Origin of the sequence: Lentzea pudingi (assembly GCF_014646255.1) — a bacterium.
In the GTDB taxonomy this organism is placed as follows: Bacteria; Actinomycetota; Actinomycetes; order Mycobacteriales; family Pseudonocardiaceae; genus Lentzea; species Lentzea pudingi.
Genome location: NZ_BMNC01000003.1, coordinates 1 through 55,841, shown reverse-complemented (window position 1 = coordinate 55,841; position 55,841 = coordinate 1). Strand labels below are relative to the sequence as shown.

The window sequence follows — 55,841 nt, the reverse complement described above, 5'->3', positions numbered from 1 at the left end:
GACCGGCTCGGTCACCGGGATCGGTGCCCGCGGTGGCTTCACCGTCGACCTCGCGTGGAGGGACGGCAAGGTCACCAGCGCGACCGTCCGCAGCGTCGGCGGCACGGAGACCGAGGTGCGCTTCGGCCGGTGGAAGAAGAAGGTCAAGCTGCACAAGGGGCAGTCGGTGACGCTCCGCCCGTGAACGGCCGGGTTCGGGGGCACCGGCGTTCTAGGATCAGCCGGTGGCCCCGAACCCCTCCGAAGTCAGCCTGACGAGCCCGCGTTCGGCCCTCGCGCAGCGCGTGTTCGCCGGGTTCACGATCACCGCGGTGGCCGGCGGCATGGCCGTGCTCGCCTTCTCGGACGAGCCGTGGTGGGCGATCCTGCTGTGGGAACTGGCCATGCTCGTCGTCGTGGTCCTCATGCTGGCGCTCTGGGCGACGGCGGGTGAGTCCGCCAAGGAGACCGCCGCGTTGCGCGCCAGGGCGACCGCGGTGGTCGCCGAGGTGCTCGACAGCACCAGGCACGACGACGGTGAGACCGTCAGCCACGAGCTGACGCTGTGGATCCCGTCGGGTGGCGGGTTCCAGGTGCACCACCGCTGTGATCGCTACGAGGGTGAGCAGCACCTCGAGGTTCTCGTCGATCCCGTCGTGCGCACGTGGGCGGTCGTTCACTGAAACCCGCACACGGAGCGTAGCGGCCGTTCTACGATCAGCGAATGACCACGAGCCTCACCGAAGTCCACCTGGCCAAGAGGCTTCCCTTGATGGGCAGGGAGATCCTCGTCCTGGGCTCGATCCTCTCGGCTCTGGCACTCCCCGCCCTGCTCTTCTTCCCGGGCACGTCGTGGCAGGGGGTCCTGCTGTGGGAACTGTTCCCGTTGACCGTCTTGATCCTGTGCGCGGCGTGGCGTCCCTCCCTCGAGGCGAAGAACGCTCAGACGTTGTTCCACACCGGGTCCGGGACTTCGGCTCTCGTGGTCGAGATCAAAGCGTGCGACGACGACTTCTACGAGATGACGCTGTCCATGGAAGTGGGCCGGGAACGTGTCGTGGTGACTCATCGGTGCGGCAACCCCTGCGTCGAAGCCGCCCGGCAGCGAAGCAGGCAGTTGTACGTGCTCACTCACGCCGAGCGCCGCATGTGGGGGGTCGTGCATTCGCGGTCAGCGCTGTTCTAGCCTCGCCGTCGAGTCCCTGACCACCAACGTCGTCGCCAGCTCGATGTGCAGCGCCTCCGGCCGGTGCCCGTCCAGCACCCGCATCAGCTGCGTGACCGCGATGCTCCCCATCTCCTGCAACGGTTGCCGCACCGTCGTCAGCCGCGGGTTCGTCGCCTCCGCCAGGTCGATGTCGTCGAACCCGGCCACCGACAGGTCCTCCGGCACGCGCAGGCCCCGTTCACGCGCCGCCTGCAACGTGCCCACGGCCACCTTGTCGTTGAAGCAGACGATCGCGGAAGGCTTGGGCTCCAGCGCAAGCAACTCCACCGCCGCTCGCGCTCCGTGCGCGACAGTGGGTTCGACGTGGCGCAGGCGGTCCGGCGTCAGCAGCACCCCCGCCTGGGCGAGGGACGCGCGGTGGCCGGCCAGGCGGGCGTCACCGGCGAGCCACTCCTCCGGCCCGGCGATCACCGCGATGTCGCGGTGCCCCAGTTCGATGAGGTGGTCGGCCACGGCACGGGCTCCCGCGAAGTGCGCGGCGGAGACGGAGGCGATGTCGGGCAACGGAAGGACGCGCGGGTCGACCACGACGAACGGGTATCCCGCGCGGGACAACGCCACCAGCTCGCCGCCCTCCTCCGGCGGCAGGATGAGGATCGCGCCGTCGACGTCGGCCTGGTCCGTCAGGCCGCGCAGGGCGGCGCTGTGCTGACCTGACTCCCCCGCGTCCAGCAGCATGCGCAAGCCGCGCAGCTTCAGCGTCTCCGCGATCGAGGAGACGATCAGGCCGAAGTAGTCGGTGAGGACGTACGGGCACCGGACGTACACGGTCCTGACCTTCGCCGGCGTCTCCTGCCGGCGCCGTTCGACGGCCTGGAGCACCAGGTCACGGGTTCGCGGCGCCACACTGGCGTGATCGTTCAGCACGCGCGACACGGTCGCGATCGACACGCCGGTCTCCGCCGCGATGTCCCGGACGCTCGCGCGCTGTTTCACGTGTTCGATCTTGCGTTCCACCTGGTCAATGTACCGGAAATCCTCCAGACCATTGACCGTCGGCACGACCGGGTGTTTCATCCTGAAAGCTGCTGTTTCACAGTGATGAACGGGTGTTACATGAGACGAACCGCGATCGTGGCGCTGGTGCTCGGGCTGACCGCCGTGCCGGCCGCAGAAGCTTCCAGCTCACCGCAGGTGCGGGTGTGGGTCACCACGCCGGACCGCGCGGAGCTGATGCACGAACGCCCGCGCGTCGCGTTCGGCACGAGCGAGTCGGCGCACCCGACGATCGTGGTCGACCCCGGCCGCCGCTACCAGGAGGTCGACGGGTTCGGCGCGTCCATCACGGACTCGTCGGCCGAACTGCTCGCGGGCCTCGCGCCCGCCGTCCGCGCCGAGACCATGCGCAAGCTGTTCGACCCCGTCCAGGGCATCGGCGTCAGCTTCCTGCGCCAGCCCGTCGGTTCGTCCGACTTCACGGCGGCCGCCCAGCACTACACCTACGACGACGTGCCGGCCGGGCAGACCGACTTCGCGCTCAGGCACTTCAGCGTCCGGCACGACGAGGCGAAGATCCTTCCGTTGCTGCGCGAGGCGAAACGCCTCAACCCGCGGCTGAAGGTCATGGGCACGCCGTGGAGCCCGCCGGCGTGGATGAAGGACAACGACTCGCTGGTCGGCGGCAAGCTCAAGGACGACCCGAGGATCTACGACGCCTACGCGCGGTACCTCGTGAAGTTCGTGCAGGCGTACGCGAGGGCCGGTGTGCCGATCGACTTCCTGTCCGTGCAGAACGAACCGCAGAACCGCACTCCTGACGCCTACCCCGGCACGGACATGCCCGTCGCCGCGCAGATCAAGGTGATCGAGGCACTCGGCCCGAAGCTCGAGCTCGCCAGCCCGCGCACGAAGATCCTGGGTTACGACCACAACTGGGCCACGCACCCCAACGACGGTTCGGCCGAGGCCGACTACCCGTACCAGATCCTGAACAGCAAGGCCGCGAAGTGGCTCGCCGGCACCGCGTACCACTGCTACTACGGCGACCCGGGCGCGCAGACCGAGCTCCGCGACACGTTCCCGGACAAGGGGATCTGGTTCACCGAGTGCTCGGGCTCCAAGAGCGCCACCGACCCGCCCGCCAAGGTCTTCAGCGACACCCTGCGCTGGCACGCCCGCAACGTCGTGCTCGGCACCACCCGCAACTGGGCGCGCAGCGCGGTGAACTGGAACATCGCGCTCGACAGCACCGGCGGGCCGCACAACGGCGGTTGCGGCACGTGCACCGGTCTCGTCACCGTGCAGCCGGACGGGTCGGTCGTCACCGACGCCGAGTACTACACGATCGGCCACCTCTCGAAGTTCGTGAAGCCCGGCGCGCGCCGGATCGCCAGCACGTCGTTCGGCACCACCGGCTGGAACGGCCAGATCATGGACGCCGCGTTCCGCAACCCGGACGGCTCCACGGCTCTGGTGGTGCACAACCAGCACGACGACCCGCGCTCGTTCGCGGTCAACGCCGGCGACCGCACGTTCGAGTACACCCTGCCCGGCGGCGCGCTCGCGACGTTCACGTGGACCGGCCGGCACAAGAGCAGGTTCGACGCCGTCTCGCTCGCCGGTGCCACCGCCTCCCCCGACGGCGCGCTCGCGATCGACGACGACGCGTCGACCCGTTGGTCCAACAACGCCTCCCAGGCTCCCGGCCAGCTCCTGCAGGTCGATCTGGGGCGCCGCAAGGACTTCCGCCGCGTCGCCGTGGACTCCGGCGGCAACCTGGGCGACTACGCGCGCCACTGGGAGCTGTCGGTCAGCGACGACGGCACCACCTGGCGTGCGATCGCGTCCGGCCAGGGCATCGGGCAGCTGACGAACATCGACGTCCGCCGCACGAGCGCGCGCCACGTCCGCATCACGTCCACCGGGGCCGCGAGCAACTGGTGGAGCATCGCCGACTTCCGGCTCTACAACTGAACATCTGTTATCGGGCGCCCAAACCCCTGCAAGGAGCGCTTATGTCAATGATGACAAAACGCCTGCGTGGCATCGCCATCGCGGCCGCCGTGGTGACGGCGGGAAGCACACTGGTCTCTCCCGTCGCCACCGCCGCGACCAACGCGAGCGTCTGGCTGACCACCGCGGATCGCTCCCACCTCCTGCGCCAGCAGGGTGACGTGACGTTCGGCTCGGGTGGCACCGGGTCGACGATCACCGTGAACCCCAACTCCACCTACCAGTCCATGGTCGGCTTCGGCGCGTCGTTCACCGACGCGGCGGCGTGGAACATCTTCAACTCCCCGCGTCGCAACGAGATCATGAACAACCTGTTCGACAAGACCACCGGCATCGGCATGAGCTTCATCCGGCAGCCGATCGGCGCGACGGACTTCTCGCGGAGCTTCTACACCTACAACGACGGCGCTGCGGACCCGTCGCTGTCGCGGTTCTCCGTCGCGCACGACAACGCCTACATCCTGCCGCTCCTGCAGCAGGCCAAGCAGCTCAACCCGCAGCTCGCCGTGATGGCGACGCCGTGGAGCGCCCCGGCGTGGATGAAGAACAACAACAACCTCATCCGGGGCTCGCTCAACGACAGCCGCATCGGCGTCTACGCCGACTACCTGGTCAAGTTCGCCCAGGCGTACCGGGCCGCGGGCATCCCGATCGACTACATGAGCGTGCAGAACGAGCCGCTCTTCGAACCGCCGGGCTACCCCGGCATGTACATGTCGCCCCAGCAGCAGGTCAACGTCATCAACACCCTGGTGCCGAAGCTGCGCGCGGCCGGCGAGCAAGCCCGTCTGCTGGGGTACGACCACAACTGGGACAACGTCGACTACGCGCAGACCGTCAACAACGGCACGGGCGCCAACGTGATCGGATCCGCGTGGCACTGCTACGGCGGTGACCCGAGCCGTCAGTCCATCGTGAAGAACAACCAGCCCGGCAAGGACGTGTTCTTCACGGAGTGCTCCGGCACGAGGTCGAGCGACGACGCGTCGACGTTCCGCGACACGTTGCGCTGGCAGGGCATGAACCTCGCGATCGGCGCCACGCGCAACCACGCGCGGTCGGTGGCGATCTGGAACATGGCCCTGGACCAGAACAACGGCCCGGTCATCGGCAGCTGCACCAACTGCACGGGCGTGGTCAGGACCAACGGCAACGACGTCACGTACAACGCCGAGTACTACGTCCTCGGGCACCTGTCGAAGTTCGTGCAGCCTGGCGCGGTCCGCATCGACTCGACCGGCTTCGGCGACGGCGGCGTCCAGAACGTCGCCTTCCGCAACCCGGACGGCCGGATCGTGCTCGTCGCGCTGAACACGGGCGGCCAGCAGAACTTCCGCGTCTCCTACAGCGGCCAGACGTTCGGCTACACCCTGCCTGCCGGCGCGATGGCGACGTTCACCTGGCCCGGCACGCTCGACCCCGGTCAGCCCGGCCGCACCGGCGCCATCACGGGCCTGGGCGGCAAGTGCCTCGACGTCACGAACGGGTCGACCACGAACGGGAACCTGCCGCAGTTGTGGTCCTGCTTCGGCGGCCCGAACCAGACGTGGACCCTCGGCACCGACGGCACGGTGCGCGGCCTCGGCAAGTGCCTCGACGTGACGGGCAACGGCACGGCGGACGGCACGGCGGTGCAGCTCTGGGACTGCTTCGGCGGTCCGAACCAGCGCTGGACGGCGTCCGGCGGCACGTTGGTGAACGTCGGCAGCAACAAGTGCCTCGACGTCATAGGCAACAACACGGCCGACGGCGCCAAGCTGCAGATCTGGTCCTGCACGGGCGGGGCGAACCAGCGGTGGACCGTGCCCGCGTAGGTGAGCGAAGGGCCGGTGCCCGAAGACTGCGGGCACCGGCCCTTCCTCAGAACCGTCACGCATGAGGTCGTGCCGCACGGGTAACCAGGCGGCATGACCGATCCGATCAACCCCGAAGCGCCGCACTCCCCCGGCACGCCCAGCCTCGACGATCTCGACGTCGAGGAGCCCGAGGTGCCGCAGGAGCCCGCCGAGGACCCGAGCGAGCCGCCGGACTGAGCCTCACGCCCTGGCCGGCACCACCGACAGGTGGCCGGGCACGAGACGCCGGGCCGCTGTCAGCGACCTGCGTGCCTCCGCCAGCTCGCCGTACTCGAGGTGCTCGTCCGCCTCCGCGATGTGCGTCAGCGCCCGCGGGGGCGCGTCGGGCACAGCCGTGACGGCCTCGGCCAGCCGCCTGCGTGCCTGCTCCGCCCGGTCGGCGAGATCCGCCCCCGCCGTGACGCGGAGCAGGGCGAGTGCGTCGCGGATGGCCTGGTGCAGTGGGCTGAAGCGCATGTGGTCGCCACCTTGGGACAGTCGGGGGCACGGGGTACGCCGGCTGCTTGACGCGCCTCCGGCTACCCCGTCTCCCTCCAGGCAAACCACGATCAGCCGCCGTAGGGGTTCGCGGCCTTCTTCGTCGCGTACGTCAGCATCGGCCTGACCTTCGCCCAGTGCCCGTCCTGGCAGGAGTAGGCGGGCAGGAAGCCCGCGCAGTCGCCCTGCCAGTTGCCGATCTCCCAGGTGTAGTGGGGCACGCCGAGTTCGCCGTAGACCCAGTCGTCGATCGAGCCGCCCGCGGTGTAGAGCAGCTCGCCGGGCTGGCCATACCGCCAGTCGGCGCCCGCGAGCCCGGCCATGTCCCTGGCCATCGCCCGCAGCGGCCCGTCGTCCGGCGACGGCGTGGTGGTGTAGCCCCACGGCAGCAGCACGACGTTGAGCGCGGAGTGCATGGTGATGACCATGCCGCGCGTCTTCGGGTCGGCCGGGTCGGTCAGGCCGGGGCCGCGCGTGTCCGGGAAGAGGCCGCGGAAGAGCTTCTCCAGCGCCCTGGTCTCCACCTCGGAGTCGGCCTTCGGACCGCGGTAGACCTGGTGGCACGGGTCGGCCGACGTGCCGTTGTCGCCCCACTGCGCGTCGAAGTTCCGGTTGACGTCGACGCCGATCTGCGCGTTCGGGTCCTCGGTCGTCGGGCACTCGCGGGGACCGTTGGTGTAGTTGCCGTTCTTGCGCTGCAGCTTCGGCGAGTCGCCACCGGACTGGACGATCCGCACACCGTCCGGGTTCGCGATCGGCACGACCCAGACCTCTGTCGAGTCGAGCAGCGACGTGACCTCGGCGTCCTTGCCGTAGCCCTGCGTGAGGTGGTCGATCCAGCGCCACGCCATGTCACCGGTCGTGATCTCGCGGGCGTGGATCTGCGCCGACACGAACATCCGCGGCTTCTTGGCCGTCGGCGTCAGCCGGCAATCGCCGGGGCCCTTCCTGGTGATGCAGATGGCCTTGAGGTCGTGGCCGCCGGCGCCCTGCGTCTTGCGCCACGAGTCGCCGTAGTCGACGACCGTCGCGAGGCGCGCGTGCCTGAGCGCCACCTGGTCGAGGTGGGCGTAGTGCGCCCTGATCGTGCGGTAGCCGCCGTAGTACGTCTCGGTGATGCCGTAACCGCGCGTCTTCAGCTCGGCGGACGGTGGCGCCATCACCGACTCGACCTGGCCGGTGAACCCGGCCTCGGCGAGCCTGGTGTGCGTGGTCTTCGAGCCGAGCACGAACAGGTCGTCGCCGTCGCGCTGCTCCAGCACGTCGAACCCGCGGGCGAGCAGGTCCTGCGCCTTCTCCCCCAACGGTGCCGGGACGCGGTAGACGTACGTCGGGCCTTCCTGCACCGCGACGGGCTGCGGTGGTGCGGCCGTCGACGTGCCGACGAGGAAGACCACGCTGGCGGCACCTGCCAGTGCGAGACTCAGCCTTCGCTGCTTCATGATGTGAGAACCCCCTGTAGAGCCATGTGTTCGGCCGATTGGAAACCTCAGCGCCGTGATCATGGTCAGGCGCGCCACCAGTCGGCCCTCGTCGGCTCGCGGAACGCGTTGGTGCCGCAGTGCACCTCGCCGGCTCCCTTGTGCAGGAAGTCCCAGTCCTCGACCCACTTCAGCTTGACGGGCGTGTTCTTCAGCGCCTGCTCGGTCTTCTGCTTGAACAGGTCGATTCCGTCGACCCTCGGGCCGTGCGGGTCGGGTGCGCCGAACACGCCGCCGCCCAGTGAGATGCCGTTGGGAATGCCTGCGGTGAGCGCGACGTACACGGTGCTGGGGGCCTGACCGGCTCGCATCCGGTCGCGCAGGTCCTCCACCTGGGCGTGGGTGATCCGGCCGGACGCGCTGAGCGCGGCCGCGTCGAGCTGTTGCCAGGTGAACTGGTCGAACAGCACGGGGACCCGCACGAGTTCGCGGTCGGCCAGGCCGATCTCCCTGGTCAGAACCGCGAGCTGGGTGTCGATGTTGCGTGCCGCGGTCTCGTTCTGCTCCAGGAACTCCGGGTTCGCGAGCACCTGGTCGACGGTCGGCTTGATCTTCTCGCTGGTGCCCTCGAACAGCGGAGCCGAGCCGTGACCGTCCTTTGTGGCCTGGCGCAGCACGTCGAGTGCGAGCCTCGGGTCGGCGACCATCAGCGTCCAGCCGCGGGGGTTGCGCGCCGGGATCACGTGCACCGTCTCGTCGGAGTGCCCGACCGCGAGCCACGACGTGTCGATGACGACCGGCTCCGCGTACTGCGAGCCGATCAGCGTGGTGAACGTCGGGTCGGGCATGCGCTCGGCCGTGCTGCCGTAGAGCGGCCTGCCGAGCGGGTGACCCCGGTGGGGCGGCAGGCTCTCGTAGTTGCCCGTGGAGTTCAGGCTGTCGTCGACGGCCGGGCCGCGCTGGGTGGTGAACTGCTGCACCACCCCGACGTCCGGACCGCGCAGCGCGCTGAACGCGACCCGTCCGGCGGCGCGCAGGGACGGCGGGTAGTACTGCCCCTCCCACTCCATGCCGGGGAAGTAGTTGGCGCTGCGCAGGAGCACGCGCACGACGTGCGGCTTCCCGTTCGGGCCCGGCATGCTGGCCGTGGTGGGTTCGAAGATGTCCTGGAACCACCGGTCGACCTCGGGGATCGCCCGCAGCGCGTCCTCGGTCAGGTTCGCCGCCTTCATCGCGGAGCGTAGGCCGGTGACGAACTCGTCGTAGCCCGCGCCCAGTTCGGGAAGCGCGGGCTTCGAGGTCACGACTTTGCTCGGCGCCTTCAGGTCGTTCTGCAGGATCAGCGGTGCCACGCGCAGCTGTACCGAGTCCCTGCCACCGCGGGTTTCGAGCGTCACCGTGACGGTGCCGTTCCAGACGGCCTTGTCGCGGATGACGTCGCGGCCCTCCAGGCCCAGCCTGGCGCCCTTGCGAAGCTCGGCGGCGGTGAGCGTGCCGCTCTCGCCGAGCGAGATCCACGTGCCGGCGCGCTCCACCCAGAGGCGGGCGTACCTGCCCTCCCCCGCCGCCAGCGACACCGTGCCGTCCTGGCCGGTGTTGCGCGGCATCGTGCGCAGCGGCGCGAAGTCCTGGGCGTCCTGCGGGCCGTTCAGGACGTCGTCCTGGGCGTCGTTGCAGGCCGCGAGCCGCTCGTCGACCTCGACCGCGCTGTTCTTCAGGTCCTCCTCGGTGACCTTGCAGCGCCGGGCGTCGTCGTCCAGGTTGGGCAGGAAGATCGCGCCCCGGTTCGGAGTCCACCTCCCCTTGCCGGCCTGGTCCGCCCAGTCGGCCGTGCCGTTCCTGTTGGTGTCCGCCAGGATCGTCGCTCCGGGTGCCGCCGTGGCCGGCGCCCCCGTGAAGATCGCACTCGCCAGTACGGCCACACCGGTGGCCGCCGCAAAGCGTTTCATCACAAGTTCCCCCTCGTGATCATGTGCTCGCCAGGCTAGAGATCCGGTCATCGCGGACGCATCCGCCTTCGGGTGACTACGCATCCGCCTCAGGTTGTGGGCCGAACGGGTGACGGCGCCGTTCGGGTCTCGCATAGCGTGCATGTCATGGACGCGCTCACATCACCGTCGCTCCTCGGACGTGACGACGAGATCCGTTGTCTCGCCGGGATGCTCACCGCCGCTCTGGACGGGCGTGGTGGTGCCCTGGTCCTGCGCGGCGAGGCGGGCATGGGCAAGAGCGCGCTGCTCGCCCGCGTGCGGGAGTCGGCCGCCGGGTTCCGCGTGCTGGAGGCGTCCGGGTCGGAGTTCGAGACGGAGCTGCCGTTCGCGGCACTGCACCAGCTGTGCGCTCCCCTGATGGACTCGCTGACCGGTCAGCACCGGGAGGCGCTCGAGGTCGCGTTCGGACTGGCGAGCGGGAAGCCGGACGTGCTGCGCATCGGCATGGCCACGCTGGAGCTGCTCGGCGGCGGGGACCCGGTGCTGTGCCTGCTGGACGACGCCCAGTGGCTCGACGAGGCGTCCGCGCAGGTCTTCGCGTTCCTCGGGCGGCGGCTCGCCTCCGAACCGGTGGTGCTCGTGTTCGCCGCGCGACGGCCGTGGGCGCGCTCGCGGCTGGACGAGCTGCCCGGGCTGGAACTGCGAGGGCTGCCGGACGCCGAGGCCCGTGCGTTGCTGGCGTCCGCGGTGGTGGACGACAAGGTGCGGGAGCGGCTGCTCGCCGAGGCGCGCGGGAACCCGTTGGCGTTGCTGGAACTGCCCAGGGCGGGTGGTTTCGCGCTGCCGGACGTGGCGTCGGTGCCGAGCCGGATCGAGCGCAGCTTCCAGGACCGCGCCGGCCGGTTGCCCGCTGACGCCCGGTTGCTGCTGACGGTGGCCGGGGCCGATCCGACCGGGGAGCCGCAGCTGCTGTGGGCCGCGGCGGCCGAACTCGGCATCGACGTGGCGTCCGCCGGGGTGGAGGCCGAGGCGTCCGGGCTGGTCAGCATCTCGACGCGGGTGCGGTTCTGCCATCCGCTCGCGCGGTCGGCCGTCTACCTCGCGGCTTCTCCTGCTCAACGGCAGGCCGTCCACCTCGCGCTGGCCGCCGTGACCGATCCGTCGGCCGATCCGGACCGGCGGGTGTGGCACCGCGCGCAGGCCGGGACCGGGCCGGACGACTCGCTGGCGGCCGAGCTGGAGCTGTCCGCCGACCGTGCGCGCTCCCGGGGTGGAGTCGCTGCCGCAGCGGCGTTTCTGGAGCGGGCGGCGGCGTTGTCGTTGTCTCCCGAGCTTCGAGCCGGGCGCACCCTGGCCGCCGCCCAGGCCAAGTTGGACGCGGGCGCGGTCGACGTGGCGGCCGAGCTGCTGACGACGTTCTCCGCCGACGACCCGCGGGCGGATCTGTTGCGGGGACGCATTGCCTTTGTCCGCAACAAGTCCAACAACGGGCCGTCGTTCGTGCTGAACGCGGCTCGGCGGATGACCGGTGCCGCTGCTCGCGACTGCGTGCTGGACGCGTTCGAGATCGCGCTCGCGTTCGGGCGGCCCAGTGGCGTGATGGACGCCGTGGTGCGCGAGGCTCGTGGGCTCGAGCGTGGCTCGGATGCGTTGGAGGCGTTGGTGCTCCTCGCGGACGAGGGACACCGGACCGCCGTTCCGTTGCTGCGTCAGGTGTTTTCCGGCGACGCGTGGACCCGGCATCCCGCGCTGGCCACGATTCTCGCGGGTGAGCTGTGGGACACCGAAGTGCACTCGCTGGTGACCGGGTGGCTGGTGAGGACCGGGCAGCAGGCCGGGTCGCCGTTCGTGCTGCGGCTCGGGCTCGCGCAACTGGCCACCGGGGCGGTGATCACCGGCGACTTCGGCAAGGCGGTGTCCGCGATCGCCGAGGAGGAGGCCGTCGCCGATGCCGTGGGAATGCCGCCGCTGCGTTATCAGCGGCTGCACCTGGCGGCGTTCCGCGGACAGGAGCAGGCGGTGCTGGCGGAGATCGAGCACTCGCTGCGGGAGGCTTCGCGGCGAGAAGGGCTGCTGGTCGCGAACACGCACTGGGCATCGGCCGTGCTGCACAACGGTCTTGGCGACTATCCGGCGGCACTGGCCGCTGCCCGGGAGGCCGTCGCGCCCGGCGATCTCTACCTCGCCGGGATGGCGTTGCCCGAACTGGTCGAGGCGGCGGTGCGGTGCGGCGAGATGGACGCTGCCGCGAAGGCGTTGGAGGACCTGGTTTCCCGCACTTCGCCCTGCGAGACCTCGTGGGCTTCCGGTGTGGCGGCCTGTTCGGAGGCTCTCGTCACGGGTTCGGAGGAGTCGTACCTGTTCGCCGTGCGGCAGCTGGAGTCGAGCGCGGCGCGGCCCCATCTCGCTCGCGCGCACCTGCTGTACGGCGAGTGGTTGCGCCGCGCCGGGCGCCGAGTCGATGCTCGTGTACAGCTGCGGACCGCCCACGAGCTGTTGTCCGGCATGGGAATGGAGGCCTTCGCGGCTCGTGCGGCAGTGGAGCTGCAGGCCACCGGCGAGGTCGCGCGCGGCCGTTCCGCGCAGGCCACCGACGAGCTGACGATGCAGGAGACGCACATCGCGCGGCTGGTGGCGACCGGGGCGACGTCCAAGGAGGTCGCCGCGCGGCTCTTCCTGAGCCCTCGCACGGTCGATGCCCACCTGCGGAACATCTTCCGCAAGGTGGGCATCAACTCACGCCGTCAGCTGGCCGATCTGTTCAGCTCGTCCTCGGCATGATCCCGAGTTGCTGAGCCGCCCAGAGACCGTCCGCGTTGAGCCAGTACTCGGCGATCCGGCCGTCCTCGACGCGCAGGACGTCCGTGCCGTGGAAGGAGATCTCGCCGGCCTCGGCGAGCCAGCGGACCACGTGGAACGGGTCCTGCGAGATCGGCCCCACCTCGACGGTGAACCTCAGGCCGGGCATGGCCTCGTGGGAGCCGCGCACCCACTCGACCAGCGCGTCCCGTCCGGTGTGGTCCTGCGACGGGCCACCGGTCAGCGGGGCGACGTGCCAGACGAAGTCCTCGCGGACGACGCGCTCCGCCTGGGCGAGGTCGCCGTTCCAGAGGTCGATCCAGGACTGCAGGAGGTCGTTCATCACTTGTCCCCGTGCTGGCCGGGGGCAGCACTGCCCGTGTACTCACCGAGGTCGGACACGAGCCGCGTGAGCTCGGGGTCGCTGTCGTACCGCTTCTGGTGCAGGGCCGAGATCTTCGCGCCCATCTCGGGGTCCTCGTCGTCGGTGATGTCGAACGAGACGAACTTGTCGACGAGCGGCAGGCCGACGCGGTCGGTGTTGCGGTGCGCGGGGTGGATCAGGTACTCCCAGTACCCGTCCAGGTCCTCGATGACGAACGTGGCGCCCCACTCGTACTCGCCGCCGAAGTCGCGGCCGACCACGAAGGACCTCACGGACGGGATCACGCGGCCCTGGTTGCGCAGGCTCTCCAGCGCCTCCTCGACCTGCTCGGGCGAGGCGTCCTCCCGCAGGGTGAAGCGGTTGCCGTGGTAGATCATCAGTTCTTCTCCTTGTTCCCCAGGGCGAGAGCCGCCCCTGCGATGGTGGTGACGGCACCGGTCCAGCCGAACGCGCCGGCGATGCTCGTCGTGTCGATGAGTGGTGCGACGACCAGCGGTGACAGGAACTGGCCGAGGAAGATGCCGGCGACCAGCCCGCTCAGGACGCGGCCCCGCTGGCCAGGTTCGGCGCTGTTCGCGAGCTGCGTGTTGAGGTTCGGCACCACGAGCCCCACACCGAACCCCCCGATCAACAGGCCCGCGGTCACGAGCACCACCCCGCTGGCCGAGGCGATGACCAACCAGCCGACGCCCAGCAACGCGACGCTGATGGCGGTGATCCTCGTGGTCCTCAGCTTCGGGAACACCAGGGCGCCCACGACACTCGTCAGGGTGCTGCCCGCGATCACGAACCCGATCGTGGTGGGGCTCGCGTCCAGGTCACGCAGCAGGAACGGGAGCTGCGTGGGGGCCATGTAGAACACGAGGGTCGCGACCAAGGCCATCAGGTAGATCCCGACGGCCTTCCTGGGGAACGCCGTGGGTGCCGTCGGCTGCTGCCGGGTGCGTTGCTCCGCGGTCAGACCCGTCGCCGCGGCCAGGGCGATCAACGCGGCGACGCTGTAGAGCCAGAACGGCAGGCGCCAGTCCGTGGCGGCCAGGACACCGGCCAGTGGCAGGAAGACGACCCCGCCGAGACTCGCCGCGGCCTGCTGGAAGCCGAGGAACCTGCCGCGTTCGGGGCCCTCGAACCAGTCGGTGATCAGGGCGCTGACCGCGGTCATGACCGCGCCCACCGCGAGACCCAGCAGGGTTCTGGTGACGAGCAGGACCGGCAGGCTGGTGACGAAGTAGCCCGCCGTCCCCGCCACCGCGTAGAGGACGAGACCGCCGGTGAGCAACGGCTTGCGGCCCGTCCGGTCGGCGGCGAGGCCCGCCAGCGGAGCGCTCACCGCGATGGCCAGCGAGGTGATGGTCAGGGCCAGCCTGACCATCACCCCCTCGCCGTACACCTCGCCCATCGCGGGCAGGCTCGGGGCGATGATGGCCGCGGCCATGATCGTGAGAGTGGCGGAGGCCAGGACCACCGCCCGGGCCGTACGCGTTGGCGCAGTTCGTGTTGTCACGCTCCTAGGTTGGGGGTCGGGTGGGGGCGTTCGCGTCGGTGGTCGTTACGTAGATCGCGTGGGTACGTAGGTGGCGGGGGTGGGCCGTCGGGCACGAGGTTGTGAGGCTTCCCGGCGGCTGGGCTGCACGGCGTAAAGCGGCACGGCGGCCGGATGCTGGGCGACGCGGTGAGCAGGCGGCACCGCCGGCAGACAGCCGCTGGGGCACCGCAGCGGCCGGGCACCACAGCGGGCCGGCAGGTGGTCACTTCACGGCGATGCCCGGCGGGCGCCACCAATCCACAACGCGCTGGAGGGCTACCGCACCGCGACCCGCGTGCTGTACGCGCTGGTCCCCCAGTTCCCGCGCACCTACGCCGCCAAGTGCGCCACCGCGATGTGGGGTTTGACCACCGCCTGCGCCGCCCTGCACCGCTGGCGCGACGCGAAGACAGCGGTCCGCGCCACGATCACGCTCCTGCAGGGCTGCGTCCGCGAATCCCAGCCGTGGGTGATCCCCGACCTGCTCGACGCGCTGGACTTCCTGAAGCACTGCCTGGCCCGCGCCAAGCGGTTCGCGGAGCTTCCCGCCCTGGAGGCGGAACAGCAGGCGTTGCGCCGGCTGCACGCCCGCTTCCGGAAGCTCAGCGGGTCAGCTGCTCCCCCGCCTGCTTGAGCCTGCGCGAGACGCGGCCCAGCTCGGACCCGGTGAGCGGCAGGGTGTGCAGCTGCTGCGGCTTCTCCGTGCCCAGCCACTGCCCGTCGTGCTGGAGCGCCTCCCAGCGCTGGGAGGCGTCGACGCGGAGGAGCGAGTGCGCCTTCTCCAGGTCCACGACGTCGCGCAGACCGGAGAAGACGGCGAAGTGGAAGTGCCCGTCGACAGGCTCCGCGACGCGACGGGCGTGGCGCACGCGCAGCCGCGCGGTGAGGTCCGCGTGCTCCGCGGCGTTGAGCGGGGTGGAGAACCGGTGCTCGGACGCCGGCACGACGTCACACGCCGAGTCGAGGTCGAGGACGTCGGTCAGCCGGCGGAACACCGCGTACCCGGCGGTCTCCCCCGCCCGCGCCGCGGCCCGCCAGCGCAGGGTGAGGCGAGCCATCGTCTCGACGGCGGTCGTCATGGAGGTCTGAGCGGCGGTCATGCGCGGTTCGCGGGCGGCCTGGGCGAGCAGCCTCGACGACTGCGGCTCCGGTTCGCCGGTGAACGCGAGCTCGGACTCGGGATCGTCCACGACCCGCGTGACAACGGCGACGGGCCGGTCGTCCACGAGGACGACGTGGTGGGAGCACCCCCGGTCCCACTGCGCGTCGATCAGCTTCTTCGCCTGCGCCGCCTCGATGAGGCTGAGCGCGACGTACACCTCGTGCGCGTCCAGCCCTGAGTCGATGCGGTGGAGCTTGTCGCTGGGCTCCCAGGTCTCGTGACCGGCGTACTCCTCCTCGACGCTGCCGCCCGGCCGGCGGACCAGCCGGTCCGCACCGGCCAGGTCGAGCACGCCGAGAGCATCCTTGAACGACGCGTAGTACTGGTAGTCGGTCAGCTCGGACTCGTGCGTCCGCGCGCGGATCGTCGTGATCATCTCGACGAGGAACCCGTTGGCCCGCACGGCGTCCGTGTCGCGGGCCTCCCAGTCCGGTTCGGACGGAACGCGGGCCAGCAGCTCCGACGGCTCCCAGCGCAGGTCGTGCGTGAAGGCTTCCTCGACCGCGCCGGTCACCCGCACGACCGCGAGCGGCAGGCGTTGTCCCTCAACGAGAACGACGACGTAGCGGGCGTTCGGATCAGTGCTGTAGTCCCCCACTTGGCGCAGTCTACCGGTGCACGAGCGTCCGGGCCGCCACGGTGACCCACGCGGCCACCAGCGCGCCGTACAGCACGACGGCGACACCGGAGAACAGCGCGGACGGCACCCGCACCGCGAGCGCGCTCGTCCCCGTCACCAGGGTGCCGAGCGGGAACACGAAACTCCACCACGTCAACGCGAACGGCAGTCCGCGCCGGGCGGTCCGCACGGTGACGGCGGCCGCGAGCGCCACCCACAGCAGGGCGAACCCCACGTGATCGTCCCGTACAACACGCCGAACGCGGCCTGGCCCGGCAGCACGGGCACGCCGGAGAGCAGGTTCGCGGCGGTGATCGACTGGCCGAGCGGCCCGAGCACGATCCACAGCGTCGGCACGGTCGAGGCCGCGCCGAGACCGTGCTGCACCAGCCGTTGCCAGATCTGCGGGACGATCACCATCGTCGCGAACAGACTGACGCCGAACAACGCGTAGCAGCCCAGCACCATCGCCTGCCGCGACGACCCTTCCGGCAGGTGCTGCGCCAGCAACGCCCCGGAGGCGGCCGACACCATCGGCGGCACCACGGGCATCAGCCACCCGGCGAACGCGCGCTCGCCGCTGCCGATCATCCGCAGTGGCACCAGCACCGAGGTCGCCAGCCCGAGCAGCGTCCCCGCCGTCCACAGAGTCCAGTCGACGGCGAGTGCGGCGGGCAGCCCGATCCAGTCCTTCCCGAGCAGCAACGCTCCGGTGCCGACGGTCATCAGCGCCATCGGTGGCGCGCCCCAGAACTGGGCCATCACGGGGTCGGCGAGCTGGGCGCGGACCGTCCTCCACGTCCACCGCCGCACCGCGCCGGCCACGAGGAGGACCAACAACGCGGCGTCGAGCCCCCAGACGTACGTGGCGGCGGTGTGCAGGCCGGGCATCGAGGCACCAGCCGTGGCGACGATCCCCGTTCCCATCACCGAGGCGAAGAGGTTCGGGCCGAAAGGCGCCGCTCGTCGCACCTCTGGGGCACGGTGTGGTCGAGGTGCGAGAGCGGTCACGACATGACGATCCTCCCGGCGCACCGGCCGCGGTAGGCACCGATCACCGATGTGGACATAGGCTGTCCCTATGCCTCTCCCGCCACGGGTCACCGACCTGGCCGGCTTCGACCTCCTGCTGAGCGTCGCCGAGCTGGGCAGCATCGGCCGGGCGGCCAAGGCGCACGGCATGTCCCAGCCCAGCGCCAGCGAACGGCTCAGGACCCTCGAAGCGCGCGTCGGCGTGACGTTGCTCGAACGCACCCACCGCGGCGCCCGGCTCACCACGGCGGGCCAGCTCGTGGCCGGGTGGGCGGCGCAGGTGCTGGCCCGCGCGGCCGACCTCGACGCCGGCATCACGAGCCTGCGCGCCGACCGGCAGAGCCACCTCAGGGTCGCCGCGAGCCTCACGGTGGCGGAGTACCTGCTGCCCGCGTGGCTGATCGCGCTGCGGTCCGTCAGCCCGGACACCGCGACCGTGCTGTCGGCGGGCAACTCGGTGCACGTCGCCGAGCAGGTGCTCGCGGAGAAGGCCGACCTGGGGTTCGTCGAGAGCACCGACGTGCCGGCGGGCCTGGCGAGCCGGGTCGTCGCGCACGACGAACTGGTGCTCGTCGTCGCGCCCGCCCACCCCTGGGCCCGGCGCCGGAAGGTCACCGCCGCGAAGGCCGCCGCGACGCCGATGGTCAGCAGGGAGCCGGGGTCGGGCACGCGGCAGGCCTGGGAGCACGCGCTGGGCGTCGCGGGCATCACCGAGTCCGCGGTCCCGTTGCTGGAGATGTCGTCGACCACCGCGATCAAGGCGGCCGCGATCGGCGGCATCGGCCCGGCGGTGCTCAGCCTGCACACCGTGGCCGCGGACGTCGCCGCGCGCACGCTCGTCCGGGTCGAGGTCGGCGACGTGGACCTGCACCGCGCGCTGCGGGCGGTGTGGCCGTCCGGCCGGACACCCCGGGGCCCCGCCTCCGACCTGCTGACCATAGCGACGCGTACGCTCACCCACCGTGCCGACCGGGGGTAGCAAGCAGGTTCGCGCCGCGCGCAAGCGCAAGAAGCGCATGGCTCGCGTCGTCAACGACCTCACCGACGTGCAATGGAACGCCCTCAAGACGTCGTGGGGCGGGTGCGCTTACTGCACCGCGCCCGCGGGTTCGCTGCAGAAGGACTGCGTGCAGGCCCTCTCGCGCGGCGGCCGGTACACGCTCGGCAACGTCGTGCCGGCGTGCGGACCGTGCAACGCGAGCAAGTGCAACGCCGAGGTGACGGGCTGGCTGCGGCGCAAGAAGCTCGACGAGCGCACGTTCCTGGTGCGCCACTACGAGATCTCGGCCGAGCTGACGGCCCGCTTCGCCGCCGTCATCCCACCAGTCGGCGGCGCCAGTCCAGCGGAGTGACCGTGATGGACCGGCCCGGGTCGCGGTTCCACGCCGTGCTCAGGCCTGCCGCCGCGAGAGCGGCCACGACCTCGTCCCCGACCGCAGTGGTGGTCTCGGCCGAACCGTCGAACCCGCCGTAGAGCAGCGTCAGCCCGTGGCCCGCCGCGGCGGAATCGGTGCACTGGCTGTGGAAGTAGACGAATCCGCGCGCGCCGGGCGCGCTCTCGCCACCGATCTCGTCCTGGCCGCAGGTGCGGCAGCAGGTGAAGTTCTCGCGCGCCGTGATGCCCGCCTGCTCCAGCGCGGTGAACGCGCGCGTCAGCCGTTCGGGGTCGGTCTCGCCCTGCCACGTGGCCTGCTCCGCGACCCGCTCCAGCCACAGCCGGTCGACCAGCGCCGCGGCCTGCTCCCGGGACACGGGCCGGCTGTCCTCGGTGACCAGGTACTCCTCGGCGAGCTCCGTGAGCTGGACGCGGGAGGAGTACCCACCGGCCAGCGCCTTGCGGACGCGGTCCTCCAGCTGCTCGCGGTCGGCGTCCGGGAGGTCGAGCGGCGGCACGGCGGGCTGGGGTGGGGTGCTCAGCGACGACCACGCGAGGCCGCTGTCCCATCCAGCGTCCTGGCGAGCCCAGCCGGTGAGCGCCGCGATGGTGGCGTCGAGGCCCGCTGTGGTCTCGAAGTGCCGGTCCGCGGTGCCCTCCCGGTGCTCCACCGAGTAGTCACCGCCGTTCTCGTGCCAGACCTGGGCGAAGACACCGGGCAGGTCGGGCACCCGCTGGATCACCAGGAACCGGTCGCCCTCGCCACCGATGCGCCGGACGAGCCCGGCCAGTTCCTCGGCGGACACGCGCACGTGCCGCTCCCAGTTCTCCGTCTCCACCACGATCTCGAGCATGCGGAGACTCTAGGCGGAGTTGCGCACCGCGCTGTACCCGCTGAACAACGCGTCCCACGCCTTCTTGCACTTGGCGTCGAGCTGCGCGTCCGCGCTCGCGCCACCGGCCGCGAACCACGGCTCGCACGACCCGATCTCGGCGAGCTGGCGACGCACCTCGGCGAGCGCGGCCCGACCTGCGGGCGGCAGCTTGGCCGACTGCTTCTCGACCTCGCCGATCACGCCTGTCACGTCGGGCATGACGTGGGTGCAGTTGTCGGCCGGGGCGACCGGTTCTCCTCGCAGGCGCGCGGCGCAGTCCACGAGCAGGACGCCGATCGCGTCGAGCCGGGGCTGCAGGTCCGGCAGCGGTGAGCCGGTGACCGAGGGCGCGGCCGGGGTGATCGTGGGCAGCGACGACGTCCCGGTGCCGCACCCGACCAGGAGGAAAGCCAGCGCAATGGCGGAGTAGCGCATGCAGGGAGCCTAGCGAGAGGAAGAGGCCGCCTGAGCTGGGGTGCTCTGGCGGCCTTCTCATTCACCCGATCAGGTTCAGGCGCGGATGTAGGACTTCACGCCGTCCGGGAAGCCGATCGGGGCGGCGGACGTGTCGTCGACCGGACCGCTCACGACGGCGGACTTGCCCTTGCAGCCCGGTTCGGACCAGATCTTCACGGCGCCGTCCGGGGACAGCGACTGGAAGCCACCGCGGAGGTCGGCGCACTGGGCCTCGACCTTCACGCCGACCGCGAAGCTGTCGCCGAAGTCCTTCTGGTTCTTGCCGCTGAAGAACGTGACGGAACTGGCGGGCTTGGCACCGGGAGCCGGCTGGGCCTCGGCCTTGGGCACCGCGCGCTTGCCCTCGGGGTTCATCACGAACCACTTGCCGCCGACGTTCTGGCCGAGGATGTCGCCGGCCTTCTTGTCCTTGGTGAAGAGGTAGGCCGGGCGACCACCGATCGTCACCTGGAACTGGCCGTCCTGGCGCTTGATGAAACCGATGTTCTCCCTGCGGATGCCGGGGAAGAAGAGCCTGGTGCCCTTGGTGACGGTGATCGCAGGCCAGGTCTTGGCGCACTCACCGTTGCAGTTCGACACCCCGCCGTTCACCGGGTCGTCGCTGAACCAGTAGACCGAGAGCCCTTTTCCGTTCACCACAGCGGGTTCGAGGCCACCGGCGTTGCCGGCGCGCAGCTCCACCCACTTCTGCCTCACCTCGACCGGCGCGCTCTCCGGCGCACGATCACCGGTGTTCTGGTCCGCCTTGTTGGAGTTCGCGGTACCCCGCAGGAAGTCCACTCCGGACTGTGCGTCCGTCTCGGCCTCGGCCGTGGTCCGCACCTGTTCCTGTGCGGGGGCAGGGGAACCGGACTGCGCGGCCCCCTGACCGCAGGCCGTCAGCGCGACGACACCGACCGCGAAAAGGGCAGCAGCGAACCCAACTTGTTTGCGACGCATTGGTTTCTTCTCATTCCTGAGTGGACTCAACGACCTGTTCGCCACTGACACGCATGCACACCCCGAACGGTTCGAAGAAGTTCGAGTTGAGACCGCGATCACAGGCGTCCTGAGACGCAGCGGGTAACGTTGAAGGCGTGAACATCAGCCTGAGCAGCGATTTCGCCACCGCCGTCCCCGAGATGGCGGTGTCGTGGAAAGCCGTCCCGGTCGCCGAACCGGAACTCCTCGCTTTCAACGAGCAGCTCGCGGCCGAATTGGGACTCGACCCGGAACGGCTGCGCACGGAAGGCCTGCCCCTTCTGACCGGCAACCTGGCCCCCGGAGTCGCGCAGGCCTACGCCGGTCACCAGTTCGGCGGCTACTCCCCCCGGCTGGGTGACGGTCGCGCGTTGCTCCTCGGTGAGCTGACCGGCGCGGACGGCCGGCTGCGCGACCTGCACCTGAAGGGGTCGGGGCGCACCCCGTTCGCCCGCGGTGGCGACGGGCTGGCGGCGGTCGGCCCGATGCTGCGCGAGTACGTCCTCAGCGAGGCCATGCACGCCCTCGGCATCCCGACGACCAGGGCGCTCGCCGTCGTCTCGACCGGCCACGTCGTGCAGCGCGAGGAACCGCTGGCCGGCGCCGTCCTGGCCAGGGTCGCGGCGTCGCACCTGCGCGTCGGGAGCTTCCAGTACGCCCGCAACACCGGCGACCTCGAGCTGCTGCGGCGTCTCGCGGACCACGCGATCGCCCGCCACTACCCCGGCAGCACCTACCTGGAGCTGTTCGCGCAGGTGGTCGCGGCCCAGGCGGCCCTCGTGGCGCGGTGGATGCTCGTCGGCTTCATCCACGGTGTGATGAACACGGACAACATGACGATCTCCGGCGAAACCATCGACTACGGCCCGTGCGCGTTCATGGAGGCCTACGACCCGAGGACGAAGTACAGCTCGATCGACGAGGGCGGCCGGTACGCGTACGGCAACCAGCCGATCATCGCCGAGTGGAACCTCGCCCGGCTCGCGGAGGCGTTGCTGCCGCTCTTCGCCGACGACGAGGACGAGGCCGTCTCGCTCGCTGTCACGACGCTGCGTACGTTCGACGCGCACTTCGAGGAGGCCTGGACCGGAGGCATGGCGGCGAAGCTCGGGCTGACCGGCGACGTGCAGCCCCTGCTCCAGGATCTGCTGGTCTTGATGCACGAGAACCACGTCGACTTCACGTCGTTCTTCCACCTGCTCGGCAAGGCGGCCAGGGGTGACGCGGAACCCGCCCGTTCCCTGTTCCTGGACCTGGCGGCCATCGACGCGTGGCTCGCGCGCTGGCGGGAACTGGAGCCGGACGCCGCACTGATGGACGGGGCGAATCCCGTCTACGTTCCGCGCAACCACCTCGTCGAGGAGGCGCTGGCAGCCGGAGCAGCCGGTGACATGGGTCCGTTCGACCGGTTGCTGAAAGCGGTTACCTCCCCGTTCGGCGAACGGCCCGGCCTGGAATACTTCGCGGCCCCTGCGCCGCAGGACTTCAGTGCCACCTACCGGACCTACTGCGGGACTTGATGAAGCTGCAGCCGATCGGCCACGTCGAATCGCCCCTCACCGACCGCTCCGCCGCGCCCAGGCAGGCGGACGAGGGAGCACCGGAAGCGTTGCTCGTGTTCGCGCCCGAGTACGCGCGGGCCATGCGGGAACTGGAAGCGGGCCAGGAGGTGCTGGTCCTCACCTGGCTCGACCGCGCCGACAGGTCGGTGCTGGCCGCGCATCCCCGCAGCGACCCCTCCCGGCCGGAGACCGGTGTGTTCTCCACGCGGTCGCCGGACCGGCCGAACCCCATCGGGCTGCACCACGTCCGGATCACCGCGGTCGAGGACCTCGCGGTGCGGGTGGCGCACCTGGAGGCCGTCGACGGCACGCCGATCGTCGACGTGAAGCCCGTGCTGGGCACCGAGCGCTGACCCACCGGGGACCGCGCGTCCGGGTGGCCCCGCGACACGAGCACGGCCTGAGGTTTGACCGGCGGGTATCCCGCCTGCATGAGCCAACCAGTACCGCCCGCGGAGCCCGTGCCGACCACCCCGGGACCGGACCAGCCACGTCCGACCGGCCCCGACCAGCCCCAGCCACCCGGCCCGGACCCCGATCCGCTGCGCCCGCCCGGTCCCGACCCGGACCCACTTCCGCCGCAGCCGAAGCCGATCTGACGGTTTGGCCGCGAGAGGCTCGGGTACACGTCACGTGCCACTGCCGGACCTGTTCTGGAGCGCACCATGCTCAGTCGAGAGGAACACCAGCGGCTCGTCGACATCGAGGGGCGCTTCCGCGTCTCCGACCCGGACCTCGCCCGCGCGCTGAGCGAAGGCCCCCTGTCGCAGAGGAGCCTTCGTCAGCGCGCGGTCGCCGCTCTGGCGATGCTGTCCTTCAGGAAGCGACCGGGATCGGCCGGCTGACCGCGTTGGGCGGCGCCTCCGCCCGGTTCCAGCGCATCCGCGACCAAGGCAGGTCCATGTCGCTCAACGAGCTGATCTGCCGCGGCCGCAGCTCTTCCGGCTTCGGTGCCTCGGCGTGCCGGGAGTAGGCCGCGTCGACGTAACGGTGGCCGGTGTCCGGGGCCAGCACGACGACGTGCCGGTCGGGGTCGAGCCGCTGCTCCCACCGCGCGGCCAGGTAGGCCGCCCCCGCCGACAGCCCGGCGAAGATGGCGTGTTCGCGCAGCAGGGCGACACTGCCCGAGAGAGCCGCGTCGAAGCCGAACCAGTGCACGGTGTCGTAGAGCGTGTGGTCCACGTTGCCGAACGGGATAGAGCTGCCGATGCCCGCGATGATGATCTCGGGGTCGTGCACGTGCTCACTGCCGAACGTGACGCTGTCGAACGGTTGCACGCCCACCAGTTCCACGTCGGGGTCGGTCTCGCGCAGGAACGTCGTCAGCGCTCCCGTCGACGCACCGGTGCCCACGCCGCCGACCACGGAGAGCCGCGAGCAGTCGGCGTGGGCGCGGATCAGGTCGGCGATCGGGCGGTAGCCGCGGTAGTGGACGTCGTCGTGGTACTGCCGCATCCAGTGGTGCCTCGGGTGGTCGCGCAGGATCTCGCGCACCCGCGCCACCCGGCGGCTCTGGTCCAGCTTCAGGCTCGGCGAGGGCGGCATGGGCTCCACTGTGGCGCCCAGGATCTCCAGTTGCGTGCGCAACGTCTGGTCGACGGTCGTCGACGCGACGATGTGGCAGTGCAGGCCGTGGCGGTGACAGGCCAGCGCCAGGGCGTGCGCGTAGATGCCGCTGGAGCTGTCGACCAACGTGTCGCCGTGCGCGATCGTGCCGCGTTCGAGCAGGTAGCGGACGGCTTCGAGGGCCGAGGCGACCTTCATCGTCTCGAAGCGCAGGCAGAGGGTGCGGGAGTCGAGGCGTACGAGGGCCGGGCGGCTGAGGGCGTCAGCGATGTGGTTGTCCACGTCTTCTCTCATGTCCGGGCCCGGTAGCGGTACAGGGCGGTCTCGTCGGCGCTGAACTGCGAGAACGGGAACGGTTCCGCGGACAGGGCCGTCACGCCCTCGCCGAGGAAGTGCCGGGCCACGGCGCTCGCGGTCTGCGCGTAGACGATCAGCGGGATCTCGCGCGAACGGCAGCTGCGCAGGATCTCGTCGAACGTCCCGTTGCCGATCGTCATGCCCGTGGCGACGACGGCGTCCGCCACCCCGAGGACATCGCGCATGTCCGGGGTGACGGGGTCGCCCCACTGCGTCGTCTTCAACGAGAGGTCGCACGGCAGGCACTCGGCGCCGCGCTCACGAATGGCCGCCACCAACGGGTTCACCACGCCGATCAACGCCACCTTGGCGCCCGCCGGCACGTCGAGCAGACCGGCCACGGCCGCGTCACGGGCCCGCGCCCGTTCCTCCGGCGTGCCCACGGGCAGCACGACCCGCTCGGCGTCGGAGGTCCGATGTGGACGGACGCTGCCGAGGTAGGCGTCGAGCGCGGCCACCCGCACCGGCGCCGGTGCCTCGGTGAGCAGGCGGGCGACGGGAGCGCCGGAGTAGTTCGCGCACACCGCCGGGTCGGCGTCGCCCTCCGCGAACGCGCACGCGCCGAACGCCGTCCCGACCCGCGCCAGCACGTACTGGTTGCGGTAGGTGGTGTCGCCACCCGCCAGCCGGGTGCCGTGGTGCACCCAGAACACGCTGGTGGCGGCGATCCCTGCCGGATCCGGGCCGTGCCTACCTGCCAGCACCTCGGCCACCAGATCATCCACTGTGGACACGAAATCCCCCTTCTCGCTGAACCGGCGCGCGGTACCCGACGGCCAGGTGGCCCAGGTCGTCGCGGCCGATCTCGGCTTCCACGTCGAACACCTCGCGCAGCAACGGCGCGGTCAGCACGTCGGCGGCGGCGCCGTCCGCGACGACCGTGCCCCCGTGCATCAGCACCAGCCGGTCGCAGTAGCGAGCGGCCAGCGCGAGGTCGTGCAGTGCGACGACAACTGTCTGAGGCGTGCGTGCGGCCAGTTCCATGAGTTCGAGCTGGTGACGCACGTCCAGGTGGTTCGTCGGTTCGTCCAGCAGCAGCCCGGACGTGCGTTGCGCCAGCGCCCGTGCCAGATGGGTCCGCTGCCGTTCACCGCCGGACAGCTGCTTCCACGGGCGGTCGGCCAGTCCCACCAGGTCCAGCCGTTCCAGGGCCTCCTCCACGATCGCGTGGTCGGTGGCGTCCGGGCCGCGCCACCGCGACCGGTGCGCGGTGCGGCCGAGCATCGCGACCTCGGACACCCGCAGATCGCTGTCGGTGTCGGCCGTCTGCTCGACGAACGCGATCTTGCGCGCCCGCTCCCGCGCGGGCCACGACGCGATCTCCACGCCGTCGTACCGCACCAACCCCGCCGTCGGCGTGCGCAGACCCGCCACACACCGCAGCAGGGACGACTTGCCGGACCCGTTGGGCCCGATCAGCCCGACGGTCTCCCCCGGCGAGACCGTGAGCGTCACGTCCCGCACGATCGTCTTGCCGGGCACACCCCAGCTCAGGTTCTCGACATCGATCCTCACAGCTCACCCCGCTTGCGCAGCACCAGGAGGAAGAGCGGCACGCCGAGCAGCGCCGTGAACACGCCCACCGGCACCTCCAGCGGCGAGAACACCACGCGGGTGAGCGCGTCCGTCCAGACCAGGAACACCGCCCCGACCACGGCCGACAACGGCAACAGCTTGCGGTGCAACGGCCCTACGAGGAACCGGACGCCGTGCGGCACGATCAGCCCGACGAACCCGACCGCCCCCACGGCGGCCACGGCCACCGCGGTCAGCACGGAGGTCGTCACCAGCAGCACGATGCGAGTCGCCCGGACGTCCACGCCCAGCGAGGACGCGGTGTCGGTGCCGAACGCGAACCCGTCCAGCGCGGCCGAACACAGCCACACCAGCAGAAGGCCGACCCCCAGCACGGCCGCGCACACCGCGACCGACGTCCACCGGGCGGACGCGAGCGACCCCAGCAGCCAGTTGGTGACGGCACGGATGCTGTCCGCGTCACCGGACGACAGCAGGATCAACGACGTGAGCGCCGCGAACAGCTGCCCCACGACCACACCGGTCAGCACGATCCGCGAGGAGTCGAGCCCGGTGCGCCGCAACAACAGCATCAGCAGACCGAACGCCACCAGCGCGCCGACCAGCGCCCCGCCGGTCACCCCGAGCTGCGAGCCCGCGAACCCCAGCACCACCACGACCACCGCGCCCGTCGAGGCACCTGAAGACACCCCGAGCAGATACGGATCGGCCAGCGAGTTCCGCGTGACGCTCTGCAGCACCGCACCGCACACCGCCAGCGCGGCCCCGACGAGCGCCGCGAGCAACACCCGCGGCAGCCTCAGGTCCCAGATCAGCGAGTCCAGCAGGCGCGGCAACGGCACGACGGGCAGTCCGAGGCGCGATCCCGCCGCCCGGCCGATCTCCGCCCAGCCCGCGCCCACCCCGATCCGCACGGCGAGCACCATCGACGCGACGAGGACGATCAGGCTCAGCACGATGACGAGCGTGTTCTTCCTGCGCCGCAACGTTTTCGAAGAAGGAACGACGACAGGGTCCAGAACAGCGGCGTCAGCCACGGCCGGCGATCTTGTCGAGACCCGCGCCGAGTGCCTTCAGCGCGTCGACCGTGCGCACCGACGGGTCCATCTCGATGCCCGGCAGCTCGATCACCTTGTTGTCCCGCACCGCCTTGAGCTGTGACACGGCCGGGTGCTCGCGCATCATCGCGAGCTTCTCGCTGGCCTTGTCACCGGGGTTGCCGCGCTCGGACAGGTCACCGATCACGACGACGTCGGGATCGCGTCGGGCGATCTCCTCCCAGGACGCCTCCGGCCACTCCTGGTTCAGGTCGTCGAACACGTTGACCGCACCGGCGATCTTGCTCATCTGGCTGGGCATGCCGTCGCGGCCGGCGACGTACGGGACACCCTTGAACACCGAGTAGACCCACACGACCTTGACGGGATCCCGTTTGACGGCCTGGACCTCGGCGACGGCGGCGCGCTGCTCTGCGGCGAGCTGGTTCGCCTTCTCGGTGATGCCGAAGATCTTGCCGAAGTTCTCGTAGTCGCGGAACAGCCGGTCGAACGGCGCGGTCGTGCCGTCCGGGCAGTTCACCGCGCTCACGAACGTCGGCACGCCCAGCGTCTCCAGCTCGTCCCGCGTTCCGGCGCGGTCGGGGGTGAAGAGCTCCTTGAACGACGCCACGACGACGTCGGGGTTGGCGGCGCGCAACGGCTCCGAGGTGAGGACCTTCGGGGAGAGCACCGGGATCTTGGCGTAGGCCTCGGCGAACCTGGGCGCGACCTTGGTCTTGACGTTCGCGGTGCCGGCCATCCGGTCCTGCAGTCCCAGCGCCAGCAACGTTTCCGTGGAGTTCTGGTCCAGCGTCACCACCCGTTGCGGCGCGGCGGTGAACGTGAGCTGCTTGCCGCAGCTGTCCACCACGACCGACTGGGCCGTCGGCGCCTGGGTGCCTCCCGGTGCGGCGCAGCCCGCGGCGAACACCGCGACCAACGCCAGTCCGAGACGGGCGGGGTGTGACATCGGATCCTCCAGAAGTTCACTCGAACAGCTTGCGCTACTGTAACGACAATCATTTTCAATGCAACCCTGCCGGAAGGTCGATCGCGTGGCCCACGACACAATGCGCAGCCCATCGGTGTTGCGCAGCAGCACATTTCTCCGTCTCTGGACCGCGACCACGGCGTCAGGCATCGCTACCTGGGCGCTGCCGTTCGTGCTGGGCCTGGCCGTGCTCTCGCGGTCGATCACCGCCGTGGAACTGGGTGTCCTGCTCGCCGCCCGCACCGCGGGCTTCCTCGCCGCCGTCCCGGTCAGCGGCGTGCTGGCCGACCGCTACGCCCGCCGGCGGGTCGTCCTGTGGTCGGGTCTCGTGTCGGCGCTCGCCGCGCCCGTGCTCGCTGCCTTCGTGGGCGACTCGCTGGTGGTCGCGGCGGTCGCGGCGGCGGCCATGGGAGCGGGCCAGGGCGCGTGCCGCCCGGCGTTCCAGGCGCTGACCGCGGAGGTGGTGGCGACCGACCAGCGCCAGCAGGCCAACGCCGCGATGACCCTGTCCGTGCGGGTCACGACCCTGGTCGCACCGGGCCTCACCGCGTTGCTGGCCCTGGTGGCGAACACGCAGGTGCTGCTGCTCGGCATCGGCGCGTTGTGGCTGGTCGCGGCCCTCGTGCCGCCGGCCGGGACCGGAATCACCTCACCCGGCAGCGGTGCGGGCTTCGTGGCGGACTTCTGGCAGGGCGTGCGCGAGGCACGCCGGCATCCGTGGTTCCTGGCCGGGCTCGGCGCGCTGACGGCGGTGATCGCCACCGGCTACTCGGCGACCGGCGTGGTGCTCCCCCTGGTCAGCCGCGACCGCTACGACACCGAGGCCGTGCTGGCGGGCGCGCTGACCGCCTACACGCTGGGCGCGCTGGCCGGTGCGCTGCTCATCGCCCGCTGGCGGCCCCGTCACGCCGGGTGGACCGCGCTGTTCGGCCTGGCCCTTTACGGGTTCGCGCCACTGAGCCTGCTGCTGCCGGTGCACCCGTTCGTCGTGATCGCCGCGTACGTCGTCGCGGGCCTGGGCATCGAGCTGTTCAACGTGCCGTGGTTCACCGCGACCCAGCGCGAGGTCGAGCCTTCGAAGCTCGCACGGGTGTCCTCTTTGGACTTCCTGATGTCCTACGGTCTCGCACCGGTCGGGCTCGCGCTCATCGCCCCGGCGATCTCGTCGTTCGGCGCCCCCGCCGTGCTGGCCGTCTGCGCGGTGGCCTGCTTCGCCGCGCCGGCACTGGCCGCGCTGGTGCCGTCGTCCCGCGACTTCGGGCCGCGCCGATGATCGTGCCCCGCCTGCAGGTCCTCGATCCCGCCGCGCGCACGACGTTGGCGGAGAAGGGCGCGGTGATCCTGACCGGGTTGCCGAACGACCCGAACTCGCTGCCGGTGGCCTCGGCCCTGCTGTTCGGCACGGCGTTGCGCGAGCTGTACCCGTACCGCACCAGGCGGTCCGTCGACGGCGGGATCGTCGGCCTGCACGCGGACAGCTTCGACGTGGTGGTCGACATCGCCGGGAAGCAGGTGCGGCGCAGGCATCCCGACGAGGACCACGTGCTGGTGCTGCTCGCTTCCCAGGCCCCGTACGGAGGTCAGTCCTTCGTGCTCGACGCGCACGAGTTCACCGACTCGCTGGACGCGGAGCTGAAGGAGTTCCTGAGAGGAACGGACGTCGACCTCTACGGGCGCTGGGCACAGACGCGCGGCCTACCCGCGACACCGCGGGTAGGCCGCCACATCGAGTTCACGCGCACCGGCAGGCGCATCACCCGCCGCACGGACGGGGTCACGGCCCTGCACCGCGACCCCGGCACCGAACGCGTCAACGGGATGCTCGCCCGCTTCGACGAGGAGGTCGAACGGGCGCAACGGACGTTGCCGAGACTCAGGCTGAACGAGGGCGAGCTCCTGGTCCTGGACAACTACCGCTGCTGGCACGGCCGGGACGCGCACACCGGCGCGCGGACCGTGCACATCCAGACCGTGCGGACGGACGAGGCTTAGCTGGAGGCTGCCTTCGCGAGCTCCTTGCGCAACTGCTCCTTGGTCATGCTCGACGCGCCGTCCACGCCGAGGTTCTTGGCCTGCGTCAGCAGTTCCTCGCGCGTGGCCTGACCGGGCATCTCACCGAGGTGGTCGGCCCGGCTGCGCGCGAACGCCTCGCCGAGCTCGTACCGGCGTTCCGCGCTGAGCCGCTTGCGCATGCCCGGGAGCACCGTCTTCTCCTCTTCCTCCACGTGGTGGGTGATGGAGTCGACGACGTCCTGCAGTGCCTTGTCGAACTGCGGCGAGTCGTACTCGGCGTCGAGGAGCTTGACGAGCAGCTGCTCCGCCTCGGCGTGCTCCTCCTGGCTGTGCTCGACCTCGTCGTCCCCGCCCGCGTCCTTGGCGGCCGGGTAGACCTCGGACTCCTCCGCGCGGCTGTGGGCGACGAGCAGGCCGCAGAGGACCGGGGTGAGCAGAGGCCGTTTCTCCGGGTGGTTCTTCAGCTCGTCGAACAGGCGCTCCACCTCGCGGTGGTCCTGCATGATCAGGTCGACGACGTCGTACTGCATGGTGGTTCTCCTTCAGTTCGGGTTGTTCCTCGGATAGCGCGTGGTGATGGGCGCGACGCCGCGCCGTCCGATTCGGCCGAGCACGACGCCGAAAGCACTGAACACGGCGATCGCGACGACTGTGCTGAGGACGATCGACCCCGCCAGGGACACGCCCAGCAGGCCTGCCGCCGCACCGGCGGTCACGCCGCCGACGAGCGAGTTGACGAGGTTCACGAAGCCGGCCACGCCGAGCGTGGTGCCGATCAGCCGTGGGCGTCTGGCCTTGCGCCAGCCGGTCTGACCGGCGTCCACCTCGACGCCGAGCGTGTCGTCGTGCAGCTGGCGCACGAAGACGTGCCTGGTGGACGGTTCGAGCTCGGCGTAGACGGCCCTGATGCGGTTGATGCCCAGGCCCGCCTGCACGTCCTCGATCGTCAGCTCCACGGCGCGGAACAGCGTGGCGAGACCGATCAGGAACAGGGCCGAGAAGATGACCAGCACCAGCGTGAGCAGCACCGTCAGCGGTACCACCTGGGCGACGAACCCGAGTGCGATCATGGACGCGGAGATCGTCGTGAGCAGGTGGCCCGCCCGTCCGGTCGCGTCGGTGATCGTCGCCGTGCGGATCATCTGCAGCGTGTTGTGCTCCATGGTGAGGATCGTCAGCGCCGACGCCTTGTCCACGTCCTGCACGTCAGCGTCCGAGCGCAGTGGCGAGTTCCTTCTTGGTCATGGTGGAACGGCCCTTGACGTTCTTCTTCTTGGCCTCGTTGTAGAGCTGTTCCTTCGTGAGGCCCTTGGGACGGTTCGTGCCCGAGCGCTGGCCACCGCGCTTCTGCGGTGACATGTCCTGAGTGGACGACTTGCTCGCCGTCTTGGACTCGCCGGCCTGGGCGCGGTTCTTGTTCACCGTCCTGGCCGCGATCTCCTTGGCGCGCTTGGGCGAGGCGCCACGGTCCTGCGCTGAGTCCTTGATGTGCTCGTACTGGCGTTCCCGTTTCGCGTTCGATCCCGCGGGCATCACGACCTCCTGACTCGGTGCTGACCCGCGATTACCCCCGGTCGGGGTGGTTCACACCTGGATGACCGGGTAGCCGGGTGCATGGCGATCTCTTCCCGACTGGACACCGCCCGCGTGCTCGCGACGGTGCTGCTGCCCACGCTCGCCAAGGGCGTCATCGTCCGGCGGCCGGGCGTGCTGGCGGCCGCCGAGAAGGTCCAGGCCGACACCAGAGCCATCGACACGATGCGGAGGCTGCGCGACCGCTACGGTCCCGAACCGGTGCGGCTGCGCATCACCGGCCGCAGCGTCGCGGTGCTGGTCGACCCGGAGGACGTCGGGAGGCTGCTCGCCGAGTCGCCGGAGCCGTTCGCGCTGGCCACGAAGGAGAAGAAGGCCGCGTTGAGGCACTTCCAGCCGCACGGCGTGCTGATCTCCGAAGGGCCCGAGCGCGACCGGCTGCGCGAGCTGAACGAGCGGGCGTTGCGGCCGGAGAACGTGCCCGCCGAGGCCGTCGTGCGCGACGAGGCCGACCTGCTCACCCGGCACGTCATGAGCACCGGCGAGCTGACCTGGGAGTCGTTCAACCAGACGTGGTGGCGGATCGCGCGCAGGATCGTCCTCGGAGACGGCGCGCGCGGCGACGACCAGCTCACCGACGACCTGAAGGCGCTGCGCCAGAACGCCAACTGGGCCTTCCTCCACCCGAGGCGGCACGACCTGCGCGCACGGTTCCAGAAACGGCTCGACGAACACCTCTCGCGTCACGAAAAGGGCAGTTTGGCCGCACAACCGGGTGACCTGTCCGGCCAGATCCCTCACTGGCTGTTCGCGTTCGACGCGGCCGGCATCGTCACGCTGCGAGCACTGGCCATCGGTGCGCGTGGCATGAACGGCATCCTCGAGTCGGCGCGGTTGTGGCCTACGACGCCCGTGATCCTGCGCGAGAGCACGAAGCCGACGCGCTGGCACGGCACGTGGCTGCCGGCGAACACCGAGTTCGTGGTGTTCACGCCGTACTTCCACCGCGACCCGGACCGGCTGCCGTTCGCCGACCGGTACGCGCCGGAACTGTGGGACGGCCCGCGCGACCCGGCGATCGTGCCGTTCAGCGCCGGGCCCGGCGTGTGCCCCGGCCGCGATTTGGTGCTCACCGTCGCCGCGACGATGCTCGACACGCTGAGCGAGCACCTCTCGTTCCCCGTGCTCGGCGAACCGCTGCCGGGAACGCTGAACCACTTCGGCATCCGCATGCCCGCGACCCCGACGGGTACTCGCGTCTCATGAACGCACCCCTCACCTCCATCGTGACCGGCGCGGACTCCGGCATCGGCAAGGCCGTGGCCGTCGCGCTCGCGGGCGGCGGCGTCGACGTGGGCATCACCTACCACCAGGACGCCGACGGAGCTGCCCGGACGGCTGACGAGGTCCGCGAGGCCGGTGCTCGTTGCGCCGTGCGGCAGCTCGACCTCACCGCACTGCCGGACGCGGCCGACGTGATCGACGAACTGGCGGCGGAACTGGGCGGCGTCGACGTCCTGGTGAACTGCGCCGGCACCGGGAGCAGCCAGAAGGCGCTGGACATGCCGTTCGACACCTGGCGCTCGGTGCTCTCGGTCGACCTCGACGGCGCGTTCCTGTGCTGTCAGCGCGCGGCCCGGCACATGATCGCGGCCGGTCGCGGCGGACGGATCATCAACATCACGTCCGTCCACGAACACCTGCCCCGCGTCGGCGCCGCGCCGTACTGCGCCGCGAAGGCCGGGCTGGGCGCGCTCACCGAGGTGCTCGCCCTCGAGCTGTCCGAGCACGGCATCACGGTCAACTCCGTGGCGCCCGGCGAGATCTCGACGCCGATGACCGGGCAGGAGGACGTCGACCCGCACACGCAGGCGCGTCCGGGCGTGCCGCTCGGCAGACCGGGAAGCGCCCACGAGGTCGCCGCGGTGGTGGCGTTCCTCGCGACGCCGGCCGCGAGCTACGTGACGGGGGCGTCGTTCGTCGTGGACGGCGGGATGTCGCTGATGGGCCCGCAGGCGAGCCAGCTGGTGACCGACGAGAAGTGGAGGCAGACCTGATGCGAGCCGTGGTGCTGAACTGCACCCTGAAGAAGTCGCCCGACCAGTCCAACACCGACCTGCTGGCCCAGGTGGTGATCGACGAGCTGACGAAGAAGGACGTCGAGGTGACCTCGTTCCGGTTGGCGGACCACGAGATCCCGCCCGGTGTCGAGACCGACCTCGGCGGCGGTGACGAGTGGCCGAACATCCACCGGTTGCTGCTCGACGCCGAGATCCTGGTGTTCGCCACGCCGACGTGGGTCGGCCGTCCGTCCTCGCTCGCGCAACGGGCGCTGGAACGGATGGACGCGATGATCTCCGAGACCGACGACCAGGACCGGCCGGTGGCCTACAACCGGGTCGCGGGCGTGGTGGTGACCGGCAACGAGGACGGCGCGCACCACGTGATCAGCGAGATCTGCGGTGGCCTCGGCGACATCGGGTACACGATCCCCGGCCAGGCCTGGACGTACTGGAACCGCGGCCCCGGCCCGGGACCGAGTTACGCCGACACCGACGAGGGTCACGAGTGGTCGGAGAAGACCGGCCGCACCATGGCCGCCAACCTCCACGCCGTCGCCCTGGCCCTCGCGGAACGGCCGATCCCGGCCTGAGCCAGCGCCACGAGCGCGCCGATCGTCAAGCCGCCCAGGACGTCCGTGGGCCAGTGCACGCGGGTCCTGAGGCGGCTGTAGGCGACGAGCAACACCAGTGGCATCACGAAGAACGCCGTCTCGCCGTCGGTCAGCGCGGCGGCGGTGCCGAACGCGGCGGCCGTCACGGCGTGCTTGGACGGGAACGACGACGAGTCCGGGTGCTCGGGCAAGGCCTGCCGCGCGGGCATGTTCGCGGCCGAGGGTCTGCGACGGTGCACGAACTGACTCACGAGGTGCCCCAACGGCATCGCGACCACGGCCGCGGTGAACGCGCGCTTCGCGGCCTTCTTCTTGCCGCACAGGGCGAGCGCGCCGGCCACCGGCAGCCACAGCAGCCCGGCTCGTGCGGTGAGGCTGGCCGCCACGATCACCGGGTGAGGACGTCTCGTGGGCAACAGCTCGCTGTCGTGCAGCGCGTCCGCGTCGAGCTCTTCTAATTCGTCCTCACCTGTCATGTGGGATCAGCTACCCAGAACGGGACTGCCCGGAACCTCTTTTCCCTCTCCGATTCCTCGCACGAGCGCCTGAAGGGCCTCCTGCGCGTCGTAGCGCGGTTCCCAGCCAAGTTCCTTCCTGGCGCGTGAGGCGTCCAGCAGCGGCGACTTGAGGGCCAGGTCGACCCATCCGGGCGGGGTGGGCTGCAGGCGCAGTCCCCAGGTCAGGCTCGCCAGCGTCCGCAGCGGTTTCGCCGGCACGGCGACGTGCCGGCCGCCGAGCACCTCCGCCAGCGCGCGGGGGGTGATGACGGGATCGGCCACGAGGTTCACCCCGCCGTGCGGGCGCTGGTCCAGGATCCGGACCAGCCCGTCCGCGACGTCGTCGGCGTGCACGAACTGCAGCACGAGGTCGCGAGGGAGCGGCAGGATCGGGATCCGGTGCCGGAACAGGGCTTTCGGCACGAGCTTGCCGAGGAAGTAGTCGTGGATCTCGGATCCGGCGTCGGACTGCAGGATCAGGCCTGGCCGGGGCCGGGAGATGAGCAGGTCGGACTCGAACTTGTTGAGCATGTGCTCCACGGCGGCCTTGTGCCTGCTGTAGAACGACGACGTCACACCGTCGACGGGCCACGACTCGTCGACGCGGCGGTCCTTGCTGCCGGGCGAGTACGCGCCGACGGACGACATGTGGACCAGGTGCGGCACACCGGCTTTCACCGCCGCGCCGAAGACCTGGGCCGAGCCCGCCACGTTCGTCCGGTACAGCTGCCGTTCGTCCCGGGCGGGCTGGATGTTCCACGCGAGGTGCACGACCGCGTCGGCGCCCTCGAACACGGTCCGCAGCAGCTCCTCGGCGCCGGCCCTGCCGAGCTCGACGGGCGTCCAGGTCACCCCGCGGTAGGGCGGCGCGTCGGTGGGCGGGCGCCGTGAGATGCCGTGCACCTCGACGTCCGGTTCCTCGGCGAGCCTGCGCAGAAGTGCCGTGCCCACGTTGCCACTCGCTCCGGTGACGACGATCCTGCGTCCTGGCATGGGTTCCTCCGCGTGTCGGCCTGGTGCCGCCGGATACCCGTTCAGGTGACGTCGAGAACCGTCTTCAGCCATCCGTCTTCACGCAGGTCGAACGACTTGTAGGCGTCGATCGCGGCCGTGGGCTTCTCGCGCTGGGTGATGAACTGCAGCGGGTCTACCGATCCGGTCAGCACGAGGTCGAGCAGGCGCGGCACGTAGCGGCGGTGGTTGCAGTTGCCCATCCGCAGCGTCAGGTTCTTGTTCATCGCGGTGCCGATCGGGAACTCGTCGAACCCCGGCGGGTAGACGCCGATGATCCCGACGGTGCCGGCCTTCGCGACCAGTTCGACGGCCCAGTCCAGCGCCTGCCGCGGTCCGTCGCCGGGCTTCCACTGCTCGGAGGTCCGCTTCCCCGGCTGTTCGGCGTCGACGCCGACCGCCTCGATCACGCGGTCCGGCCCGATCCCGCCGGTCAGGTCGCGCACGACCTCGACCGGGTCCTCGGCGTTGAAGTCGACGGTCTCCGCGTTCTGCGCCCGCGCGATGTCGAGCCTCGACTCGACGCCGTCCACGACGATCACCCGTCCGGCGCCCTGCCTCTTGGCCGACGCGATGGCCAGCTGCCCGACCACGCCCGCGCCCAGCACGAGAACCGTGTCGCCGTCACCGACCTCGGCGAGCCGCGCGCCGAACCACGCGGTCGGGAAGATGTCGGACACGAGGATGGCCTGGTCGTCGCTGACCTCGTCCGGGACCCGCACCAGCGTGGTCATCGCGTGCGGGATCCGGGCGCGCTCGGCCTGCAGCCCGTTGATCGGGCCGGTGGCCTCGGGACCGCCGAAGAAGCACGTGCCGGCCGCCGCGCCGTTCGGGTTGGCGTTGTCGCACTGGGCGAAGTACCCGGCGCGGCAGTAGGAGCAGGTGCCGCAGCCGATGGTCGAGGTGACGACCACCCGGTCGCCCGGCGTGAAGCCCCGCACACCCGCGCCGACCTCTTCGACGACGCCGACCGCCTCGTGCCCGAGGATCGTCCCCTCGACCATGCCCGGCATCGTGCCGCGGACCATGTGCAGGTCGGTGCCGCAGATGGCGCTGCGGGTGATGCGGACGACCGCGTCGGTGGGTTCCTCCACGCGCGGGTCGGGCACCTCGTCGAGCCTGATGTCGCCCTTGCCGTGCCACACGACAGCCTTCACGATCGCCTCCCGATGGTCGTGTCCGTGGTCTTTCCCTCGTGGGACGGCCGCAAACACGGACGGGGACGCACTGGCCGGCTCGCGCTGGGTGTTCACCCTTCAAGGCGTGAGACGAGCACTCCTCCGCGCTGGACGAACGCCTCGGGCAACCACGGCTGGTCGACCTTGCGGCCGTTCCACCGGGTCTCCTGGACGTGGATGCCCGGGGTGCCGGTCGCGAGGACCGTGATGTTCTTCTCGGTGATCCGCGCCTTCGGGAACATCGGGCTGGACAGGTGCAGTTCGGCGCTGCTCGGCGTGCGCGGGTAGAGGCCCAGGGCCGCGAAGACGTACCAGGCGGACATCGTGCCGAGGTCGTCGTTGCCGGGCAGGCCTGACGGGCCGGTCTTGTAGACCAGCCGTGCCATCGCGCGCACGGTCTCCTGGGTCTTGCGCGGCTGGCCGAGCTCGTTGTACATCCACGGCGTGTGGATGCCCGGCTCGTTCGTCGGGTCGTACCGCAGCGCGTCGCCGCCCGTGGCCCACGAGCCGTCCGCGCGCTTGAAGAACCCGTCGAGCCTGGCCGCGGCGGCCTCGGGACCGCCCATCACCTCGGCGAGACCTCGCACGTCGTGCGGCACCATCCACGTGTAGGTGGCGCTGCTGCCCTGTGCGAAGCCCTGGTCGGAGGCCGGGTTGAACGGCGTGACCCAGCTGCCGTCGGCCTTGCGCGCCTGCTGGTACCCGGTGGCGGGGTTGAAGGTGTTGCGCCACCAGCCCGCGCGCTTCTCCATCTCCGCGTTCGGCCGGCCGAGCTTGCGGCCCAGGTCTGCCAGCGCCTGGTCGGCGACCGAGTCCTCGAGCGTCTCGGCGGCGCCGCCCCAGCAGTGGCAGGTGTCGTGCGGGGCGTAGCCGAGGCGCATGTACTCGGCGAGGTTCGGGCGCTGGCCCTCGCACTGGCCGGGGCAGCCCTTGTCGGACAGGCCGTCCGGGTGCGGGACGGTGGCCTGGCGCAGCAGTGAGTCGTAGGCCGCCCGCACGTCGAACTTCTTCGCGCCCATGGCGTACATGCCGGCGATGGCCGGGGCGGACGGGTCGCCGGTCATCACGTGCGTCGGGCCGGTGATGTGGACCCAGCGGTCCCAGACACCGCCGTTGCGTCGCGAGATCTCCAGCAACGACTGGGCGTAGCCGCTCGCGACGTCCGGTGCCAGCAGGGCGAGGAGCTGGGTGTGGGCGCGGTACTGGTCCCAGCCGGAGAAGTTGCCGTAACGGGTCGCCTGGCCGACGTCGCTGGTCACGTTGGGCTGCAGGAAGGTGTGGTAGAGCGCGGTGTAGAAGATCGTGCGCTCGTCGGCCGTGCCGCCGTCGACCTCGACCGCGCGCAACTGCTTCGCCCAGGCCCTGCGGGCCTCCTTCGCGACGTCGTCCACCGTGGCGCGCTTCGGGATCTCCGTCGCGAGGTTGCGCTTGGCCGCGTCGAGGCTGGTGTAGGAGATGCCGACGCGCATCCGCACCGCACTGTCCTGGAAGGACACATACCCGCCTGATCCCTTGCCCGCGCGGGCACTTCCGGTCAGGTAGCCCTCGCCGCCGCTCGCGGTGGTGCTGCCGGGCCTCAGTTCACTGTTCACCCACGTGCCGAACGCCGAGATCGGGCGGTCGAACGACGCCGTGAAGTGCAGGCGGTAGTAGGTCTTCTGGTTGTTCGTGCCGCCGTTCGCCCGTCGCCCGCAGAACGCGCCGGTGAGCACCGAACCCGACACGCTGTTCGTCGCCGGGTCGATCGTGATGTCCGCGTCCTCGCTGCCGTTGAGCGAGTTCGACGTGCGGAACAGCAGCGAACCGTTGACGGGGAAGGTGAACTCGCCGAGGCCCGCGCGGGTCGTCACGGAGAGGTCGGCCGTGGCACCGGACTTCAGGCCCACCCGGTAGCGGCCGGCCTCGGCCTTCTCGTCGGCGTGGGAGAAGTCGCTCGCGAAGACCTGGTCCTTGGTGTCGGCGGTCGGCGACGAGGTGATGTCCCCGACGTGCGGCATGATCGGGATGTCGCCCGCGGCACCGGGATGGCAGCCCGCGCCGTTGACGTGCGTGAGGCTGAAGCCGCGCACCCTCGTCGCGTCGTAGGCGTAACCGTTGGCGGCGCCCGTGTTCGTCTGGTCGCCGCGGGTCGACGTCGGGCTCCACGAGATCATCCCGAACGGCCGCACCGCGCCCGGATAGGTGTTGCCGCCGCCCGCCGAGCCGATCAGCGGGTCGACGTACCGGGTGTCGTCTCTCACCGCCGCACTCGCGGGAGTCGCCAGCGCGGCGGTGAGGACAGTGACCAGGAAGACCGGGAGCGCTCTCACGTCCCGGGACAGTAACCGTTTCTCAGTGAACGCAGGGTGGCCGGTAACCGTCGATCTCGAGGCCCCGGAACTCCAGGTCGTTCTTCGTGTTGCCGACGAACACCAGGCCACGGGCGTCGTCGAGCGCGTCGGCGAGGGGGTAGGCCGGCTTGCCGAGCGCGGGCAGGTATGTCCAGTTCTTTGTCTTGAAGCTGAAGAACCGCTTCACCAGCCTGCCGCCGGTGGACGGGATCTTCGTGACCCACTTGTCGCCGCCGCTCCAGAACTCCGCCGGCCGCAGCTGGACGTAGAGGTCGTTGGTGGCGCGGTAGGTCATCCAGAAGCCGCGCGAGTCGGACAGGTCCGCCTGGGCCTCGAACCTGTTGCCCAGCCACAGGACCATGACAGCCCAGTCGTCGGCGAGAAACTTGATCTTCGCCGTGTGCCCGTGCCGACCCTGGGGCACGAGGATGCTGCCGGTCGCGGGTTCCGTGGCACCCTCACCGCTGGCGATCCACTGCTGGTACCGGTCGATGGACGGGGTGGCGCACTCGCGGCCCCGCGAGGCGTGGGCGACCGCCGTCGAACTGAGCGTGAACAGCACCGCGCACGCGATCACCGCGACGCGGCCGAACGTCGATTTCAAGCGCATCTGGCGGACCGTAGCGGAAATTGGTATAAACCATTTCCCTTCACGGTTGACAGCGGTCTCAGCCGGCTACCTGGACAGCGGATTGTGAGGACCCCTCGCCGGGTTCACAGTGAGGCTCGTGCAGCCCGCCAGATGCGTCGCATTCATAGGTGTCGTAACGGTTCTCGCCCTCCAACTCACCACCCCGGCCACCGCCTCGACGGACTGCTCCCCCACCGTCGACGACCGGACGTTCGCCTCCGCCGCCCGTCTGCGCGCCCTCAACGCCACCGTCGCCGGGTTCGGCGTCCGCGCCACCGGCAGCCCGGACCACGACCGCCTGATCTCCTGGCTGGAACGCCGCGCCGAACGGCTGCCGGGTGTCTCCGTGCGGTCCGAGCCCTTCGCGATCACGCGCTGGCAACCGGGTCCCGGTCTCCTGCTCTCGGGCGGCTCCGTCCCGGTCGCGGGCGCGATCCCCTACTCCGCTCCGGGCCTGCGTTCCGGCGAACTGGTCCGGCTGCCCGCCGGCACGCCGATCACCGCCGCGAACGCCCGCGGCAAGGTCGTCCTGCGCGACTTCCCCGCGCTGGACCGCGGTTACCTCGCCGAACCGCTGCTGAACGCCGACATGGTCGACGCGGGCAGGGCGGGCGCCGCCGGGGTCGTCGTCGCCTTCCCGTTCCCCCACGAGCAGGTCAAGGGCTACTGGGACCCGCACCTCGGCACCCACTACCGCGTTCCGGGCGTGTTCGTCGGCTCCGACGCGGCCGCGAAGCTCGTCCCGGGCCCGCGGACGACGATCGGCGTGCTGGCCGCGCGCGTCCCGGCCGTCACGCGTTCGCTGATCGCCACGCTGCCGGGGCTGAGCAGCGAACGGATCGTCCTCGACACCAACACCGACGGCGTGGGCTGGGTGCAGGAGAACGGCACCGTCGCGTTGCTGGCGCTGGCCGAGCACTTCGCCCGCCTGCCGCCGCGCTGCCGGCCGCGCACGATCGAGTTCGTCTTCGCGACAGGCCACCTGCACCGCCCGGCGGAGGGCAGCGAGTTCCGCGCCCGCGCGCTGGACGCCGAGTACGACTCGGGAACCATCGCCTTCGCGTTCGTGCTCGAACACCTCGGAACACGCGAGTTCCTGCCCAGTGATGGTTCTCTGCACCCCACGGGACTGGCCGAACCGTCCGGGTGGTTCGCGGGCAGTCCGGCGCTGGCGGAGAGCGCGTCGGCGGCACTGGCCGGGCGTTCGGTGGACCGCACCTTCGTGCTGCCCGGCAGTGACCTGCCGGTGCCGGGCCGGATGCCGCCGCAGTGCTCGTTCGGCGGCATCGGCACGCACTTCCACTCGCACCTGGTCCCGACGATGGCGATGATCTCCGGGCCGTGGACGCTCTGGGCACCGTCGTTCGGCGCGGCGGCCGTCGACCACGACCGCATGCGGCGCCAAGTGCTCGCCGCGGGCGACGCGATCACCGCGCTGGCCCCGTTGCCGCGTGACCGGATCGCCGGGCCGTACCTGGACATGCGGCGGGCACGGGCGGCCGGCGCGCCGACCTGCTCGCACGAGCTGCCGCCGGAGTGGGCGCCTAGAAACTGATCGACGCCTGGACAGGGAGGTGGTCGGTCGGGAACTGGCCGTTCCGCTGGAAGGTGTTGATCGCGGCGGCTTCGACGGTGGCACCCCGCGTGAGGATCCAGTCGATGCGCGGGCCGTCCGGGACGAGCGGGCCGAAGCCGTGGAACGTCCCGTACGCCGGCGTGGTCCGCGGGCCCGTGAGCCACGTGTCGGCCAGCCCCGCCGTCAGCGTCGTGTGGGCCGGGGAGCCGGGGACGTCGTTGAAGTCGCCGGTGAGGACGACCGGCAGGGTCTGCGCCTGGAGGCGGTCGCGGACGACCTCGGCGCCGCGCAGGCGGGCGTTCGCCGACTCGTGGTCGAAGTGCGTGTTGACGGCCACGAACTGCTTGCCCGTCAGGCGGTCCGCGAACCGGACCCACGTGACCATCCGGACCACGTTGTTGCCCCACGACCGGGAACCCACGACCTTCGGCGTGTCGGAGAGCCACTCGTGGTCGAACTCCAGCGGTTCGAGGCGGTGGGTGTCGAAGAAGACGGCCATGAACTCGTCGTGGCTGCCGCCCAGCCGGCCGAGTCCGATCCAGTCGTAGTGGTCGGGCAGGTCGTGCGCGATGTCGCTGATCTGCCCGTACAGGCCTTCCTGCGTGCCGAGCAGGGCGGGCAGCTCCTGGAGCAGGAGCTGGGCCATCACCGGGCGTCTCGCCGGCCAGGAGTTCGGCTCGACGGCGGAGGCGTACCGCAGGTTGAGGGACATGACGTTCAAGGTCGACACCCGGCCGAGCATGGCACAGGCCCGCTCTGACCGAGAGCGGGCCTGCATCACTGTCACATCACACGAACTGAAAGTGGACGTTGGGTGAGTCGACGAAAAGCGGTCGACCCACCCAACGTTCACGCGGGCGCGTAGCCGGTGGGCGTGCTGGTGAACGAGCCGCGGCCCTGCGTCCGGCTGCGCAACCGGGTCACGTAGCCGAACATCTCCGCCAGCGGCACGCTCGCCGTCACCACCGTCGCGCCGGTCCTGGCCTCCGAACCGAGGATCCTGCCCCGGCGGGACGCCAGATCACCGAGCACACCACCGAGGTACTCCTCCGGCACGGTCACCGTGACCTCGGCGATCGGTTCGAGCAGCGTCATGGCGCCGGCCCTCAGCGCCTCACGCAGCCCGAGCCGCCCCGCCGTGCGGAACGCCATCTCCGAGGAGTCCTTGACGTGCGTTGACCCGTCGGTGAGCGTCACCCGCAGCCCGACCACCGGGTGGCCGAGGGGTCCCTCGGCCAGCGCGTCCCGGCAGCCCTGCTCGACCGCGCGGACGAACTCCTGCGGCACGCGCCCGCCGGTGACGGCCGAGCGGAACTCGAAACCGCTCTCCAGCGGCTCGGTGTCGATCACGACGTGAGCGAACTGTCCCTGACCTCCGTCCTGCTTGACATGCCGGTACACGAATCCCGTGACGCCGGTGTGCACGCTCTCGCGGTACGAGACGCGCGGCCGTCCCATGGTGAGCTCGATGCGGTGCAGCGTGCGTGCCTTCTCCACCGAGACCTCCAGGTGCAGTTCGCCCTGGCCGGACAGCACCGTCTGACCGGTCTCGTGGTCCGTTCCGAACCGCAGGGACGGGTCCTCGTCGACCAGGTGCGCCAGTGCCTCGGTCAGCCGGGCGTTGTCCGCGCTGCTCCGCGTCTCCACGGCCACGGACACGACCGGATCGGCCGACACCGCGGGTTCCAGCAGCAGTGGAGCCGTTGGCGCGCACAGGGTCGTGCCCGTGTGTGCCGACTTCAGCCCCACCAGCGCCACGATGTCGCCCGCGACGGCCTGGTCGACCGGCGTGTGCCGGTCGGCCTGGACGCGCAGGATCCGCCCGATGCGTTCGGCGCGGCCGCCCACCTGGACCGTCTCTCCCTTGTGGAGGGTGCCCGAGTAGACGCGCACGTACGCCAGCCGTCCGGTGGCGGTGGCGTTCACCTTGAACACCAACGCCGAGAACGGCGCGTCCGGGTCCGGTTCCCGTTCCTGGCCGTCGAGACCCCGCACCGGAGGAACGTCCACAGGGGACGGCAGGTACGTGATCACCGCGTCCAGCAACGGTTCGATGCCGCGGTTGCGGTACGCCGAGCCGCACAGCACGACGGTCGCCTGACCGCGCTGGGTCAGTTCCCTGAGCGCGTTCCTCAGCGTCTGTTCGGAAAGACCTCCTTCGAAGAACTCCTCCAAGGCTTCGGGGTGCAGCTCCGCCACCGCCTCCTCCAGGAGGCGGCGCCGCCGTTGCGCCTCCGCCGTCAGCGTTTCCGGTACAGGTCCCTCGGTCATGCCGTCGTCCCAGACCAGCGCACGCATGCGCACCAGGTCGACGACACCGCGGAACCCGTCCTCCACGCCGATCGGCAGCTGCACGACGAGCGGGACGGTGTGCAGGCGCGTGCGGATCGACTCCACGACGAGGTCGAGGTCCGCGCCCGCCCGGTCGAGCTTGTTGACGAACGCGATCCGCGCCACGCCGTGCCGATCAGCCTGCCGCCACACCGATTCGCTCTGCGGCTCCACACCGGCGACACCGTCGAACACCGCGACGGCCCCGTCCAGCACGCGCAGGGACCGTTCGACCTCGTCGGCGAAGTCGACGTGGCCCGGCGTGTCGATGAGGTTGATCCGGTGCCCGTCCCACGTGCAGGTCACGGCCGCGGCGAAGATCGTGATGCCGCGGTCGCGCTCCTGCGGGTCGAAGTCCGTGACGGTGGTGCCGTCGTGGACCTCGCCGCGCTTGTAGGTGCTGCCGGTGGCGAACAGGACGCGTTCGGTGAGGGTGGTCTTGCCGGCGTCGACGTGGGCGAGGATGCCGAGGTTGCGGACAGCGTTCAACGTGATGGCACGCATGACTGATTTGCCTTTGGTGTCACAGGTTTACGGGGTCAGCGCGATGACCCGGCGAACTCCGCTCAGGGGTTCGTCAGACACTCCGGCGCCCGGCGCGCAGCAGGCGACCGGGGTGCGAGGACACGAGGATCACGTCGAAACGGGACGGGAGGACAACAGCGGCGGTACGCACGGCCGGTCCCCTCTCGTCTCGGTGATGATGATCGTGGAGTGTAGACACATCAGCCCTGGCGCGACACCGGTTTTCACGGAACACGGCCGCCACTTCGTTCGTTGACCGATCATGCGCCTGTGTTTGCTCGGCGACTCGATCGCCGCCGGAGTGGGCAGCACACGCCGTGAGGACACCCTCGGCCCACTCCTCGCTGCTCACCTCCGTTCGTCGGGACACCACGTCGACCTGAGTGTGCAGGCCTTCCCCGGCGCGCGTTCGGCCGACCTGGGCAGGCAGGTCCGCACGGCGGTGGCGACCGGGGTCGACATCGCCGTGGTCGTGATCGGCGCCAACGACCTCACCAGGTTCGTGCCGGCCGAGGTCGGCGCGCGGCAACTCCACGACGCGGTCGCCGAGCTGCGGCAAGCCGGTGCCGGCGTCGTCGTCAGCACCGCGCCCGACCTGAGCGTCGTGGCCCACGTGCCGCCCGCACTGCGTGACGTCGTGTCGGCCGTGAGCCGGAACTACGCCCAGGTGCAGCAGCAGGCCGTCATCCGCGCGGGCGGCGTGGTCGCCCACGTCGAGCAGGCGGTCACCTCGCGGTTCGCCGCCGACCCGTCGCTCTTCGCCACCGACCGCTTCCACCCGTCCGCCGCCGGCTACCGCGCGATCGCCGCCGCGCTGGCCCCCGCGGTCGAGGCAGTCGCCGCACAGCACTGACCGATTGCGATCAACGCCGTGGCGTCGTACTGTCCAGACTAAGTTCAAGCATTGAACGAATGAGGTGGATGATGAGCACGCCCACTCCGGCGGACAAGTTCTCCTTCGGTCTGTGGACCGTGGGCTGGCAGGGTCGCGACCCGTTCGGCGAGGCCACGCGCCCCGAACTGGACGTGGTCGAGGCGGTGCACCGGCTCGCCGAGCTCGGCGCGTACGGCCTGACCTTCCACGACGACGACCTGTTCGGCTTCGAGGCCACGCACCGCGACCAGCAGATCAGCCGACTGCAGGGCGCGCTCGCCGAAACCGGCCTCGTCATCCCGATGGTGACGACGAACCTGTTCAGCCACCCCGTGTTCAAGGACGGCGGCTTCACCAGCAACGACCGCGGCGTGCGGCGGTTCGCGCTGCAGAAGGTGCTGCGCAACGTCGAGCTGGCGGCGGAGCTCGGTGCCAAGACGTTCGTGCTGTGGGGCGGGCGTGAGGGCTCCGAGTACGACGTGGCCAAGGACGTGCGAGCGGCGCTCGACCGGTACCGCGAGGCGATGAACCTGCTGACGCAGTTCGTCACCGACCGCGGCTACGACATCCGGTTCGCCCTTGAGCCGAAGCCGAACGAGCCGCGCGGCGACATCCTGCTGCCGACCGTCGGGCACGCGCTCGCGTTCATCACGTCCCTGGACAAGCCCGAGCTGGTCGGCCTCAACCCCGAGGTCGGGCACGAGCAGATGGCCGGGCTGAACTTCGTGCACGGCATCGCGCAGGCGTTGTGGCACGACAAGCTGTTCCACATCGACCTCAACGGGCAGCGCAGCATCAAGTACGACCAGGACCTGGTCTTCGGCCACGGCGACCTGATGAACGCGTTCGCGCTGGTCGACCTGCTGGAGACGGCCGGTTACGAGGGCCCGCGGCACTTCGACTACAAGCCGTCGCGCACCGAGGACTTCACGGGCGTCTGGGACTCCGCGAAGGCGAACATGGCCACCTACCTGCTGCTTCGCGACCGTGCGGCGGCCTTCCGCGCGGACCCGGAGGTGCAGGAGGCGCTGGCCACCGCGGGTGTCGCGGAGCTCTCGCAGCCCACGCTGAACGCCGGCGAGTCCTACGATGACCTGATCAAGGACACCGGTTTCGACCCCGACCAGGCGGGCGAGCGCGGCTACGGCTTCGTGCGGCTCAACCAGCTCGCCCTCGAGCACCTCACGGGAGCGCGCTGACATGACGCTCGTCGCCGGCATCGACTCCTCGACGCAGTCGTGCAAGGTCGTGGTTCGCGACGCGGAGACCGGCAGGCTCGTCCGGGAGGGCCGTGCGGCCCACCCGGACGGCACCGAGGTGCACCCGTCGCACTGGTGGTCGGCACTGCGGTCCGCTCTGGCCGATGCCGGCGGCCTGTCCGGCGTGTCGGCGGTGAGCGTCGCGGGCCAGCAGCACGGCATGGTCTGCCTCGACGAGGACGGCAAGGTCGTGCGCGAGGCATTGCTGTGGAACGACACCCGTTCCGCGGCGGCCGCGGCCTCGCTGACCGACGAGTTGGGAGCTGCGTCGTGGGCGGCACGGATCGGCCTCGTGCCGGTCGCGTCGTTCACGATCACGAAGCTGCGCTGGCTCGCCCAGCACGAACCGGCCAACGCCAAGCGCACCGCCGCCGTCTGCCTGCCGCACGACTGGCTGACGTGGCGGTTGCGCGGCACCGGCTCGCTGGACGACCTGGTCACCGACCGTTCGGACGCGTCCGGCACGGGCTACTTCGACTCGGCTTCCAACGCCTACGTGCCTGACCTGCTCTCGCTCGCGCTGGGCCGGTCCGACGTGGTGCTGCCGCGCGTGCTCGGCCCGGCCGAGTACACGGTCCTCGCCGCCGGTTCGCGAGACGAGACGTCTCGTCTCGGATTGGGCGCCTCCGACCTGCGCGATGAACTGTTCCGCCTGGGCGAGGGGGGCCGACGAGACGAGACGGTCCGTCTCGCCGCAGGCGCGGGTGACAACGCGGCGGCCATGCTCGGCGTGGGCGGCGGCGCGGACGTCGTGGTCTCGCTCGGCACGTCCGGCGTGGTCACGGCCACCGCCGACGTCCGCGCGGAGGACCCGTCGGGCATCGTGGCCGGGTTCGCCGACGCCACGGGCCGTTACCTCCCGCTGGCCTGCACGCTGAACGCCGCCCGCGTCCTGGACGCGACGGCGCGCATGCTCGGCGTCGACCTGACCCGGCTGAGCGAACTGGCCCTCTCCGCACCCGCGGGCGCGGAAGGTGTCGTGATGGTGCCTTACCTCGAAGGCGAACGGACGCCGAACCTGCCCGACGCGACGGGTGCGTTGCACGGGCTGACGCTCTCCAACGCCACTCCCGCGAACATCGCGCGTGCGGCGGTGGAAGGCATGCTGTGCGGACTCGCCGTCGGCCTCGACGCGCTGGCCGAGCAGGGTGCGGACGTCAGCGGTGTGCGGCTCGTCGGAGGAGCGGCTGTCTCTCCGGCCGTGCGCGAGATCGCGCCGACGGTGTTCGGTGTGCCCGTGACGGTGCCCGCGCCTGGCGAGTACGTGGCCGACGGCGCGGCACGGCAGGCGGCCTGGACGCTGTCGGGCGGCGCCACCCCGCCGGAGTGGACGCTGGCCGAGAGCACGCGTTTCGAAGCGGACGCGGTGCCGGAGGTCCGGGCGCGGTACGGAGACGCGGCGCAGCGATACTTGAGTCGATGACCACCGTCGACCACCTGCGCCAGGTCCGCCTGGGCAACCTGCGCACTGTCCTGCTCGCCCTGGTCGACCGGCCCGGCTCCCGGGCCGACCTCGCGGCCCGCACCGGCCTCACCAAGGCGACCCTCTCGAACCTCACCGAACCGTTGCTGGCGGGCGGGATCCTCGTCGAGGAACCCGCCACGCTGGCCGGCATGGGCAGGCCGTCCAAGCCGTTGCGCTTCCACCCGGACGGGCCGGTGGCGGTGGGCGCGGAGATCAACGTCAGCCACCTCGCCGTCGAGACCCTCGGGCTCGACGGCGCGACGCTGGAACGGCGGCTCGTGCCCGCCGACATGCGCAAGGCGTCGGCGGACGAGGTGCTCGACGAGGTCGCCGGGCTGATCCGCGAGGTCACCGCCGGCATGAACCGCAGGCTGCTCGGCGCCGGGCTCGCGATCCCCGGCGTCGTGCACGACGGCGCCGTCATCCGGACGCCCAACCTGCTCCGGCTCGTCGGCGCGCGGCTGGCCGAGGGACTGGGCGAGCGGACCGGGCTCGACGTGCAGGTCGACAACGAGGCCAACCTCGCCGCCCTCGCCCACCTGTGGCCGCGCCACCTCGCGGGCGAGGACTTCGTCCACGTCACCGCCGACGTCGGCATCGGTGCCGGCGTGGTGCTGGGTGGCGAGATCTACCGCGGGGTCAGCGGGTTCGCGGGCGAGCTCGGGCACGTCGTCATCGAGCGCAACGGCATCCGGTGCACCTGTGGCAGTCGCGGTTGTGTCGAGCGGTACGCGGGACTCGACGTGATCCTGCGCGAGGCCGGCCGGCGGCGGCTCGACTCGTTGCGCAAGGCGCTCGAAGCCGGTGACGCCAAGGCTCTCGGCGCCGTGCGGAAGGCCGGGGAGGCGCTCGGGGTCGGGATCGCGACGCTGATGAACCTCTTCGACGTGCCCACGGTCGTGCTCGGCGGCAGTTATGCCGTGCTGTACGACCATCTCCGGGAGTCGGTGCAGTCCGAAATGGACGGCAGGGTGCTCGCGGGCGGCGAACGGCACACCCGGCTGCTGGGCTCGCCGCTCGGCGAGTTCGCGGTGGTGCGGGGTGCGGCGGGACTGATCACGAGGCGCGCGGTGCAGCAGCCCGAGCGGCTCTTCGCATAGCGAGACCGCCGAACACCAGGGCGGCCACGCCCACGACCAGCGACGCGTAGCCACCGACGATGCCGTAGCCGGTGCCAGGTCCGCCCTCGGCCATCAGCACGACCACCAGGCCGATCACCGCGCCGATCCCGCCCAGCACCACAGCCCACAGGCCGCGCCGGCGAGTGAGCGCTAACAACCCAAGCGCGCCAACGACAACGCCGATCAGTGACAACGTGCGGCCGGTGGTCATGTCATAAGCAGCGGAAAGCAACATGGGCACAGCGAACCCCTCAGCACGCCCCCAAGTCGTCATGCCGCCGTAGACATCCGAGTACTGCGGGCGCAGTACTCCAACAATCGTCCCGGCGAACGATCTACCAGCGCGAACGGAGGATTAGGGTGCACGCATGAACAGGCGCTGGCTGGACTGGGTGATCGCCACGGGAGTCGCGGCGAGCCTGGTCGTGGCCGGGCACCCGGCCACCGCGCCCGGTTACGCGCTGCTGGCCGCGAGCGGGCTGGTGCTGGCGGCACGCCGGACGGCACCACGGACCGTGCTCGTGGCGACCGGGGTCCTGGCGCTCGGCTACCAGGCGACCGGCGCGGACGTGCCGGTGATCGCGTTCCTGTTCGCGGTCTACGCAGCCATGCGGGCAGGCCACCGCTTGTTCACGCTCACCAGTTCCGTTCTGATGCTCGCCACCCTCCCCCTCGCGGCGCTCCTCTCCCCGCGTGACCTCACCACCTACGAGGCGTTCGACCAGACCCGTGACGTCCTGCAGATCGCGTGGCTGATCGCCGCCGCGGCCGCCGGTGAAGCGCTCAGGCAGGCCGAGCGCAGAGCCGACGAAGCCGAACGCACCAAGGAGGAAACGGCGCGCCGACGTGCCGGCGAGGAACGCCTGCACATCGCCCGCGAGCTGCACGACTCGCTCACCCACCAGATCTCGGTGATCAAGCTGCAGGCCGAGGTCGCCGTCCACCTCGCCCGGAAACGCGGCGAGGACGTGCCCGAGTCGCTCGTGGTGATCCGCGACGCCGGACGGGAAGCGGCCAGAGAACTCCGCGCCACGCTCGAAGCGTTGCGCGACGACGACAAGAACCCACCGCACGGCATCAAGGACGTTCCCGACTTGGTGGAGCGCGCCCGGTCCACCGGCCTGGACGCCGAGCTGACGATCGAGGGCCGCCACGACGACGTCCCGGCGGCCGTGGAACGCACGGCGTACCGGATCGTGCAGGAGTCGCTCACGAACATCGCCCGCCACGCCGCCGCCGCGACCGCGCACGTTCACATCGACTACCGGCCGGACGCCGTGGTCATCAAGGTCGACGACGACGGCAAGGCGGCACCGGAGAACGCGGAACCCGGCGTCGGGCTGCTCGGCATGCGCGAACGCGTCACCGCGCTCGGCGGTCACCTCCAGGCAGCTCCACGGACCGAAGGCGGCTTCCGCGTGCGGGCCGAACTCCCCGTGGCACAGCCATGATCCGCGTCCTGCTGGTCGACGACCAGCCGCTTATCCGCAGCGGTTTCCGCGCGTTGCTGGAGGCCGAGGACGACATCGAGGTCGTCGCCGAGGCCGCGACGGGCGCGCAGGGCGTTGACCAGGCCCGCACACACCTCCCGGACATCGCCCTGATCGACGTCCAGATGCCGGAGATGGACGGCATCGAGGCCACCAAGCGCATCGCCGCCGACCCGTCCCTCACGAACACGCAGGTCGTGATCCTCACCAACTACGGCCTGGACGAGTACGTCTTCCACGCGCTGAAGGCGGGCGCGGCCGGGTTCCTCGTCAAGGACGTCCAGCCGGAGGACTTCCTGCACGCCGTCCGGGTCGCGGCGCGCGGCGACGCCCTCCTCGCCCCGTCGATCACCCGCAGGCTGATCGACCGGTACGTGAGCCAGCCGCCGCACCCCGACCAGAGCCTCGAGCACCTCACGAACCGCGAGCGCGAGGCCGTCACCTTGGTCGCGCGCGGCCTGTCGAACGACGAGATCGCCGCCACCATGGTGATCAGCCCGTTCACCGCGAAGACCCACGTCAACCGCGCGATGACGAAGCTGCACGCCCGCGACCGCGCCCAGCTCGTGGTGATCGCCTACGAGTCGGGCCTCGTGGTCCCGCAGACCTCCGAACGCGGGTAGCCGTAGGCGCAGATCCGGGTCTCGGCGGCCGCGGTGGACAGCGACCAGCGGATGATCCGCGAGTCGTTCGCCCCGGACACCAGCTCGTCCTCGCGCGTGAACGCCACGGCCTGCACCGGCCCGGCGTGCCCGGTCAGCGTGGTGCCCGACCGGGTGCCGAGGTCCCACACCACGACCGCGTCGTCCTCTCCCCCGGACGCCAGCGTGGCGCCGGACGGGCTGAACGCCAGCGCCACCACCGGTGCGGAGTGACCGGTCAGCGTCATCAGCTCGGCACCCGTGGCCACGTCCCAGACCTTCACCGTCCGGTTGGCGCCCGCCGTCGCGAAGCGTGTGCCGTCCGGGCTGACCGCGACGTCCCGCACGTCGCCCTGCCCGGTGCTCACGCGCCGTTCCAGCCGGTCGCCGTCCATGTCCCACAGCATCGCGCCGCCCGCCGGGTCCGTGGAGATCAGCAACCTCCCGTCCGGCGTGAACTCCACCGCGCTCGCGATGTACGGGCCGCCGGAGAACGCGCCGTGTTCCAAGTCCGGCAGGCTCCACCGGAACCGGCCGAGCGACGCCGTGACGATCCCGCGCCCGTCCGGCTGGAACGCGATGCCGGTCGACGCCCCCAATCCGCTGTAGGACAACGACGACAAGCGCTCACGACGGGCGACGTCCCAGAGTGAGATGGTGTGGTCGCGGGTGAGCGCGGCCAGCCGGGAGCCGTCGGGGCTGAACGACACCGACTCCACCCGGTCCGGGTGACCGTCCAAAGTGGCCAGCGCGGTGCCGTCGAGGTCCCACAGCCGCACGGTTCCGTCGTCACCGGCGGACGCGACCGTGCCGTGGGAGACGTCGATGTCGTTGATGCCGTCGGAATGCCCGGTGAACGGCGGCACGGCGTCCTCGCGCACCGCCACGATCCGGCCGAAGCCGCCGGACACCAACAGCGTGCCGTCCCGTCCCAGCGCGATCGCCCTCGACTCGGTGCGGCCGCGATCGCGGTACGTCGTGATCGGCCGGCCGGTCCGGACGTCCCAGACGGTGATGAGCCCGTCCTCGTCGGCCACCGCCATCCGGCCGCCCACCACCCCGGACGCCTCCCACGCGTACGCGCCCTGCTTCGGCAGCTCGGACAGCAAATTCCCCCGCACGTCCCAGAACTTCACGCCGTCGCGCAACGTCGCGGTACCGATGTTCGCGCCGTCGAAGACGACGTTGTTGACCTCCAGCGAGGGGATCTCCCCGATCCTCGAACCGGTGGCGACGTCCCACACCACCGGGTGTTCCTTGCCGTTCGCGGTGACCAGCAGCGCGCCGTCCGGGCTGAACGCCAACGCGTTGACTTCTGCTTTGTGCCCCTTGAGGGTTCGGCTGGTCCGGCTGGCGACGTCCCACACCTCGACCGCGCCCCCGGCGATCCCGACGGCGAACGACGTCCCGGCCGGGTGGAACGCGAGCCCGGCGGTGATGAGGTCGAACTGGTGGGAGAACACGGCTTTCCCGCTCGCCAGGTCCCAGACCACGACGTCACCACGGCTCCCGCCCAGCGCCGGGAGCGACGCGTTCGAGGCGAGGAACCTGTCGTCCGCGCTGAACTCGGCCTGCCTCGCGTAGCCGCCGTCGGTGAACGTGTTGTGGTCGGCCAGCAAGAGCTTCCTGGACCGGGTCCGCAGGTCCCACAACGTGACGTGGCCGTCCCGGTCGGCCGTCGCTATCACGTCACCCCCATGCGACACGTTGACGTCCAGCACGGGCGGGCCGTCGGCGTTCAGCTCGACGCGCCGGCGTGGTGCGGAAGCGGCGCTCAGCAACGCGCCTCGGGTGTCGTCGTCCGCGTGCAGCCGGTACGCCTGCAGGGCGAGCGGCCCGGCGAGGTCGGGCGCCGTGTCGACGAGACCCCTGGCGGAGAGCGCGGTCTGGTGCGCCTGCTCGATCCGTTGCCGCAACTGGGCTTCCCGCGACTGCCACCACGCGGCACCGCCACCGCCCGCGGCCAGCAGGAGCAGCACGCCCATGATCGAGACGAGCTTGGTGAGCAGGCGGTTGCGTCGCTTCACCGTCACCTGCTCGGCCTCCTCGCGCGCACGGCTCGCCCCGAGGAACGCCTCCTCCGCCGCGTTCAGCTCGCCGGGGTGGTCCTGGGCCCAGGCCGACGCGGCGACCAGCTGCGCACCCCGGTAGAGCGCGCCCTCGTCCCGGTCGAGGTCGCTCCACGTCCGGGCGGCCGCGGTCAGCCTGCGGTGGACCAGCAACGTCGAGCGGTCGTCGGAAAGCCAGCGCTGCAACCGGGGCCACGCACGGATCAGTGCTTCGTGAGCGATCTCCACGGTGTCCTCGTCCACCACGATCAACCGCTCGGCGACCAGGCGGCCCAGCACACCGTCGATCACCGGGGCGTCCGCGATGCCGTCGAGCTCACCGCGGCGGATCGGCCGACGGGTGTCCTCGGTGCCGTCGCCGAACGCGGTGAGCCGCACCAGAATCCGTCGCACGGCCTGCTGTTCCGCGCTCTCGAGGTCTCCGTGGGCGCGCTCGGCGGTCTGCGCGATCGCCCCGCGCACCCCGCCACCGGCCCGGTACGCGGCCAGCGTCAGTTCGGAGCCGGATCGTTGCCACGTCTCGACGAGCGCGTGCGACAGCAACGGCAGCGCGCCCGGTTCGGCCTCCACGTCGGCCAGCACGGTCGCGAGCAGGTCGGCGGCGACGGACAGCCCGCTCATCGCCGCCGGGCGCAGCACGATGTCCCGCAGGTCGGCGCTCGACGGCGGCCCGACCAGGACCGTCGCCTCGTCCGCCAGCGCCCGCACCAGGCCGGGGTGCTGCGTGACGTGGGCGAGGAAGTCCGCCCGGACGCCGAGCACGACCCGTGTGCGGCGGTGCGGTCCCTGGGCCGCGTCCAGCAGCACGCCGAGGAATTGTGAGCGTTCACTTTCGTTGCCGCACAGGGTGAACAGTTCTTCCAGCTGGTCGACCACGAGCAGCACGCGGACGTCGTCCGGGCCGTTCGCGAGCGCGTTGCGCACCTCGACGTCGAACGCCGCCGGGTCCGCACCGAGGTCGGGATGCTTGCCGGTGAAGGACGCCAGCGCGTTCGTGAGCGCTTCCAGGGGGTGTGCGGTCGGCGTGATCACGATCGGCCGCCAGGCCGGGCCGAGCCCGCCGACGACACCGGCCCGCAGCAACGAGGACTTGCCGCTGCCGGACGCGCCGAACACCCCGACGACCGGGTGGCGGTCGATCCGGCGTGTCACCAGGTCGACCAGGTGGTCGCGCCCGAAGAACCACGGGTGGTCCTCCGGCTGGTACGCCATCAGGCCGCGGTACGGGCAGTCCGCGCGGGCGACCTTCGGCGGAGCGGGTTCGTGCAGCGGCGCGCCGTGCAGCATCGTCTCGTGCAGGCCGCGCAGTTCGGCGCCGGGCTCGATGCCGAGGTCGTCGACGAGCCGTTCGCGCGCCCGGCGGAACACCTCCAGCGCCTCGGCCTGCCGTGACGCGCCATAGAGGGCGGTCATCAGTTTGGCGTGCAACGGTTCCCGGTACGGGTTCGCCTCGGCCAGCTCGGCCAGCCCGCCGATCACCTCGGCGTGCCGGCCCAGTGCGAGTTCGGCTGCCGCGCGTGCTTCCGCGGCACGCAGCCTCGTCTCGTCGAGCCGCGCGGCGAACTGACCGGGCAGGTCCGGGTAGGCAGGGCCGCGCCACAGGCCGAGCGCCTCGGTGAGCAGGTCGGCCGCCTTCGCCGGGTCGCCGTCCGCGAGCGCTTGTTCGCCGTCCGCCGCCACCTGGTCGAACCGGTCCGCGTCGAGCTCGCCGGGTTCGATGGCGAGCTGGTACCCGCCGGGCTCACGGGTGATCCGGTCGCCGAGGCCGAGCGCGCGTTTGAGCCGGTAGACGTACAGCCGGACGTTCTCCTGCGCGGAGGCGGGCGGGACCTCCCAGAGCACCTCGATCAGCCGTTGCGCGGAGACGGGGGTGTTCGCGTGCCGCACCAGCATCGCGAGCAGGGTCCGCTGTTTGGCCGAACGCAACGGGGTCTCCTCGCCGCCCGACACGACGATCGGACCGAGCACCCGGAACCGCACGCACCCTCCCCCATGATCGGCGAACGGTAACAACGACCTCGCGTTATACGCACCCGACACGCAGAAATACGGCCCTTCGCCGACTGTTCCGGGATGTGCGAACCATCCATGTCTCGCTGTCGCTGCGCAGCACGTTGCTGGCCGACAGGATCTCGTCCCGCCTCACCACCGTGCCGTGGGCTGGTCCAGGCACTCCCGCCGACGTGATCGTCACCGACGCCTCCCGCGCCGCCGGCCCGCGGACCGTCGCGGTGCTACCGTCGTTCGACGCCGTGGAGGCCCTGGTGCGGCTGGGGGTCACCGGGCTCGTCCTCGCCGACGACCCTCCCGACGACATCGTGCGGGCCGTGCACGACGTGCACCGGTTCGGCGGCTGGGTGTCACCGCGGCTCGTGTCCTCGCTGCTGCCCGGCCCCCCGCCCGCGTCGCTGACCGCGCGCGAGCGGGAGACGTTGCGGCTGGTCGCCGAGGGGCGGGAGAATGAACTGCCTCCCGGAAGTTGGACTGGAAATCCAGTTCCAATCGTCCGGGAGTGGTTCGT

Annotated in this window: 54 protein-coding genes and 2 pseudogenes (1 of these 56 running past the window's edge); 27 read left to right on the top strand and 29 right to left on the bottom strand. The window is 70.9% G+C overall.

The window, feature by feature from the left end; genetic code table 11:
• The 3 genes in view from IEY88_RS11210 to IEY88_RS11200 are tightly spaced (at most 41 nt apart) and all read left to right on the top strand, a layout consistent with a single transcriptional unit that may run on beyond the window.
• Positions 1–184 carry the 3' portion of a glycoside hydrolase family 95 protein gene (locus IEY88_RS11210; protein WP_229693279.1) on the top strand. It extends 2,066 nt beyond the left edge of the window, so 184 of the gene's 2,250 nt are visible here — the last part of the coding sequence; its start codon lies beyond the left edge, outside the window; it ends in the stop codon at positions 182–184.
• Positions 185–224: 40 nt separating this feature from the next.
• The gene (locus IEY88_RS11205) at positions 225–662 is read left to right on the top strand and encodes a hypothetical protein (protein WP_189154626.1); all 438 of its coding nucleotides are present in this window, start codon (positions 225–227) and stop codon (positions 660–662) included.
• Between the two features lie 41 nt (positions 663–703).
• Positions 704–1,165: a hypothetical protein gene (locus IEY88_RS11200; protein ID WP_189154625.1), complete on the top strand. Its 462-nt coding sequence runs from the start codon at positions 704–706 to the stop codon at positions 1,163–1,165.
• On the opposite strand, the gene IEY88_RS11195 is transcribed toward IEY88_RS11200, so the two are convergent.
• A complete protein-coding gene (locus tag IEY88_RS11195) occupies positions 1,151–2,164 on the bottom strand; it encodes a LacI family DNA-binding transcriptional regulator (protein ID WP_229693278.1) in 1,014 nt (337 codons plus the stop codon). The two genes, IEY88_RS11200 and IEY88_RS11195, sit on opposite strands and share 15 nt — an antisense overlap.
• Before the next feature lie 99 nt (positions 2,165–2,263).
• Here IEY88_RS11195 and IEY88_RS11190 point away from each other — a divergent pair, with 99 nt between their 5' ends.
• The 3 genes from IEY88_RS11190 to IEY88_RS45055 all read left to right on the top strand — a co-directional run bounded on the left by IEY88_RS11190 (position 2,264) and on the right by IEY88_RS45055 (position 6,192).
• Entirely contained in the window at positions 2,264–4,120 is a 1,857-nt protein-coding gene (locus IEY88_RS11190; protein ID WP_189154623.1) for a discoidin domain-containing protein, read from the top strand.
• Positions 4,121–4,167: 47 nt separating this feature from the next.
• The gene (locus IEY88_RS11185; RefSeq protein ID WP_189154622.1) at positions 4,168–5,973 is read left to right on the top strand and encodes a ricin-type beta-trefoil lectin domain protein; all 1,806 of its coding nucleotides are present in this window, start codon (positions 4,168–4,170) and stop codon (positions 5,971–5,973) included.
• A gap of 93 nt (positions 5,974–6,066) precedes the next feature.
• On the top strand, positions 6,067–6,192 hold the full coding sequence (locus tag IEY88_RS45055; protein WP_268241227.1) for a hypothetical protein: 126 nt from the start codon (positions 6,067–6,069) through the stop codon (positions 6,190–6,192).
• 3 nt (positions 6,193–6,195) lie between these two features.
• On the opposite strand, the gene IEY88_RS11180 is transcribed toward IEY88_RS45055, so the two are convergent.
• The 3 genes from IEY88_RS11180 to IEY88_RS11170 form a co-directional block, all read right to left on the bottom strand.
• Positions 6,196–6,471: a hypothetical protein gene (locus IEY88_RS11180; RefSeq protein ID WP_189154621.1), complete on the bottom strand. Its 276-nt coding sequence runs from the start codon at positions 6,469–6,471 to the stop codon at positions 6,196–6,198.
• A 92-nt stretch (positions 6,472–6,563) separates the two neighbouring features.
• Positions 6,564–7,934 (bottom strand): M14 family zinc carboxypeptidase, encoded by a 1,371-nt coding sequence (locus tag IEY88_RS11175; RefSeq protein WP_189154620.1) that lies wholly within the window; start codon positions 7,932–7,934, stop codon positions 6,564–6,566.
• A 65-nt stretch (positions 7,935–7,999) separates the two neighbouring features.
• Positions 8,000–9,862 (bottom strand): protein-arginine deiminase family protein, encoded by a 1,863-nt coding sequence (locus IEY88_RS11170; RefSeq protein WP_189154619.1) that lies wholly within the window; start codon positions 9,860–9,862, stop codon positions 8,000–8,002.
• A 147-nt stretch (positions 9,863–10,009) separates the two neighbouring features.
• Between IEY88_RS11170 and IEY88_RS11165 the strand changes: the two genes are divergently transcribed.
• Complete coding sequence (locus IEY88_RS11165) at positions 10,010–12,625, top strand: ATP-binding protein (RefSeq protein WP_189154618.1); 2,616 nt, start codon at positions 10,010–10,012, stop codon at positions 12,623–12,625.
• Here the strand turns inward: IEY88_RS11165 and IEY88_RS11160 are convergent.
• From IEY88_RS11160 to IEY88_RS11150, 3 genes are read right to left on the bottom strand one after another with little or no spacing between them, the layout of a single operon-like run.
• The gene (locus IEY88_RS11160; protein WP_189154617.1) at positions 12,606–12,986 is read right to left on the bottom strand and encodes an ester cyclase; all 381 of its coding nucleotides are present in this window, start codon (positions 12,984–12,986) and stop codon (positions 12,606–12,608) included. The genes IEY88_RS11165 and IEY88_RS11160 overlap by 20 nt on opposite strands.
• Positions 12,986–13,405: a Dabb family protein gene (locus IEY88_RS11155; protein ID WP_189154616.1), complete on the bottom strand. Its 420-nt coding sequence runs from the start codon at positions 13,403–13,405 to the stop codon at positions 12,986–12,988. Before IEY88_RS11155 ends, IEY88_RS11160 begins: the two co-directional genes overlap by 1 nt.
• Positions 13,405–14,493, bottom strand: coding sequence for an MFS transporter (locus tag IEY88_RS11150; RefSeq protein WP_268241226.1), 1,089 nt, complete (start codon positions 14,491–14,493; stop codon positions 13,405–13,407). Before IEY88_RS11150 ends, IEY88_RS11155 begins: the two co-directional genes overlap by 1 nt.
• Positions 14,494–14,848: 355 nt before the next feature.
• On the opposite strand from IEY88_RS11150, the gene IEY88_RS11145 reads away from it, so the two are divergent.
• Positions 14,849–15,187: a hypothetical protein gene (locus IEY88_RS11145; protein ID WP_189154614.1), complete on the top strand. Its 339-nt coding sequence runs from the start codon at positions 14,849–14,851 to the stop codon at positions 15,185–15,187.
• Here IEY88_RS11145 and IEY88_RS11140 read toward each other — a convergent pair.
• Together IEY88_RS11140 and IEY88_RS11135 are read right to left on the bottom strand one after the other, a co-directional pair.
• Positions 15,156–16,313 carry a hypothetical protein gene (locus IEY88_RS11140; protein ID WP_189154613.1) on the bottom strand — a complete coding sequence of 386 codons (1,158 nt, stop codon included), beginning with the start codon at positions 16,311–16,313 and terminating at the stop codon, positions 15,156–15,158. The genes IEY88_RS11145 and IEY88_RS11140 overlap by 32 nt on opposite strands.
• A 10-nt stretch (positions 16,314–16,323) precedes the next feature.
• Positions 16,324–17,261: pseudogene (locus IEY88_RS11135) on the bottom strand (TDT family transporter).
• 154 nt (positions 17,262–17,415) lie between these two features.
• Here IEY88_RS11135 and IEY88_RS11130 point away from each other — a divergent pair.
• Both IEY88_RS11130 and IEY88_RS11125 read left to right on the top strand, forming a co-directional pair.
• On the top strand, positions 17,416–18,345 hold the full coding sequence (locus tag IEY88_RS11130) for a LysR family transcriptional regulator (RefSeq protein WP_189154612.1): 930 nt from the start codon (positions 17,416–17,418) through the stop codon (positions 18,343–18,345).
• Complete coding sequence (locus tag IEY88_RS11125; RefSeq protein ID WP_229693276.1) at positions 18,329–18,718, top strand: HNH endonuclease; 390 nt, start codon at positions 18,329–18,331, stop codon at positions 18,716–18,718. The genes IEY88_RS11130 and IEY88_RS11125 overlap by 17 nt, the downstream gene beginning before the upstream one ends.
• Here IEY88_RS11125 and IEY88_RS11120 read toward each other — a convergent pair.
• From IEY88_RS11120 to IEY88_RS11110, 3 genes are all read right to left on the bottom strand, one after another.
• On the bottom strand, positions 18,681–19,595 hold the full coding sequence (locus IEY88_RS11120; protein ID WP_189154611.1) for a DUF6891 domain-containing protein: 915 nt from the start codon (positions 19,593–19,595) through the stop codon (positions 18,681–18,683). The genes IEY88_RS11125 and IEY88_RS11120 overlap by 38 nt on opposite strands.
• A 9-nt stretch (positions 19,596–19,604) precedes the next feature.
• Positions 19,605–20,051, bottom strand: a complete 447-nt coding sequence (locus IEY88_RS11115) for a hypothetical protein (RefSeq protein ID WP_189154610.1) — start codon at positions 20,049–20,051, stop codon at positions 19,605–19,607.
• 75 nt (positions 20,052–20,126) lie between these two features.
• The gene (locus IEY88_RS11110; protein ID WP_189154609.1) at positions 20,127–21,032 is read right to left on the bottom strand and encodes a COG4315 family predicted lipoprotein; all 906 of its coding nucleotides are present in this window, start codon (positions 21,030–21,032) and stop codon (positions 20,127–20,129) included.
• 137 nt (positions 21,033–21,169) lie between these two features.
• Here IEY88_RS11110 and IEY88_RS11105 point away from each other — a divergent pair, with 137 nt between their 5' ends.
• The 4 genes from IEY88_RS11105 (at position 21,170) to IEY88_RS11090 (ending at position 23,460) form a co-directional block, all read left to right on the top strand.
• Positions 21,170–22,573 (top strand): protein adenylyltransferase SelO, encoded by a 1,404-nt coding sequence (locus IEY88_RS11105; protein WP_229693275.1) that lies wholly within the window; start codon positions 21,170–21,172, stop codon positions 22,571–22,573.
• Positions 22,573–22,968, top strand: coding sequence for a tRNA (N6-threonylcarbamoyladenosine(37)-N6)-methyltransferase TrmO (gene tsaA / locus IEY88_RS11100; RefSeq protein WP_189154608.1), 396 nt, complete (start codon positions 22,573–22,575; stop codon positions 22,966–22,968). The genes IEY88_RS11105 and tsaA overlap by 1 nt, the downstream gene beginning before the upstream one ends.
• A 78-nt stretch (positions 22,969–23,046) precedes the next feature.
• Positions 23,047–23,214, top strand: a complete 168-nt coding sequence (locus tag IEY88_RS11095) for a hypothetical protein (RefSeq protein WP_189154607.1) — start codon at positions 23,047–23,049, stop codon at positions 23,212–23,214.
• Between the two features lie 66 nt (positions 23,215–23,280).
• On the top strand, positions 23,281–23,460 hold the full coding sequence (locus tag IEY88_RS11090; RefSeq protein WP_189154606.1) for a DUF3040 domain-containing protein: 180 nt from the start codon (positions 23,281–23,283) through the stop codon (positions 23,458–23,460).
• Here IEY88_RS11090 and IEY88_RS11085 read toward each other — a convergent pair.
• From IEY88_RS11085 to IEY88_RS11065, 5 genes are read right to left on the bottom strand one after another with little or no spacing between them, the layout of a single operon-like run.
• Complete coding sequence (locus IEY88_RS11085; protein WP_229693274.1) at positions 23,432–24,475, bottom strand: pyridoxal-phosphate dependent enzyme; 1,044 nt, start codon at positions 24,473–24,475, stop codon at positions 23,432–23,434. The genes IEY88_RS11090 and IEY88_RS11085 overlap by 29 nt on opposite strands.
• The gene (locus IEY88_RS11080; RefSeq protein ID WP_189154605.1) at positions 24,472–25,272 is read right to left on the bottom strand and encodes a Rossmann-like domain-containing protein; all 801 of its coding nucleotides are present in this window, start codon (positions 25,270–25,272) and stop codon (positions 24,472–24,474) included. Before IEY88_RS11080 ends, IEY88_RS11085 begins: the two co-directional genes overlap by 4 nt.
• Positions 25,256–26,053: an ABC transporter ATP-binding protein gene (locus IEY88_RS11075; RefSeq protein ID WP_189154604.1), complete on the bottom strand. Its 798-nt coding sequence runs from the start codon at positions 26,051–26,053 to the stop codon at positions 25,256–25,258. The genes IEY88_RS11080 and IEY88_RS11075 overlap by 17 nt, the downstream gene beginning before the upstream one ends.
• Positions 26,050–27,111, bottom strand: a complete 1,062-nt coding sequence (locus IEY88_RS11070) for a FecCD family ABC transporter permease (RefSeq protein WP_229693273.1) — start codon at positions 27,109–27,111, stop codon at positions 26,050–26,052. Before IEY88_RS11070 ends, IEY88_RS11075 begins: the two co-directional genes overlap by 4 nt.
• Positions 27,104–28,081, bottom strand: a complete 978-nt coding sequence (locus tag IEY88_RS11065; protein ID WP_189154603.1) for an ABC transporter substrate-binding protein — start codon at positions 28,079–28,081, stop codon at positions 27,104–27,106. The genes IEY88_RS11070 and IEY88_RS11065 overlap by 8 nt, the downstream gene beginning before the upstream one ends.
• Before the next feature lie 100 nt (positions 28,082–28,181).
• On the opposite strand from IEY88_RS11065, the gene IEY88_RS11060 reads away from it, so the two are divergent.
• Both IEY88_RS11060 and IEY88_RS11055 read left to right on the top strand, forming a co-directional pair.
• Entirely contained in the window at positions 28,182–29,375 is a 1,194-nt protein-coding gene (locus IEY88_RS11060) for an MFS transporter (protein WP_189155366.1), read from the top strand.
• On the top strand, positions 29,372–30,094 hold the full coding sequence (locus IEY88_RS11055) for a TauD/TfdA family dioxygenase (protein WP_189154602.1): 723 nt from the start codon (positions 29,372–29,374) through the stop codon (positions 30,092–30,094). Before IEY88_RS11060 ends, IEY88_RS11055 begins: the two co-directional genes overlap by 4 nt.
• Here IEY88_RS11055 and IEY88_RS11050 read toward each other — a convergent pair.
• Genes IEY88_RS11050 through IEY88_RS11040 form a run of 3 tightly spaced genes read right to left on the bottom strand, consistent with a single transcriptional unit; the run spans position 30,091 to position 31,648 of the window.
• Entirely contained in the window at positions 30,091–30,645 is a 555-nt protein-coding gene (locus IEY88_RS11050; protein WP_189154601.1) for a hemerythrin domain-containing protein, read from the bottom strand. The genes IEY88_RS11055 and IEY88_RS11050 overlap by 4 nt on opposite strands.
• Before the next feature lie 12 nt (positions 30,646–30,657).
• The gene (locus IEY88_RS11045; RefSeq protein WP_189154600.1) at positions 30,658–31,320 is read right to left on the bottom strand and encodes a hypothetical protein; all 663 of its coding nucleotides are present in this window, start codon (positions 31,318–31,320) and stop codon (positions 30,658–30,660) included.
• A gap of 1 nt (position 31,321) precedes the next feature.
• Positions 31,322–31,648, bottom strand: coding sequence for a plasmid stabilization protein (locus IEY88_RS11040; protein WP_189154599.1), 327 nt, complete (start codon positions 31,646–31,648; stop codon positions 31,322–31,324).
• Between the two features lie 81 nt (positions 31,649–31,729).
• Here IEY88_RS11040 and IEY88_RS11035 point away from each other — a divergent pair, with 81 nt between their 5' ends.
• Genes IEY88_RS11035 through IEY88_RS11025 form a run of 3 tightly spaced genes read left to right on the top strand, consistent with a single transcriptional unit; the run spans position 31,730 to position 34,301 of the window.
• The gene (locus tag IEY88_RS11035) at positions 31,730–32,914 is read left to right on the top strand and encodes a cytochrome P450 (RefSeq protein ID WP_189154598.1); all 1,185 of its coding nucleotides are present in this window, start codon (positions 31,730–31,732) and stop codon (positions 32,912–32,914) included.
• Positions 32,911–33,705, top strand: a complete 795-nt coding sequence (locus IEY88_RS11030) for an SDR family oxidoreductase (RefSeq protein ID WP_189154597.1) — start codon at positions 32,911–32,913, stop codon at positions 33,703–33,705. Before IEY88_RS11035 ends, IEY88_RS11030 begins: the two co-directional genes overlap by 4 nt.
• Positions 33,705–34,301, top strand: a complete 597-nt coding sequence (locus IEY88_RS11025; protein WP_189154596.1) for a flavodoxin family protein — start codon at positions 33,705–33,707, stop codon at positions 34,299–34,301. Before IEY88_RS11030 ends, IEY88_RS11025 begins: the two co-directional genes overlap by 1 nt.
• On the opposite strand, the gene IEY88_RS11020 is transcribed toward IEY88_RS11025, so the two are convergent.
• The 5 genes from IEY88_RS11020 to IEY88_RS11000 form a co-directional block, all read right to left on the bottom strand.
• The gene (locus tag IEY88_RS11020) at positions 34,211–34,798 is read right to left on the bottom strand and encodes a phosphatase PAP2 family protein (protein WP_189154595.1); all 588 of its coding nucleotides are present in this window, start codon (positions 34,796–34,798) and stop codon (positions 34,211–34,213) included. The genes IEY88_RS11025 and IEY88_RS11020 overlap by 91 nt on opposite strands.
• Before the next feature lie 6 nt (positions 34,799–34,804).
• Positions 34,805–35,812 (bottom strand): NAD-dependent epimerase/dehydratase family protein, encoded by a 1,008-nt coding sequence (locus IEY88_RS11015; protein ID WP_189154594.1) that lies wholly within the window; start codon positions 35,810–35,812, stop codon positions 34,805–34,807.
• A gap of 41 nt (positions 35,813–35,853) precedes the next feature.
• Positions 35,854–36,987 (bottom strand): zinc-dependent alcohol dehydrogenase, encoded by a 1,134-nt coding sequence (locus IEY88_RS11010; RefSeq protein WP_189154593.1) that lies wholly within the window; start codon positions 36,985–36,987, stop codon positions 35,854–35,856.
• 92 nt (positions 36,988–37,079) lie between these two features.
• Complete coding sequence (locus IEY88_RS11005) at positions 37,080–39,317, bottom strand: GH92 family glycosyl hydrolase (protein WP_229693272.1); 2,238 nt, start codon at positions 39,315–39,317, stop codon at positions 37,080–37,082.
• Between the two features lie 22 nt (positions 39,318–39,339).
• Positions 39,340–39,948, bottom strand: coding sequence for a hypothetical protein (locus tag IEY88_RS11000; protein ID WP_189154592.1), 609 nt, complete (start codon positions 39,946–39,948; stop codon positions 39,340–39,342).
• 118 nt (positions 39,949–40,066) lie between these two features.
• On the opposite strand from IEY88_RS11000, the gene IEY88_RS10995 reads away from it, so the two are divergent.
• Positions 40,067–41,524 carry a PA domain-containing protein gene (locus tag IEY88_RS10995; RefSeq protein WP_189154591.1) on the top strand — a complete coding sequence of 486 codons (1,458 nt, stop codon included), beginning with the start codon at positions 40,067–40,069 and terminating at the stop codon, positions 41,522–41,524.
• Here the strand turns inward: IEY88_RS10995 and IEY88_RS10990 are convergent.
• Together IEY88_RS10990 and fusA are read right to left on the bottom strand one after the other, a co-directional pair.
• Positions 41,514–42,257, bottom strand: coding sequence for an endonuclease/exonuclease/phosphatase family protein (locus tag IEY88_RS10990; RefSeq protein ID WP_229693271.1), 744 nt, complete (start codon positions 42,255–42,257; stop codon positions 41,514–41,516). The genes IEY88_RS10995 and IEY88_RS10990 overlap by 11 nt on opposite strands.
• 137 nt (positions 42,258–42,394) lie before the next feature.
• Positions 42,395–44,380: an elongation factor G gene (fusA, locus tag IEY88_RS10985; RefSeq protein WP_189154589.1), complete on the bottom strand. Its 1,986-nt coding sequence runs from the start codon at positions 44,378–44,380 to the stop codon at positions 42,395–42,397.
• A gap of 283 nt (positions 44,381–44,663) precedes the next feature.
• Here fusA and IEY88_RS10980 point away from each other — a divergent pair, with 283 nt between their 5' ends.
• The 4 genes from IEY88_RS10980 (at position 44,664) to IEY88_RS10965 (ending at position 49,099) form a co-directional block, all read left to right on the top strand.
• Positions 44,664–45,254, top strand: a complete 591-nt coding sequence (locus tag IEY88_RS10980) for an SGNH/GDSL hydrolase family protein (protein ID WP_189154588.1) — start codon at positions 44,664–44,666, stop codon at positions 45,252–45,254.
• Positions 45,255–45,322: 68 nt separating this feature from the next.
• Positions 45,323–46,474, top strand: a complete 1,152-nt coding sequence (xylA, locus tag IEY88_RS10975; protein WP_189155364.1) for a xylose isomerase — start codon at positions 45,323–45,325, stop codon at positions 46,472–46,474.
• 1 nt (position 46,475) lies between these two features.
• Positions 46,476–47,957, top strand: a complete 1,482-nt coding sequence (locus IEY88_RS10970) for a xylulokinase (protein WP_189154587.1) — start codon at positions 46,476–46,478, stop codon at positions 47,955–47,957.
• Complete coding sequence (locus IEY88_RS10965; protein ID WP_189154586.1) at positions 47,954–49,099, top strand: ROK family protein; 1,146 nt, start codon at positions 47,954–47,956, stop codon at positions 49,097–49,099. Before IEY88_RS10970 ends, IEY88_RS10965 begins: the two co-directional genes overlap by 4 nt.
• On the opposite strand, the gene IEY88_RS10960 is transcribed toward IEY88_RS10965, so the two are convergent.
• Positions 49,056–49,355, bottom strand: coding sequence for a DUF6223 family protein (locus IEY88_RS10960; RefSeq protein WP_189154585.1), 300 nt, complete (start codon positions 49,353–49,355; stop codon positions 49,056–49,058). The two genes, IEY88_RS10965 and IEY88_RS10960, sit on opposite strands and share 44 nt — an antisense overlap.
• Positions 49,356–49,488: 133 nt before the next feature.
• Here IEY88_RS10960 and IEY88_RS10955 point away from each other — a divergent pair, with 133 nt between their 5' ends.
• Complete coding sequence (locus IEY88_RS10955) at positions 49,489–50,571, top strand: sensor histidine kinase (RefSeq protein WP_189154584.1); 1,083 nt, start codon at positions 49,489–49,491, stop codon at positions 50,569–50,571.
• Positions 50,568–51,233 (top strand): response regulator, encoded by a 666-nt coding sequence (locus tag IEY88_RS10950; RefSeq protein ID WP_189154583.1) that lies wholly within the window; start codon positions 50,568–50,570, stop codon positions 51,231–51,233. The genes IEY88_RS10955 and IEY88_RS10950 overlap by 4 nt, the downstream gene beginning before the upstream one ends.
• On the opposite strand, the gene IEY88_RS10945 is transcribed toward IEY88_RS10950, so the two are convergent.
• Positions 51,188–55,300, bottom strand: a complete 4,113-nt coding sequence (locus IEY88_RS10945; protein ID WP_189154582.1) for an nSTAND1 domain-containing NTPase — start codon at positions 55,298–55,300, stop codon at positions 51,188–51,190. The two genes, IEY88_RS10950 and IEY88_RS10945, sit on opposite strands and share 46 nt — an antisense overlap.
• Positions 55,301–55,395: 95 nt before the next feature.
• Between IEY88_RS10945 and IEY88_RS10940 the strand changes: the two are divergent.
• A pseudogene (locus tag IEY88_RS10940) lies at positions 55,396–55,841 on the top strand (hypothetical protein); the annotation flags it as partial.

Coding starts and splice junctions, on each gene's coding strand:
- IEY88_RS11200 (WP_189154625.1), top strand. CDS start 704: ATGACCACGAGCCTCACCGAAGTCCACCTGGCCAAGAGGCTTCCCTTG.
- IEY88_RS11190 (WP_189154623.1), top strand. CDS start 2,264: ATGAGACGAACCGCGATCGTGGCGCTGGTGCTCGGGCTGACCGCCGTG.
- IEY88_RS11185 (WP_189154622.1), top strand. CDS start 4,168: ATGATGACAAAACGCCTGCGTGGCATCGCCATCGCGGCCGCCGTGGTG.
- IEY88_RS45055 (WP_268241227.1), top strand. CDS start 6,067: ATGACCGATCCGATCAACCCCGAAGCGCCGCACTCCCCCGGCACGCCC.
- IEY88_RS11180 (WP_189154621.1), bottom strand. CDS start 6,471: ATGCGCTTCAGCCCACTGCACCAGGCCATCCGCGACGCACTCGCCCTG.
- IEY88_RS11175 (WP_189154620.1), bottom strand. CDS start 7,934: ATGAAGCAGCGAAGGCTGAGTCTCGCACTGGCAGGTGCCGCCAGCGTG.
- IEY88_RS11170 (WP_189154619.1), bottom strand. CDS start 9,862: ATGAAACGCTTTGCGGCGGCCACCGGTGTGGCCGTACTGGCGAGTGCG.
- IEY88_RS11165 (WP_189154618.1), top strand. CDS start 10,010: ATGGACGCGCTCACATCACCGTCGCTCCTCGGACGTGACGACGAGATC.
- IEY88_RS11160 (WP_189154617.1), bottom strand. CDS start 12,986: ATGAACGACCTCCTGCAGTCCTGGATCGACCTCTGGAACGGCGACCTC.
- IEY88_RS11155 (WP_189154616.1), bottom strand. CDS start 13,405: ATGATCTACCACGGCAACCGCTTCACCCTGCGGGAGGACGCCTCGCCC.
- IEY88_RS11130 (WP_189154612.1), top strand. CDS start 17,416: ATGCCTCTCCCGCCACGGGTCACCGACCTGGCCGGCTTCGACCTCCTG.
- IEY88_RS11120 (WP_189154611.1), bottom strand. CDS start 19,595: ATGCTCGAGATCGTGGTGGAGACGGAGAACTGGGAGCGGCACGTGCGC.
- IEY88_RS11115 (WP_189154610.1), bottom strand. CDS start 20,051: ATGCGCTACTCCGCCATTGCGCTGGCTTTCCTCCTGGTCGGGTGCGGC.
- IEY88_RS11110 (WP_189154609.1), bottom strand. CDS start 21,032: ATGCGTCGCAAACAAGTTGGGTTCGCTGCTGCCCTTTTCGCGGTCGGT.
- tsaA (WP_189154608.1), top strand. CDS start 22,573: ATGAAGCTGCAGCCGATCGGCCACGTCGAATCGCCCCTCACCGACCGC.
- IEY88_RS11095 (WP_189154607.1), top strand. CDS start 23,047: ATGAGCCAACCAGTACCGCCCGCGGAGCCCGTGCCGACCACCCCGGGA.
- IEY88_RS11090 (WP_189154606.1), top strand. CDS start 23,281: ATGCTCAGTCGAGAGGAACACCAGCGGCTCGTCGACATCGAGGGGCGC.
- IEY88_RS11085 (WP_229693274.1), bottom strand. CDS start 24,475: ATGAGAGAAGACGTGGACAACCACATCGCTGACGCCCTCAGCCGCCCG.
- IEY88_RS11065 (WP_189154603.1), bottom strand. CDS start 28,081: ATGTCACACCCCGCCCGTCTCGGACTGGCGTTGGTCGCGGTGTTCGCC.
- IEY88_RS11060 (WP_189155366.1), top strand. CDS start 28,182: ATGCGCAGCCCATCGGTGTTGCGCAGCAGCACATTTCTCCGTCTCTGG.
- IEY88_RS11055 (WP_189154602.1), top strand. CDS start 29,372: ATGATCGTGCCCCGCCTGCAGGTCCTCGATCCCGCCGCGCGCACGACG.
- IEY88_RS11050 (WP_189154601.1), bottom strand. CDS start 30,645: ATGCAGTACGACGTCGTCGACCTGATCATGCAGGACCACCGCGAGGTG.
- IEY88_RS11040 (WP_189154599.1), bottom strand. CDS start 31,648: ATGCCCGCGGGATCGAACGCGAAACGGGAACGCCAGTACGAGCACATC.
- IEY88_RS11035 (WP_189154598.1), top strand. CDS start 31,730: ATGGCGATCTCTTCCCGACTGGACACCGCCCGCGTGCTCGCGACGGTG.
- IEY88_RS11030 (WP_189154597.1), top strand. CDS start 32,911: ATGAACGCACCCCTCACCTCCATCGTGACCGGCGCGGACTCCGGCATC.
- IEY88_RS11025 (WP_189154596.1), top strand. CDS start 33,705: ATGCGAGCCGTGGTGCTGAACTGCACCCTGAAGAAGTCGCCCGACCAG.
- IEY88_RS11020 (WP_189154595.1), bottom strand. CDS start 34,798: ATGACAGGTGAGGACGAATTAGAAGAGCTCGACGCGGACGCGCTGCAC.
- IEY88_RS11015 (WP_189154594.1), bottom strand. CDS start 35,812: ATGCCAGGACGCAGGATCGTCGTCACCGGAGCGAGTGGCAACGTGGGC.
- IEY88_RS11000 (WP_189154592.1), bottom strand. CDS start 39,948: ATGCGCTTGAAATCGACGTTCGGCCGCGTCGCGGTGATCGCGTGCGCG.
- IEY88_RS10990 (WP_229693271.1), bottom strand. CDS start 42,257: ATGTCCCTCAACCTGCGGTACGCCTCCGCCGTCGAGCCGAACTCCTGG.
- fusA (WP_189154589.1), bottom strand. CDS start 44,380: ATGCGTGCCATCACGTTGAACGCTGTCCGCAACCTCGGCATCCTCGCC.
- IEY88_RS10980 (WP_189154588.1), top strand. CDS start 44,664: ATGCGCCTGTGTTTGCTCGGCGACTCGATCGCCGCCGGAGTGGGCAGC.
- xylA (WP_189155364.1), top strand. CDS start 45,323: ATGATGAGCACGCCCACTCCGGCGGACAAGTTCTCCTTCGGTCTGTGG.
- IEY88_RS10970 (WP_189154587.1), top strand. CDS start 46,476: ATGACGCTCGTCGCCGGCATCGACTCCTCGACGCAGTCGTGCAAGGTC.
- IEY88_RS10965 (WP_189154586.1), top strand. CDS start 47,954: ATGACCACCGTCGACCACCTGCGCCAGGTCCGCCTGGGCAACCTGCGC.
- IEY88_RS10960 (WP_189154585.1), bottom strand. CDS start 49,355: ATGTTGCTTTCCGCTGCTTATGACATGACCACCGGCCGCACGTTGTCA.
- IEY88_RS10955 (WP_189154584.1), top strand. CDS start 49,489: ATGAACAGGCGCTGGCTGGACTGGGTGATCGCCACGGGAGTCGCGGCG.
- IEY88_RS10950 (WP_189154583.1), top strand. CDS start 50,568: ATGATCCGCGTCCTGCTGGTCGACGACCAGCCGCTTATCCGCAGCGGT.